The 57,311-nt window shown below is 68.1% G+C and carries 55 protein-coding genes (2 of these 55 running past the window's edge); 31 read left to right on the forward strand and 24 right to left on the reverse strand.

The annotated features are described in order from the left end of the window. Positions 1–468, reverse strand: the 5' portion of a protein-coding gene (locus tag Y900_RS13305) for a TetR/AcrR family transcriptional regulator (RefSeq protein ID WP_036342363.1). The gene continues 153 nt to the left of window position 1, outside the view; 468 of the gene's 621 nt are visible here — the first part of the coding sequence; it begins with the start codon at positions 466–468; the stop codon falls past the left edge of the window. 47 nt (positions 469–515) lie between these two features. Beyond that, positions 516–1,268 carry an SDR family NAD(P)-dependent oxidoreductase gene (locus tag Y900_RS13310; RefSeq protein ID WP_036342364.1) on the reverse strand — a complete coding sequence of 251 codons (753 nt, stop codon included), beginning with the start codon at positions 1,266–1,268 and terminating at the stop codon, positions 516–518. Positions 1,269–1,393: 125 nt separating this feature from the next. On the opposite strand from Y900_RS13310, the gene Y900_RS13315 reads away from it, so the two are divergent. Then, complete coding sequence (locus Y900_RS13315) at positions 1,394–2,404, forward strand: zinc-dependent alcohol dehydrogenase (RefSeq protein WP_036342366.1); 1,011 nt, start codon at positions 1,394–1,396, stop codon at positions 2,402–2,404. Here the strand turns inward: Y900_RS13315 and Y900_RS13320 are convergent. Both Y900_RS13320 and Y900_RS13325 read right to left on the reverse strand, forming a co-directional pair. Beyond that, the gene (locus Y900_RS13320) at positions 2,401–3,336 is read right to left on the reverse strand and encodes an LLM class flavin-dependent oxidoreductase (RefSeq protein WP_036342369.1); all 936 of its coding nucleotides are present in this window, start codon (positions 3,334–3,336) and stop codon (positions 2,401–2,403) included. The genes Y900_RS13315 and Y900_RS13320 overlap by 4 nt on opposite strands. Then, positions 3,333–3,878 (reverse strand): TetR/AcrR family transcriptional regulator, encoded by a 546-nt coding sequence (locus Y900_RS13325; RefSeq protein ID WP_233209505.1) that lies wholly within the window; start codon positions 3,876–3,878, stop codon positions 3,333–3,335. Before Y900_RS13325 ends, Y900_RS13320 begins: the two co-directional genes overlap by 4 nt. A gap of 105 nt (positions 3,879–3,983) precedes the next feature. On the opposite strand from Y900_RS13325, the gene Y900_RS13330 reads away from it, so the two are divergent. The 5 genes from Y900_RS13330 to Y900_RS13350 all read left to right on the forward strand — a co-directional run bounded on the left by Y900_RS13330 (position 3,984) and on the right by Y900_RS13350 (position 8,156). Next, on the forward strand, positions 3,984–5,225 hold the full coding sequence (locus Y900_RS13330) for a cytochrome P450 (RefSeq protein ID WP_081845311.1): 1,242 nt from the start codon (positions 3,984–3,986) through the stop codon (positions 5,223–5,225). Between the two features lie 14 nt (positions 5,226–5,239). Further along, entirely contained in the window at positions 5,240–5,434 is a 195-nt protein-coding gene (locus Y900_RS13335) for a ferredoxin (protein ID WP_036342380.1), read from the forward strand. Between the two features lie 3 nt (positions 5,435–5,437). Continuing rightward, positions 5,438–6,142 carry a hypothetical protein gene (locus Y900_RS13340; protein WP_036342382.1) on the forward strand — a complete coding sequence of 235 codons (705 nt, stop codon included), beginning with the start codon at positions 5,438–5,440 and terminating at the stop codon, positions 6,140–6,142. After that, on the forward strand, positions 6,142–7,371 hold the full coding sequence (locus tag Y900_RS13345; protein ID WP_036342384.1) for a cytochrome P450: 1,230 nt from the start codon (positions 6,142–6,144) through the stop codon (positions 7,369–7,371). Before Y900_RS13340 ends, Y900_RS13345 begins: the two co-directional genes overlap by 1 nt. 71 nt (positions 7,372–7,442) lie before the next feature. Continuing rightward, positions 7,443–8,156 carry a TetR/AcrR family transcriptional regulator gene (locus Y900_RS13350; protein ID WP_036342385.1) on the forward strand — a complete coding sequence of 238 codons (714 nt, stop codon included), beginning with the start codon at positions 7,443–7,445 and terminating at the stop codon, positions 8,154–8,156. Here the strand turns inward: Y900_RS13350 and Y900_RS13355 are convergent. The 3 genes from Y900_RS13355 to Y900_RS13365 form a co-directional block, all read right to left on the reverse strand. Continuing rightward, positions 8,104–9,072, reverse strand: coding sequence for an enoyl-CoA hydratase/isomerase family protein (locus Y900_RS13355; RefSeq protein WP_036342386.1), 969 nt, complete (start codon positions 9,070–9,072; stop codon positions 8,104–8,106). The genes Y900_RS13350 and Y900_RS13355 overlap by 53 nt on opposite strands. 127 nt (positions 9,073–9,199) lie before the next feature. After that, a complete protein-coding gene (locus Y900_RS13360; protein WP_036342388.1) occupies positions 9,200–11,461 on the reverse strand; it encodes a molybdopterin-dependent oxidoreductase in 2,262 nt (753 codons plus the stop codon). Between the two features lie 8 nt (positions 11,462–11,469). After that, entirely contained in the window at positions 11,470–12,036 is a 567-nt protein-coding gene (locus Y900_RS13365) for a TetR/AcrR family transcriptional regulator (RefSeq protein WP_036342391.1), read from the reverse strand. 147 nt (positions 12,037–12,183) lie between these two features. Between Y900_RS13365 and Y900_RS13370 the strand changes: the two genes are divergently transcribed. Then, positions 12,184–12,969, forward strand: coding sequence for a thioesterase family protein (locus Y900_RS13370; RefSeq protein ID WP_036342393.1), 786 nt, complete (start codon positions 12,184–12,186; stop codon positions 12,967–12,969). A 3-nt stretch (positions 12,970–12,972) separates the two neighbouring features. Here Y900_RS13370 and Y900_RS13375 read toward each other — a convergent pair whose 3' ends face one another. The 3 genes from Y900_RS13375 to Y900_RS13385 form a co-directional block, all read right to left on the reverse strand. Further along, positions 12,973–13,356 carry a PaaI family thioesterase gene (locus tag Y900_RS13375; RefSeq protein WP_036342396.1) on the reverse strand — a complete coding sequence of 128 codons (384 nt, stop codon included), beginning with the start codon at positions 13,354–13,356 and terminating at the stop codon, positions 12,973–12,975. 24 nt (positions 13,357–13,380) lie between these two features. Next, positions 13,381–15,507: an elongation factor G-like protein EF-G2 gene (locus tag Y900_RS13380; RefSeq protein ID WP_036342399.1), complete on the reverse strand. Its 2,127-nt coding sequence runs from the start codon at positions 15,505–15,507 to the stop codon at positions 13,381–13,383. An 88-nt stretch (positions 15,508–15,595) separates the two neighbouring features. Further along, positions 15,596–17,071: an adenylate/guanylate cyclase domain-containing protein gene (locus Y900_RS13385; protein WP_036342401.1), complete on the reverse strand. Its 1,476-nt coding sequence runs from the start codon at positions 17,069–17,071 to the stop codon at positions 15,596–15,598. Between the two features lie 97 nt (positions 17,072–17,168). Here Y900_RS13385 and Y900_RS13390 point away from each other — a divergent pair, with 97 nt between their 5' ends. Then, complete coding sequence (locus tag Y900_RS13390) at positions 17,169–18,017, forward strand: TIGR03619 family F420-dependent LLM class oxidoreductase (protein WP_036342403.1); 849 nt, start codon at positions 17,169–17,171, stop codon at positions 18,015–18,017. A 4-nt stretch (positions 18,018–18,021) separates the two neighbouring features. Then, complete coding sequence (locus tag Y900_RS13395) at positions 18,022–18,822, forward strand: SDR family NAD(P)-dependent oxidoreductase (RefSeq protein WP_036342405.1); 801 nt, start codon at positions 18,022–18,024, stop codon at positions 18,820–18,822. On the opposite strand, the gene Y900_RS13400 is transcribed toward Y900_RS13395, so the two are convergent. Continuing rightward, positions 18,823–19,500 (reverse strand): YoaK family protein, encoded by a 678-nt coding sequence (locus Y900_RS13400; protein WP_036346661.1) that lies wholly within the window; start codon positions 19,498–19,500, stop codon positions 18,823–18,825. Positions 19,501–19,572: 72 nt separating this feature from the next. Here Y900_RS13400 and Y900_RS13405 point away from each other — a divergent pair, with 72 nt between their 5' ends. Beyond that, positions 19,573–20,397 (forward strand): mycofactocin-coupled SDR family oxidoreductase, encoded by an 825-nt coding sequence (locus Y900_RS13405; protein WP_036342407.1) that lies wholly within the window; start codon positions 19,573–19,575, stop codon positions 20,395–20,397. A 66-nt stretch (positions 20,398–20,463) separates the two neighbouring features. Here Y900_RS13405 and Y900_RS13410 read toward each other — a convergent pair whose 3' ends face one another. Then, a complete protein-coding gene (locus tag Y900_RS13410) occupies positions 20,464–22,131 on the reverse strand; it encodes an acyl-CoA synthetase (RefSeq protein WP_036342410.1) in 1,668 nt (555 codons plus the stop codon). A gap of 171 nt (positions 22,132–22,302) precedes the next feature. Here Y900_RS13410 and Y900_RS13415 point away from each other — a divergent pair, with 171 nt between their 5' ends. Further along, complete coding sequence (locus tag Y900_RS13415) at positions 22,303–23,019, forward strand: TetR/AcrR family transcriptional regulator (RefSeq protein ID WP_233209504.1); 717 nt, start codon at positions 22,303–22,305, stop codon at positions 23,017–23,019. Next, positions 23,012–23,920: an LLM class F420-dependent oxidoreductase gene (locus tag Y900_RS13420; RefSeq protein WP_036342412.1), complete on the forward strand. Its 909-nt coding sequence runs from the start codon at positions 23,012–23,014 to the stop codon at positions 23,918–23,920. Before Y900_RS13415 ends, Y900_RS13420 begins: the two co-directional genes overlap by 8 nt. 22 nt (positions 23,921–23,942) lie before the next feature. On the opposite strand, the gene Y900_RS13425 is transcribed toward Y900_RS13420, so the two are convergent. Together Y900_RS13425 and Y900_RS13430 are read right to left on the reverse strand one after the other, a co-directional pair. Next, complete coding sequence (locus Y900_RS13425) at positions 23,943–25,184, reverse strand: MCE family protein (RefSeq protein ID WP_036342413.1); 1,242 nt, start codon at positions 25,182–25,184, stop codon at positions 23,943–23,945. Between the two features lie 176 nt (positions 25,185–25,360). After that, complete coding sequence (locus Y900_RS13430; RefSeq protein ID WP_036342414.1) at positions 25,361–26,164, reverse strand: SGNH/GDSL hydrolase family protein; 804 nt, start codon at positions 26,162–26,164, stop codon at positions 25,361–25,363. Positions 26,165–26,233: 69 nt separating this feature from the next. Between Y900_RS13430 and Y900_RS13435 the strand changes: the two genes are divergently transcribed. Beyond that, on the forward strand, positions 26,234–26,860 hold the full coding sequence (locus Y900_RS13435; protein WP_081845098.1) for a TetR/AcrR family transcriptional regulator: 627 nt from the start codon (positions 26,234–26,236) through the stop codon (positions 26,858–26,860). A 6-nt stretch (positions 26,861–26,866) separates the two neighbouring features. Here the strand turns inward: Y900_RS13435 and Y900_RS13440 are convergent, their stop codons facing one another. After that, on the reverse strand, positions 26,867–27,091 hold the full coding sequence (locus tag Y900_RS13440; RefSeq protein WP_036342415.1) for a hypothetical protein: 225 nt from the start codon (positions 27,089–27,091) through the stop codon (positions 26,867–26,869). A gap of 144 nt (positions 27,092–27,235) precedes the next feature. On the opposite strand from Y900_RS13440, the gene Y900_RS13445 reads away from it, so the two are divergent. Further along, positions 27,236–28,642 (forward strand): cytochrome P450, encoded by a 1,407-nt coding sequence (locus tag Y900_RS13445; RefSeq protein ID WP_081845315.1) that lies wholly within the window; start codon positions 27,236–27,238, stop codon positions 28,640–28,642. On the opposite strand, the gene Y900_RS13450 is transcribed toward Y900_RS13445, so the two are convergent. After that, positions 28,598–29,602 (reverse strand): VWA domain-containing protein, encoded by a 1,005-nt coding sequence (locus Y900_RS13450; protein ID WP_036342417.1) that lies wholly within the window; start codon positions 29,600–29,602, stop codon positions 28,598–28,600. The genes Y900_RS13445 and Y900_RS13450 overlap by 45 nt on opposite strands. A gap of 91 nt (positions 29,603–29,693) precedes the next feature. On the opposite strand from Y900_RS13450, the gene Y900_RS13455 reads away from it, so the two are divergent. Then, complete coding sequence (locus tag Y900_RS13455; protein ID WP_081845099.1) at positions 29,694–30,701, forward strand: VWA domain-containing protein; 1,008 nt, start codon at positions 29,694–29,696, stop codon at positions 30,699–30,701. Between the two features lie 126 nt (positions 30,702–30,827). Beyond that, positions 30,828–31,073 carry a hypothetical protein gene (locus tag Y900_RS13460; RefSeq protein ID WP_051660052.1) on the forward strand — a complete coding sequence of 82 codons (246 nt, stop codon included), beginning with the start codon at positions 30,828–30,830 and terminating at the stop codon, positions 31,071–31,073. Here the strand turns inward: Y900_RS13460 and Y900_RS13465 are convergent. Continuing rightward, entirely contained in the window at positions 31,070–31,876 is an 807-nt protein-coding gene (locus tag Y900_RS13465) for a HugZ family pyridoxamine 5'-phosphate oxidase (RefSeq protein WP_036342418.1), read from the reverse strand. The genes Y900_RS13460 and Y900_RS13465 overlap by 4 nt on opposite strands. A gap of 289 nt (positions 31,877–32,165) precedes the next feature. Between Y900_RS13465 and Y900_RS13470 the strand changes: the two genes are divergently transcribed. The 7 genes from Y900_RS13470 to recD all read left to right on the forward strand — a co-directional run bounded on the left by Y900_RS13470 (position 32,166) and on the right by recD (position 45,369). Then, positions 32,166–32,651, forward strand: coding sequence for a GreA/GreB family elongation factor (locus Y900_RS13470; protein WP_036342419.1), 486 nt, complete (start codon positions 32,166–32,168; stop codon positions 32,649–32,651). A 7-nt stretch (positions 32,652–32,658) separates the two neighbouring features. Beyond that, positions 32,659–33,633 (forward strand): NADPH:quinone oxidoreductase family protein, encoded by a 975-nt coding sequence (locus Y900_RS13475; RefSeq protein WP_036342421.1) that lies wholly within the window; start codon positions 32,659–32,661, stop codon positions 33,631–33,633. A 68-nt stretch (positions 33,634–33,701) separates the two neighbouring features. Beyond that, positions 33,702–34,988: a maltokinase N-terminal cap-like domain-containing protein gene (locus Y900_RS13480; RefSeq protein WP_036342425.1), complete on the forward strand. Its 1,287-nt coding sequence runs from the start codon at positions 33,702–33,704 to the stop codon at positions 34,986–34,988. Positions 34,989–35,036: 48 nt separating this feature from the next. Beyond that, complete coding sequence (locus Y900_RS13485) at positions 35,037–36,716, forward strand: sulfatase-like hydrolase/transferase (RefSeq protein WP_192827580.1); 1,680 nt, start codon at positions 35,037–35,039, stop codon at positions 36,714–36,716. A gap of 360 nt (positions 36,717–37,076) precedes the next feature. Further along, positions 37,077–40,340 carry an exodeoxyribonuclease V subunit gamma gene (gene recC, locus Y900_RS13490; RefSeq protein ID WP_036346672.1) on the forward strand — a complete coding sequence of 1,088 codons (3,264 nt, stop codon included), beginning with the start codon at positions 37,077–37,079 and terminating at the stop codon, positions 40,338–40,340. Further along, on the forward strand, positions 40,340–43,639 hold the full coding sequence (gene recB, locus Y900_RS13495) for an exodeoxyribonuclease V subunit beta (RefSeq protein WP_036342429.1): 3,300 nt from the start codon (positions 40,340–40,342) through the stop codon (positions 43,637–43,639). Before recC ends, recB begins: the two co-directional genes overlap by 1 nt. Further along, complete coding sequence (gene recD / locus Y900_RS13500) at positions 43,636–45,369, forward strand: exodeoxyribonuclease V subunit alpha (RefSeq protein ID WP_036342431.1); 1,734 nt, start codon at positions 43,636–43,638, stop codon at positions 45,367–45,369. Before recB ends, recD begins: the two co-directional genes overlap by 4 nt. 68 nt (positions 45,370–45,437) lie before the next feature. On the opposite strand, the gene Y900_RS13505 is transcribed toward recD, so the two are convergent. Genes Y900_RS13505 through Y900_RS32735 form a run of 5 tightly spaced genes read right to left on the reverse strand, consistent with a single transcriptional unit; the run spans position 45,438 to position 48,219 of the window. Next, a complete protein-coding gene (locus Y900_RS13505; RefSeq protein ID WP_036342440.1) occupies positions 45,438–46,262 on the reverse strand; it encodes an ABC transporter permease in 825 nt (274 codons plus the stop codon). Next, positions 46,252–47,061 (reverse strand): ATP-binding cassette domain-containing protein, encoded by an 810-nt coding sequence (locus tag Y900_RS13510; protein WP_036342443.1) that lies wholly within the window; start codon positions 47,059–47,061, stop codon positions 46,252–46,254. The genes Y900_RS13505 and Y900_RS13510 overlap by 11 nt, the downstream gene beginning before the upstream one ends. Then, complete coding sequence (locus Y900_RS13515; protein WP_036342446.1) at positions 47,058–47,501, reverse strand: MarR family winged helix-turn-helix transcriptional regulator; 444 nt, start codon at positions 47,499–47,501, stop codon at positions 47,058–47,060. Before Y900_RS13515 ends, Y900_RS13510 begins: the two co-directional genes overlap by 4 nt. Before the next feature lie 26 nt (positions 47,502–47,527). After that, entirely contained in the window at positions 47,528–48,028 is a 501-nt protein-coding gene (locus Y900_RS13520) for a metallophosphoesterase family protein (protein WP_036342455.1), read from the reverse strand. Positions 48,029–48,048: 20 nt separating this feature from the next. Then, the gene (locus Y900_RS32735) at positions 48,049–48,219 is read right to left on the reverse strand and encodes a hypothetical protein (RefSeq protein ID WP_192827510.1); all 171 of its coding nucleotides are present in this window, start codon (positions 48,217–48,219) and stop codon (positions 48,049–48,051) included. Positions 48,220–48,309: 90 nt separating this feature from the next. Here Y900_RS32735 and Y900_RS13525 point away from each other — a divergent pair, with 90 nt between their 5' ends. Genes Y900_RS13525 through Y900_RS13535 form a run of 3 tightly spaced genes read left to right on the forward strand, consistent with a single transcriptional unit; the run spans position 48,310 to position 50,646 of the window. After that, complete coding sequence (locus Y900_RS13525) at positions 48,310–48,615, forward strand: hypothetical protein (RefSeq protein WP_036342457.1); 306 nt, start codon at positions 48,310–48,312, stop codon at positions 48,613–48,615. A 25-nt stretch (positions 48,616–48,640) separates the two neighbouring features. Then, positions 48,641–49,849: a CoA transferase gene (locus Y900_RS13530; RefSeq protein WP_036342459.1), complete on the forward strand. Its 1,209-nt coding sequence runs from the start codon at positions 48,641–48,643 to the stop codon at positions 49,847–49,849. Next, complete coding sequence (locus tag Y900_RS13535; protein ID WP_036342462.1) at positions 49,846–50,646, forward strand: acyl-CoA thioesterase; 801 nt, start codon at positions 49,846–49,848, stop codon at positions 50,644–50,646. The genes Y900_RS13530 and Y900_RS13535 overlap by 4 nt, the downstream gene beginning before the upstream one ends. On the opposite strand, the gene Y900_RS13540 is transcribed toward Y900_RS13535, so the two are convergent. Both Y900_RS13540 and Y900_RS13545 read right to left on the reverse strand, forming a co-directional pair. Beyond that, positions 50,616–51,281, reverse strand: coding sequence for a TetR/AcrR family transcriptional regulator (locus Y900_RS13540; protein WP_036342466.1), 666 nt, complete (start codon positions 51,279–51,281; stop codon positions 50,616–50,618). The genes Y900_RS13535 and Y900_RS13540 overlap by 31 nt on opposite strands. An 11-nt stretch (positions 51,282–51,292) precedes the next feature. Beyond that, positions 51,293–52,588, reverse strand: coding sequence for an acyl-CoA dehydrogenase family protein (locus Y900_RS13545; RefSeq protein WP_036342478.1), 1,296 nt, complete (start codon positions 52,586–52,588; stop codon positions 51,293–51,295). A 110-nt stretch (positions 52,589–52,698) separates the two neighbouring features. Between Y900_RS13545 and Y900_RS13550 the strand changes: the two genes are divergently transcribed. From Y900_RS13550 to Y900_RS13570, 5 genes are all read left to right on the forward strand, one after another. Continuing rightward, positions 52,699–53,523: a magnesium transporter MgtE N-terminal domain-containing protein gene (locus Y900_RS13550; protein ID WP_036342480.1), complete on the forward strand. Its 825-nt coding sequence runs from the start codon at positions 52,699–52,701 to the stop codon at positions 53,521–53,523. Beyond that, positions 53,520–54,758 carry an NRAMP family divalent metal transporter gene (locus Y900_RS13555; protein ID WP_036342481.1) on the forward strand — a complete coding sequence of 413 codons (1,239 nt, stop codon included), beginning with the start codon at positions 53,520–53,522 and terminating at the stop codon, positions 54,756–54,758. Before Y900_RS13550 ends, Y900_RS13555 begins: the two co-directional genes overlap by 4 nt. Positions 54,759–55,145: 387 nt before the next feature. Next, positions 55,146–55,949 carry an enoyl-CoA hydratase/isomerase family protein gene (locus Y900_RS13560; RefSeq protein WP_051660053.1) on the forward strand — a complete coding sequence of 268 codons (804 nt, stop codon included), beginning with the start codon at positions 55,146–55,148 and terminating at the stop codon, positions 55,947–55,949. Continuing rightward, entirely contained in the window at positions 55,946–56,830 is an 885-nt protein-coding gene (locus Y900_RS13565; RefSeq protein WP_036342482.1) for an SDR family NAD(P)-dependent oxidoreductase, read from the forward strand. The genes Y900_RS13560 and Y900_RS13565 overlap by 4 nt, the downstream gene beginning before the upstream one ends. Before the next feature lie 9 nt (positions 56,831–56,839). Further along, positions 56,840–57,311: the 5' portion of a GNAT family N-acetyltransferase gene (locus Y900_RS13570; RefSeq protein ID WP_036346676.1), read on the forward strand. 134 nt of this gene lie beyond the right edge of the window; the window shows 472 of its 606 coding nt (coding positions 1–472); it begins with the start codon at positions 56,840–56,842; its stop codon lies off the right edge, out of view.

The raw sequence follows: 57,311 nt of genomic DNA on the forward strand, positions 1-57,311 counted from the left end.
CAAACTGCCGGCCGCCTGCCATCGTTGGAACAGCGGACCGTAATGCCGCAGTACGACGTCGACGATCTGCTCGGAGCCGATCTCGAGTGCCGTCGCCACCGCCGTACTTTCACCCGACATCAGGGCCTCGTTCATCGCGTTGCCGACCACGGACTGGACTGGAACCAACATCAGTTCCTGGATCGAGGCCGATGCGTCGTCGGGCTGCGGTAGCGATGCGACGTGCGCGGCCAGCGCGGCGTCGATCCGGGTCAGCAGCAGCCCCAGCAGAAGGTCGTCGCGGGACGGGAAATAGCGGTACACCGTCGAGCGGACCACGCCGGCTTCGGCGGCCACTTCAGCCATCCGGATCTGGGTGTTGCCCCGGCGCACGATGCACCGGCTTGCCGCTTCGAGCAGCCGGTGGCGCGCCTCATCGCCGGCAAGCAGTGCCCGGTCGGAGCGCACGGGACGACCCGTTGTTCCCATTCGCCAGATCGTACGACCCAGCGCAAGGACGTCTCCGCAATCACTCGTCAGCCGCCGACCATGATCAGGCCGCCGTCGACCGGCAGCAGTTGGCCGGTGATGAAGTGCGAACCCTCGCCGGCCAGGAACACCAGTACGGGTCCGAGGTCGCGGTCGGGATCGCCGAGCGCCCCACCCAGCGGGATGGAGGCCTTGATCTGCTGATCGATGAACGGCGCCGCGTCCGGGCCGAGGAAGTCCCGCAGCCGGTCCGCCCCCCGGGTCTGCATGGCCGGCGCCAGCGCATTAACCGTGACGTTGTCGGACGCCCAGGCCTTCGCCGCCGAGCGGGTCCAGGCCTGAACCGCACCCTTGGCCGCGGCGTATACCGCGGAGATCGGACTGCCCATCACCGCCTCGGCCGAGCCGAAATTGATGATGCGCCCGCCGGACTTGCGCATCACCGCGTGTGCGGCCTGGTTGGTCAGGATCGTGGTCTTGACGTTGGTGTCCAGGACGAAGTCGATGTCGGCGGTGGTGATCTGGCCGGGCACACCCTGGTGCCACAGTCCCGCCGCGTTGACCAGTACGTCGAGGCCGCCCATCGCCGCCACCGCGGCGTCGATCATCGCGTTCACCGACTCGGCGTCCCGGGCGTCACACGGCACCCAGATGGCCTGCGAGTCGTCGGCGGGTTCATTCTGGTGATAGGTCGCAACGACCTCGGCGCCGGCATTCGTGAGAGCCCGGACTGCCGCGGCGCCCAGCCCGCCGGCCGCACCGGTGACCACCGCGCGGCGCCCGCTGAGTGGCTTGCTCATCGGGAGAACAGGTACAGCCCTGCGGCCGTGTGCCTTACCATGACGGTCACGGTAGGGTGCGGCACCGCCGGTGTCAACCGTCGACTAGCCGAAAAGCATTGTGCGAGTTGGTCTGTGAGGAACAGATGAAAGCAACGATGATCACCGGGCCGGGGCAGACCGACGTCGTCGATGTCGCCGACCCGGTGGTGGGACCAGCCGACGTGTTGGTGAAGATCAGAGCCTGCGGAATCTGCGGCTCGGACGCGCTCTACATCTCGATGGGTGGGCTGCCACCGCGCCAGGGACGCATGCCGCTCGGACATGAACCGGCGGGCCAAGTTGTCGAGGTCGGCAGCGACGTCACCGGCATCAACGTCGGCGACCACGTGGTGATCAACCCCATCGGCGCACCGAGCGGCATCATCGGCAACGGCGGGGCCACCGGAGCGCTGGCCGAGTATCTCCTCGTCGAGAACGCGGTGCGCGGGCAGACCATCGAGGTGATCCCGGCCGACATCCCGTTCGACGTCGCCGCCCTCAACAAGCCGATGGCTGTCGCCCGGCACGGCGTCAACCAGACCAAACCCATACCGTCGGATAGGGTCGCCGTCTTCGGTGCCGGGCCGATCGGCCTTGGCGCCACCATCGCCTACAAGGCTTTGGGCGTCAGCCACGTGACGGTGGTGGACCTGATCGGATCGCGGCTGGACAAGGCACTGGCCGTCGGCGCCGACTCGGTGATCAACGCCGGCGACGAGGATGTGGCGCGGCGCCTCATCGCGTTGCACGGCAAGGGCGAGGCGATGTGGCCGGGCAAGTCGGGCACCGACATCTACCTCGACGCGGCCGGAGCACCGTCGGTGATCAACACTGCGCTGGCGGCAGCACAGGTCGGTGCGCGGCTGGGGGTGGTGGCCGTGCACAAGGAGCCGGTGCCGGTGGACTTCATCAACATCATGGCCAACGAGATCACCGTCGTCGGATCGATGGGCTATCCCACCGAGATCTTCGAAGTGACCCGAGATCTCGTGGCGAACTGGGAGAAGTACGCGGTGATCGTCAGCCACACCTTCGATTTCGGCGATGTGCAGGACGCGCTGCAGACCGCGCTGACGCCGGGTGCCGCCGACAAGGTCGTCGTCACCTTCGCCTAGAGCTGTGGCAGCACCTCGGTGGCCAGCAGCTCGAGGGTCGCGTCCGAGGCCCGGTCGTGGGTGAAGAACACCACCTGCTCGAAGCCCATGTCCCGGAGTTCGCCCAGTCGGTCGACGATCGCGGCCGGCGTGCCGATGAGACCGCCTTCGTGCAGACCGAAACCCGGACCGCCGAACCGTTTCTCGGCGATCTGGTGCACGCTCTCCAACGCGGCGAAGTCCGGCGCCAGAGCCAACACGGCCTCGACCGACATCACAATGGAGCCGGGATCTCGGCCGATGTCCTCACAGATCGCCCGCAGGACGGTCAGCTTGTGTTCCATCTCCCCGAGCGCATAGGTGGGCACGTTCCAGACGTCGGCGTAGCGGGCCACCAGCGGCAGGGTGTACCTCTCACCGGACCCGCCCACCACGATCGGCGGCCGTGGCTGTTGAACGGAGCCGGGTTTGATGGGCATGTCGCGAACCGTGAAATGCGTTCCGCTGAAATCGATCCGCTGATCGGCGAACGCCTGGGTGAGGATCTCCAGCGTCTCCTGTAGATGCTCGGACCGCTGCGCGAACGTGCCCCAGTCCAGTCCGAGCCGGTGGTGTTCGTCTTCGATGGATCCGCTGCCGATACCCAGTTCCAGCCGACCGTCCGATATCTGGTCCAACGTGGTTGCCATCTTGGCCAGCACAGCGGGGTGACGAAACTGGTTGCACAGCACCATGTGTCCCACGCGGAGGTGCTCGGTGCGGCTCAGCAGAGCGGTGGCAAGCGTCCAGGCCTCCAGCGAATCGATGCCGGGAACGCCGGGGCCGTACATGTGGTCGTAGAGCCACAACGAGCCGATGCCGAGTTCCTCGCAGCGTTGCGCGCGGTGCAGGACCTCGGCGTAGCTGAACCCCATCTGCGGGACGTAGACCCCGACGTCGAGGGGTGTGGTCACTGTTTGATGCCGACGGCGTGGCGCAGCTGGGCCAAGAACTGGTGGGCGTCGTCGCTACGGACCACGTAGTGCGATATCGCGACACGAATTGCGGTGGCGGCCTTGATCTCTGCGTTGGGTCCGCTCAACAGCCTCTGCAGCCGGGTCCGCATCAGCGGCAGGATGCGGTCCAGCTGGGCGATCACCACCTCGGGCTCGATGTCGATGAGCCGTACCCCGGAATAGGTCTGCTGGTAGGAGACGATGAACTGCAGTGCCGCGTCGAGCTTGTCGGTGCCACGCAGTCCCGCGGTGGCCCGGCTGATGCCGGTGTCGAACATCTCGCGCTCGTAGGCGCCGAATGCGTCGAGCAACTCGGTCTTGGACGCGAACCAGCGGTACAGGGTCGGGCGGGAGACGCCGGCCTGAAGAGCGACCTCGGAGAGACTGAGCTTGGTCTGCCCGCTTCGGGCGAGCACCTCGGCGGTGGCATTGAGGATGCGCCGCCGCGACGAGGTTTCGTCGTCGTCGGGGATCACAGCGGTGGTTCCTGCCGGGCTCACGTGTACAGGATTACAGGTCGAGGCCCGGGTGTCACGCGGAGTTCGCACATCCGGGACCGAAAACACTGTCTTTACAAATACTGGTCAAAGTGTCACGCTGTGCACGTGTCGGCGGACCAGCGTGGGTACAGCCCCCACGACATCACGTCGCGGCGATTCTGGGGCCAGACCTTCGACGCCCGCGAGCAGACCTTCGCCGCTCTGCGGGCCACCGACGGACTCACCTGGCATGAGCCGTTTCCCTCGCTGTTCCCGATGGAAGAGCCCGGCTTCTGGGCGTTGACCCGGCGGGCCGATATCGTCCATGCCAGCCTGCACCCCGAGTTGTTCAGTTCCGCGCAGGGCATCGCTCTTGACCCGATGCCCGCCGACATCCAGCGGATCGCCACCTTCTTCCTGATGATGGATCCGCCGCAGCACACGGTGTATCGCCGGCTCATCAGCTCCGCATTCACCCCGCGCAACGTCGCCCAGATCGACGAGCAGGTTCGCAAGAACGCGGCCACCGTGGTCGACGACCTGGTCGGAGCCGGTGAGGTGGACTTCGTCGCGGCGTGCTCGGCGCGACTGCCGATGATGACGATCTCGGAGATGCTGGGCGTGCCGAACTCCGATCGCGAAGCGGTGGCCAAGGCCGCCGAGAAACTGTTCTCCATGAGCGACGACGAGTACGCCACGATCGAGGAGCGCGCCGAGGCGACCGTCAACGAGATGTTCCTGTTGGCGGGCACCGGCATTGAGTTGGCGAAGTTCCGCCGTCGGCATCCGGGCGACGACTTGATGACCAGCATCGTCAACGCCGAAGTCGACGGGCACCGGCTCACCGACGAGGAGGTCGGCGCGTTCCTGGTGCTGCTGGCGTCGGCGGGCAACGACACCACCAAGCAGACGACCTCGCACGCCATGCTGGCGCTGGCGGCGAACCCGGACCAGCGCGCCTGGCTGATGGCCGATTTCGACGGCCGGATCGGACCGGCGGTCGAGGAGTTCATCCGCTGGTCGACGCCGGTGCTGCAGTTCGCCCGATTCGTCGCGCACGACACCGAGCTCGCCGGCCAGCAGCTGAACGCCGGCGACAAGGTCGGATTGTTCTACTGTTCGGCGAACCGCGACGCCGCCGCCTTCGACCGGCCGGACGCGTTCGACCTGCAGCGTTCGCCGAACCCGCACCTGGGTTTCGGCGGCGGCGGCCCGCATTTCTGCCTCGGTAACCAGTTGGCCCGGACCGAGCTGCGGAATCTGTTCCGGGAGTTGCTGTTCCGGGTCGACGTCGAGCTCGGCGAGCCCGATTATCTGTTGAGTAGTTTCGTGCACGGGATCAAGCGGCTCCCGGCGTTCGTGCGGTGAGCGTGAGGCGGGGTATGCGTATCGAAGTGGACCTGACCAAGTGCACCGGGCACGGAATCTGCGAGACGATCGCCGAGGATGTTTTCGAGGTCGACGACGACGGCAGTGTCCGCATCCACGGTGACGCGCGGCCGCAGGAGGACTGGGCGCGGATGCAGCAGGCCGTCACCCAGTGTCCCGCCGCGGCGCTGGCCCTGATCGAGGACTGACCGGTGAAGAAGTACTTCAGCCACACCTTGTTGTACCTGCACGAGACCGTCGCGCTGGGCTCCGAGCGCAGCGACCGGTTCACCGAGAAGTTCACCGGTGTGTACCAGCCGATGATGGAACAGCTTGGGGCGCGGCTGTTCTCGATCTGGGAGACCACGCCGTACAACGGACACTGGCCGCAGGTGACGATCATCTGGGAGATCGACGCGTTCGCCGACTATGCCCGGATCGGCAGGGCGCAAGCACCCGGCGGCAGCCATCGCGAGACCGCCGTCGAGTGGGCGGATTATCTCGGCGGTACCGGCGCGTCGGGGGAGGGCCGGATCATGTACGCCGGGCGCGGTAACCGTCCGCTGGCGGAGCTCAAGGACTCGAAATTCACTGCCGGGCTGGTGATCCAGGAGATCATGCAGACCAAACCGGGCAAGCAGGACGACTACATCCGCGAGCTGGAACGGCTATACGTCCCGTGGTCGGAGCGCACCGGCAAGCGGTGGCTCGGCTCCTTCATCACGACCTTCCGGTTCAACGAGGTGATCCACTACTGGGCGCTCGACGGGGACTGGGACTGCTTCGAAAACCACTACCCGTCGTGGAAGGACAGCCCGCCGGCCGAGATCGTCACGTGGATGAGCGTCGCGCCCGCGCTGCGTGACGGGTGGGAGGACTCGATCCTGCAGGCCCTGCCGCCGTCGCCGCTCCGATGATGGGTGTGATGCAGGGCTTCTCGTACAGTCCCTTCGATCCGGCGGTGATGGCCGACCCGCGGCCGTACTACCGGACCCTGCGGGACCACCACCCGGTGTACTACGTCGACGAACTCGACACCTATGCGTTGTCCCGGTTCGACGACGTCTGGAACGTGCTGGCGATCAACGACGGCACGTTCGTCGCATCCGAGGGAACCCTGCCCGCGGCGGCGGTACTGGCACACCGCAATCACGGTCCGGTCGCCGATCCACCACTGCATCCGCTGCCGTTCCACGCCAACTTCGACGCGCCACTCTATGACGACGTCCGGCGCTGCACGGCGGCGCAATTCCGGCCGAAGTCGGTCACCGCATGGCAGGACCGGATCCGGGAACTGGCGAACGAGCGTCTCGACGAACTGCTGCCACGGGGCAGCTTCGACCTCACCCAGGAGTACGGCGGAATCGTCGCCGCCTCCGTGGTGTGCGAACTGGTCGGACTGCCAACCGAATTGGCCGCCGACGTGCTGGCCACAGTCAACGCCGGCAGCCTGGCGGAGCCCGGCAGCGGCGTCGAGGTGGCCAACGCCAGGCCGGGGTACCTCGAGTACCTGATCCCGGTGGTGCAGCAGGTCCGCGCCGGAGAGTTCCCCGGCCCGCTGCCGATCGTCGAGAACCTGCTGGCCTACCGGCTGCCTGACGGATCGGCGCTCACCGACAGCGAAGTGGCGGTCCAGATGTTGGGCGTATTCATCGGCGGTACGGAGACGGTGCCCAAGATCGTCGCGCACGGCTTGTGGGAACTGCTGCGCCACCCCGATCAGCTCGCGGCGGTGCGGGCAGATCCGGCGGCCAACGTGCCGGTGGCCCGCGAGGAGATCATCCGCTACTGCGCTCCCGCGCAGTGGTTCGCCCGGACGGTGCGCAAGCGCTTCACCATCCACGACACCACCATCCAGCCGGGCCAGCGCATCATCACTTTGTTGGCTTCGGCGAGCCGCGACGAGCGCGAGTTCGGCGAGCCGGAGGTGTTCCGCTGGGACCGTCCGATCGAGCGGTCGCTGGCGTTCGGCCGGGGCCAGCATTTCTGTTTGGGCTATCACATGGCGCGACTGGAGATCGCGGTGCTGCTGCAGGAGTGGCTGCGTCGCGTCCCGGACTACCAGATCGACGCCGACCGCGCCCACCGGCCGCCGTCGAGCTTCCAGTGGGGCTGGAACCACATACCCGTCCACGTGCTGGTGTGACATTGCCGGGCCGCGGCGTGGTGGCAGTAAACACCTTGATTTACTTTCCAGCTGTGTGTTGACTGGCTGCGGTGAGCGCTGCCAAAGACCCTCGCACTGACCGGTCGTCGATCACGCGTGACGCCCTGCTGGTGGCCGCCGAGCGCCTCTTCGCCGAGAACGGTCTGTATGCGGTCTCGAACCGGCAGATCAGTGATGCCGCCGGCCAAGGCAACAACGCGGCTGCCTGCTACCACTTCGGTTCTCGAGCGGATCTGCTGCGTGCGATCGAGGCTCGCCACCATGCCGAGATCGACGAGAACCGCCGAGGCAAACTGGCTGATATGCCGCCGAACCCGCAGTTGCGGGATTGGATCGGCGTCCTGGTCCATCCGTTGACCGAACATCTGCACGCTCTCGGCACGTCCACGACGTATGCGCGGTTCGCGGCCCAGGTGATGGCCGACCCAGCCTGCCGGGAGCTGGTGGGGTCCTACGCGATGACCTCGGAGCGGATGCTCAAAACGGTGCGCGGGATCAACCGGTGCCTCCCGGCCCGCCCGAAACGCGTACGGGTCATCCGGTGGACCATGGCACGAAATCTGTTGATGCACACCTGCGCCGAGATCGAGGGCGAGCGGGCGACCGGCGCGGCGTCGGCGAATTCGAACTGGCTGGTGGTCGGCGAGGAATTGGTCGACGCGTTGGTGGGCCTGTGGGCTGCACCCGACGAGGCCCCGCGCGCCGCTCAGGTCAGGGCTTCTTCCGCCCGGAGTGGCTCAATCGCCACTCCGGCGGGAAGTTGAGGTCGTTGTCCTTGACCACATTATTGAGGCCCTTCTCGAACGTGCCCTCGGTCAGGTCCGGATAGTTGTCCCGGTCGTTGGTCATCATCGGCAACATGCCCTCGACCACACCGGTGAGAAGGCTGCCGAAGTACTCGCCCTTGTGCTGCTTATAGAGTTCGAGGAACGTCTTCTGCACTACGACGGTGTCGGTGGGCCGCGTCTTCGAGCACGCCATCGCGTACTTCAGGGTCTCCGCCTCGAGCTGTTCACGCGGGACAACGCTGTTGATGAAGCCGCAGTCGTACATTTCGGCGGCGGTGAAAGGCCTTCCGGTAAAGAGCATTTCGGAGAACTTCCGCAGGCCCATGGTTTCGGCCCACCACCACAGGCGGGGGCCCCAGCCGACGTAGCGGAATGCGGGGTGACCGAACAGGGCATCGTCGGAGGACACCACCAGGTCGGCGTCACCGGCCTGGTAGAAGTGCCAGCCGTAGCAGTAGCCTTTCGCTTCCACGATGGTGACCTTCTTGCACTCCTGCAGCGGCCGGTTGCCCGCACGCGCCTTGGCGTAGTGGTCGGTGAGTGTGTACAGGTAGCGGTAGGAGTCACCGGGCGGATACTTCACGGTGTCGTCGTTGATCGAAAGCTCGTGCAGCAGAGATGTTCCCGGATTCTCCAGCATCTCGCGCTGTTCCGGCAGGTCGCCGCCGCTGCCGAAGTCGTTGCCTTCACCACGGATCACCACCACCTTGACGTCATCGTCGACGTTGCACTTGTGGATCATGTCGGCGAAGTTCTGCCGCATCCCCATGGTGGTCGAGTTGAGTTCGGCGGGCCGGTCAAAGGTGATGTAAGCAATGCGATTAGCGAGGTCCTTCTCGAACTTGATGTAGGGCTCGGCGTCGCGCTTCATCTGCTCGTAATCGTGATCCATGGTGCGCAGCTCCCGTCGTGCACGCGATGATGCTGCCGACAGCGACTGGCAGCGCTATGGGTGCAACATAACGGGATTCACGCGTGGCCCGCAATAAATCATGCAATTTACTTTGTGGTGATGCCGCTTATCTGGCCGTGACGAGCTTCGACGACACAGCTTCCAGCCGCGCAGGCACGTGCTTGTGCCAGGGTGTCCCGGCGTAGGGATCTCGCCAGTCGGTGGAGGTGAGCGCGTTCGGCGCCACCCCCGGAACGCGGCGTTGCCCGTCGGCGTCGACGTAGTCGAGACCGAACCCGTTGGGCAGTGCGGCGTGCCCGGCCATCATGGTCGCGCTGATCTCGACGGTGGCCTCGGCGCTGCCCGCGGCGGTGGTGATCCGGACGCGGCCTCCGTCGACCAGGCCGAGCGCTACGGCGTCTTCGACGCTGACGCGCAGGGCACCGTCGGCATCGCGCTTACGCCAGGACGGATCCCGCAGGATGTCATTGGCGGTGAACGCCCGGCGCTCGCCGGCGGACAGCACGATCGGGAACTCCGGGTCGGTCAGTTCCGGCCGGTCGTCGGCTAGCGCGCGGATGTCGTCGAGCATCTCCGGGATCACCAGCGCGATCTTGCGGTCGGGGTGACTGATCAGTGCCCAGTCGTCTTCGTACTCGTGCACGCTGAACGTCACCCCGGACTTGCTCTCCAGAATCGCGTCGAACAGCGCGTTGCCGTCGGCGTGCCCGGCCCGGCGCACGGCGTCGGGGTAGGTGACGGCGGCTTTCTGGGCCAGCCCCCAGAGCGCGGCCGCGCCGGCCAGCCCGTCGGGCAGCGTCGGGCCCAGAGTCTCGTACAAGACGAACGGCAACGCCTTACCCAGCGCCGGATTGGCGGCGAGTTCGGTGAAGAAGGCTTGGGTGTAGGCGTCGCGGCCGTGTCTGGCCGCGTCGCGCAGCGGGCGCAGATCGTCCTCGCTGACCACACCGAGCGCCCGCACCAGCCGAGACCAGATCTCCGGTTCGGGCAATGTTCCGGGAGTGGGCTCGAAAAGCCGGTGGCGCAGGTGGAATTCGTTGCGCGGGAACTCGAAATTGAAGAAGGTGGCTTCCGGTTTCTCGAACTGGTTGGCCGCCGGCAGCACGTAGTGGGCCAGCCGTGCGGTCTCGGTCATCGCCACGTCGATCACCACCAGCAGTTCCAGCGATTCGAACGCGGCGCGGCAGTTCTCCGAGTCTGCGATGGAGTGAGCAGGATTGGCGCTCTCGACGATCATCGCGCGGAATCGGTCTGGGTGGTCGGTCAGGATCTCCTCGGGCACCACGTTAGACGGAACCAGCCCGGCGATGATCGGCGCACCGGTAACCGGGGAGCGTCCGACACCGCTGAGGCTGAACAGCGGCGCGAACGACGAATGCAGATGCTGTCCGCCGGGTTTGGCGAAACTGCCGGTCAGGATCCAGAGCAGCTTGTTGAGGTAGGAGCACAGGGTGCTGTTGGGTGCCTGCTGCACGCCGAGGTCTTCGAACACCGCGACCGAATCGGCGGCGGCGATGCGACGGGCCGTGGCGCGCACCAACTCCACATCCACACCGCTGCGTTCGGCGTACTCGGCGATCGGCACCGTTGCCAGCACGGCGCGTACCTCGTCGGCGCCGTGCACATGCTCGGCGAGAAACACGTCATCGCAGAGGTTTTCCTGCACGAGGACCGCGGCCAGCGCCGCGAGGCACCAGGCGTCGGTGCCGGGCCGCACCCGCAGGTGGAAGTCGGCCATCTTGGCGGTATCGGTGAGAACCGGGTCGATAACGACCATCGAGCGGGCCGGATCCTTGGCGATGTCGTTGAGCACGGTGCGAGCCCGCGGGAAGCTCTGCGACATCCACGGATTCTTGCCGACGAAGACCGACACCTCGGCATGCTCGAACTCGCCGCGGGTGTGCCCGCCGTACAGCTGGAAATCAACCCAGGCCTCGCCGGTCTTCTCCTGCGCCAAGGCATTCGACCGGTATCGCGAACCGAGCAGCTTGAGGAAGGCCCCGCTGTAGGCGCCGCCCAGGTGATTGCCCTGACCGCCGCCGCCGTAGTAGAAGATCTTCTCCCCGCCGTAGGCGTCGGCGATTCCGCGGAAACCTTCGGCGATCTCGGTGATCGCGGTGTCCCAATCGATTTGCTCGTAGCTGCCGTCGGGTCTGCGGCGCATTGGGGAGGTCAGCCGCGCCCGGTTGTTCTGATAGTGGTCGAGGCGCAGCGCCTTGTTGCAGGTGTAGCCCTGCGAGGCCGGGTTGTCCTTGTCGCCGCGGATGCGGGCCAGGGTGCGGACCCCGTCCTGAACGCTGGTCTGCACCACGATGCCGCAGTTGCATTCGCAGAGGATGCAGGCGGTGGGTTGCCAGTCAGCGGACATCGGATCTCCTAAGTGGGCAGTTCGGCTTCGAGCAGGTCGCGCAGTTGCCGATGGACGATGTCGAGCGGTTTGGTGTCGCGCGCCGCTCGGGCGAGCACGATGGCGCCTTCCAACGCGGCGGTCGTGGTCACCGCCATCTCGTCGGCGCGGTCCTTCGCAATTCCGTCGGCCATCAGGCGCGCAGCGATCAGGTCGTTCCAGCGGGTGAACGCCTCGGCGGCCCGGTCGATCACCGGGTTGGCGTTATCCGGCTCCCCGGATTCGACGGCGACGGCCACCACCGGGCAGCCGGCGCGGTAGTCGGTCTCGAGCAGGTTCTTGCGATAGAAGCGGGTCAGCCCGTCGAGCATCTCGAGGCTGTTGGAGGCTTTGGCCAACTTGTCCGCCACAAAGTCAGCGACGTAATCGACTGCCTCGCTGAGTAATTGAGCGCGCCCGCCGGGAAAGTAGTGGTATGCCGAGCCGCGCGGAGCCCCGCTGTGCGCCAAGACGTCGGCGATAGCGGTGGACTGCGCTCCGCGCTCGCGGATCAACAGTGCGGCGGAGGCGACCATCCGTTCCCGGGGGCTCGTCATGCCTATGTATGTAACCATACATAATCGCGTGGCACCAGAGTGCGGCCACCGACTCGGCGCTCAGCGCGCGTCGGAAGCCCGAGAGCGCAGAGTCGATGACCGGAACGCGGCATCCTCCCCGACGACCAGCGCAGTAACGTCGCCCGAATGTCGTACTTCAGCCGGGTGTCCGGTCACTCCTACCGCGCCAACGAGCATGCCGGCGGCGCGTGGAATCTCGCCGAACAGCACATCGCCCCGTCGTTCGGACTGCTCGCGCACGCCATCGAAACCGACCGGGACGCCCGCGGGAACGGACATCTGGCGGTGGCGCGGCTGAGCTACGACATCCTGGGGACGGTGCCCGTCGGTGTCGTCGAGGAGGTCGAGGTGCGGGTGCTCCGGCCTGGCCGAACCATCGAACTCGTCGAAGCCACTCTGACGCACCAGGACCGCGCGGTGGTGCTCGCGCGAGCCTGGCTGATGAAGGGTTATGACACGTCGGCGCTACGCGGCAGCGGTCTGCGGCCCATTCCGTCGCCGGCGGAGATGCCGGAATGGGATCCGAGTGCGGTGTGGCCGGGTGGTTTCATCGCGTCGGCCGAGGTGCGACGTGCCGAGGAGCGACCAGGCCGAGCCGTCTACTGGGTGCGCACTGCGGTGCCGCTGCTCGACGGCGAGCAGGTGAGCCCGCTGGCCCGCGCGGCGGGATTGCTCGATATCGCCAACGGGATGGCGGTGCTGGTGGATCCGCGCGAGGTGGCGTTCCCCAATCTGGATCTCACCGCGCACTTTTTCGCCGAGCCGGCTGGCGAGTGGGTGGGCTTCGACACCGCAGTGTCGATCGGCCCCACCGGAATCGGATTGACGCACAGCATCATTCACGACGCAACCGGCCCGATCGGTGCGGTGTCGCAGAGCTTGACCGTCCGGCCCGGTTCCGGAATCGGGTAGGCCTCAGACCGCGGCGAAGTTGATCGTGCTGGTCGCGGCCAGCTCGTTGTCCTCGCCGCGGTGGATGTCCACCTGCACCACCACCGAACGCTTGCCGGTGCGCAGGATCTTGGCCACCGCGCGGGCCGGGCCGACCTTGATCGGCCGTAGATAGCGGACGAACAGGTCGGTGGTGGCGATGCCGAACCCGAACGGGGTGGCGCGGGAGGCCAGCTGCCCGGCGGCCACATCGGCCATCGTGGCGATCAGTCCGCCCTGGAGTCCACCCGCGGTGTTCGTGGTGCGCTCGTCCACCGGCATCTCCAGGACGACGGTGTCGTCCGTCGCTTCGACGACCTGCAGGCCGAGCTGGTCGAACAACTCCCGAAGCGAGCGCGGTGCGGTCATGGAGAACGACGTTACCGCGCGACGCTAGACCTGGACCTTCGCTGCCGCGGTTTCCGGCATCGGCTCGTAGCGGGCGAAGGACCGGGTGAACGACGCGGCGCCGTGGGTGAGGCTGCGCATATCGATCGCGTACCGGGTCAGCTCCGCCTGCGGCACCTCGGCCCGGATCAGAGTGTGGTTCTCGCGGGCCTGCTCGGTGCCCAGCACCCGACCCCGCCTACCGGACAGATCGCCCATCACCGCGCCGACCAGATCGTCGGGCACGTCGATGGTGACCTCGTCGACCGGTTCGAGCACATCGATGCGGGCCGCCGCGGCGGCCTCCCGCAACGCCAGCCCGCCGGCCATCTGGAACGCCATGTCGGAGGAGTCGACGCTGTGCGCTTTGCCGTCGACCAGCGTCACCCGGATGTCGACGACGGGATAGCCGCCGTGCACGCCGCGCTCCATCTGGGCGCGCACCCCTTTCTCGACGCTCGGGATGAACTGGCGGGGAACCGCGCCGCCGACGACCTTGTCGACGAACTCGAAGCCGCCGCCCTGCGGAAGTGGCTCCACTTCGATGTCGCACACCGCGAACTGGCCGTGTCCGCCGGACTGCTTGACGTGGCGGCCGTGGCCCTTGGCAGGACCACCGAAGGTCTCACGCAACGGGATCCGGACTTCGACAGTGTCGACGTTGACGCCGTAACGGCTCGCCAGCGCGTCGAGCACCACGCTGGAGTGCGCTTCGCCCATACACCACAACACGATCTGATGAGTTTCGGGGTTCTGCTCGATGCGCAGCGTCGGGTCCTCGGCGGCCAGCCGCTGCAAGCCGACCGAAAGCTTGTCTTCGTCGGTCTTGGCGCGGGCGGCGATCGCCACCGGCAGCAGCGGCTCCGGCATGGTCCACGGTTTGAGCAGTAGCGGATCTGTCTTGTCCGACAACGTGTCTCCGGTCTCGGCTCGGGTGAGTCTGCCGATAGCGCAGATGTCACCCGCCACCACCTGCCTGGCGGCGCGCTGCTGCTTACCCAACGGGAACGACAGTGTGCCGATGCGTTCGTCTTCGTCGTGATCGGCGTGCGTGTTCGCCTCGAAGAAGGCCGAAAAATGGCCCGACACATGCACTGTGGTGTCGGGCCTGATGGTGCCGGAGAACACCCGGACCAGGCTGACCCTGCCGACATAGGGGTCCGACGTCGTCTTGACCACCTCGGCCAGGAGCGGTCCGTCCGGATCGCAGGACAGGCCGCCGCGGGCCACGCCGTGCGGGGTGTAGACCTCGGGCAGAACGTGCTCGGGCGGTGACGGGAAGCCGCGGGCGGCGACTTCGAGCAGCTCGACGGTGCCGACCCCGGTGCCACCGCAGACGGGGATGACGGGGAAGAACGCGCCGCGCCCGACGGCCCTCTCCAGATCCTCGATCAGCACGGTCTCGTCGATCACCTCACCGCCGAGATAGCGCTCCATCAGCGATTCGTCCTCGGACTCCTCGATGATGCCTTCGATCAGGGCGCCACGATGCTCGTCGATCCGAGCGGTGTACGTGTCGTCGGGCGGATGGACGGTCCGGGTGCCGGCCCGGTAGTCGTACTGGCTGCCCGACAGCAATCCGACCAAACCTGCCTCGGTGGGCAGGTACAGCGGTAGGACCTTGTCGCCGAAGGCATCCTGCGCCGCACGCAGCGCGGTGTCGTAGTTGGCGCGGGCGTGATCGAGTTTGGTGATCGCCACCGCGCGTGGCATTCCGACGTCGTCGCATTCATGCCACAGCCTCTTGGTCGCCTCGTCGACCTCCTCGTTCGCGGCGATCACGAACAACGCACACTCTGCGGCGCGCAGGCCGGCCCGCAGCTCACCGACGAAGTCGGCGTAGCCCGGGGTGTCGATCAGGTTGACCTTGATCCCGTCGTGTGGGATGGGTGCCAGGGCCAGCCCGACCGAGCGTTGTTGGCGGATGGCCGCATCGTCGAAATCGCACACCGTGGTGCCATCGACCACCGAGCCGGCCCGTGGGAGGACGCCGGAGGCGACAAGAAGGCTTTCGACGAGCGTGGTCTTGCCGGCACCGGACGGGCCGACGAGCACGACGTTGCGGATGGCGGCCGGACTGTCCGCGGCGGGAGCCGATCGGGCGGCCTGGGAAGTGTTCGTCTTGTCGGCCATGACAAACCTCCTGGCGCGCGCAGGCGCGCAGAATCGATGTAGCCACCATCCACCCGATGCCGCGGTCGGCACAAGGGATCGATGTAATTCAGGCGGTGGGCGCTGACATTCGGGTCGGCTCGAGCCGGCCGCGGAGCACCTCCGAGGCGTACTCCACCCAGTGCGCACGCTCAGCGGTGTCGGCGTTGGTCAGGGCGGCGTTCGAGCACAACGCGCGCTCGCCGGTGGCCTTGGCCCGATCGGCAAGGCGCGCAGCCTCGTTGACCGCATCGCCGATCACCGTGTACTCGTAGCGATGCTCGGCACCGATGTTGCCGGCGAACACCCGTCCGGCCGACACCCCGATGCCGAAGTCCACGACGGGAAGCCGCCGCAGCGCGACCGTCAGCGCGCGGGCGGTCGCCAACGCGTCGGACGCCGCGCGGGGACTGGGCAGGGGCGCACCGAACACCGCCAGCACCGCGTCGCCCTGGAACTTGTTGATCAGGCCGTGCCGTTCGTCGACCGAATCGACGACGATCTGGAAGAAGTCGTTGAGCACCCCGGCCACCTCGGCCGGCGAACTGCTTTGCGCCAGCTGCGTCGAGCCGACCAGATCGACGAACAGCACGGCCGCCTCCCGAACCTCGCCGGTGAGGCTGTCGGCGTCGCTGACCGCGCGTAGCGCCACGTCCGTCCCCACGTGGCGGCCGAACAGATCGCGCAGCCGGTCGCGTTCGGCAAGCCCGGCCACCATGCGGTTGAAACCGCTTTGCAGCCGCCCGATTTCGGAACGTTCGTAGACGTCGACCCGGGTCCCGATCTGGCCGCGCTCGACCTTGGCCATGGCGGCGACGACGTCATGCACCGGGTCTGAGATGGACAGCGCGACGATCGCCATGCCGCGCAGCCCGACCAGAACCGAGATCACCGACAGCACGATGACGGGAATCTCGATCGACGCGTTCTTCTGGATGATCCAGCCGCTGGCGCGCATCAGCACCACCACCGCGATCCCGATGCTGGGCAGGGCACTGCTCATCAGCCACATCAGCAGCAGCCGCGGCAGCACGCCCGGTGCGGTGTCGCGCCCGGGCGCCGGCCCCATGACAGCCGCGGTGATCGGGCGCATGGGCCGCTGGATCAGCAGCAGCGCGGCGCCCGCCGAGGTGGTGATGCCGAACAGCACCAGCATGCCGATCAGCCAGGCCGCGGCGGCGCCGCCGTCGCGGTTGATGACGAACATTATGGTGCCGCTGATCAACCAGATGGCCGCCAACAGCGCCGACTGGTGACGCAGGAACCGCTCGACGAACACCTGATCGCGATGGGTTGGCGGCTCACCCGCGGTGAACCAGCGCAGCCTGCGGTCGACGACCAGGATCGCGTAGCCGATCGATCCGGCGAAGCCGAACACCGACAGCGTGACCGAGGCGATCAGGGTGTCGGTTCCGAAGACGGTCTCGGCTTGGGGCACCAACTCGTGGCGCAGCGGCATCACCAGCGCGGTCAGCTCGACGCCCGCGAGGATCTGCGCGAGCACGAGGGCGAGGGCGTAGCGGACCTTCAGCCTGCTCGCCGTCATGGGTTCAGACGCTACTGCGACAACCGGGCAGAATCATGCTCTCCGAAAATGAGAGTAGTGCTTCCGATGGCGCTGCCCGCTGCGTAACATCCGCGCTGTGAAGTTCGGGATTCCACTGGGTGGCGTTCACCCCGGCCTGTGGCGGGACCTGACGGTGCGGGCCGAGGAGTTGGGCTACGAGTCGGTGTGGCTTCCCGAGCATCTGGTGCTGCCCGCCGAGATGTCCGGCAGCCCCCATCACGGCGACAGTCATCCGCCGATTCCCCCGCAGACGCCGATGTTCGACGCGATCGCGTACCTGTCGTATCTGGCCGGCCAGACCAGCACGATCCGACTGGGCACCTACGTCTACAACATCGGCTTGCGCCACCCGTTCGTCAGCGCCCGCGCGGCCACGACGCTGGACGTCGTCTCGGACGGCCGGTTCGACTTCGGGATCGGCGCCAGCTGGCTGCGCGAGGAGTGGGACGCCGCGGGTCTGGACTTCGGCAGCCGCGGCGCCCGCGTCGACGAGGCGCTCGAGGTGTGCCGCGCGCTCTGGACCGAGCCGACCGTCGAGCACCACGGCCGGTTCTTCGACTTCGACGCCGTCGCCTTCGAACCCAAGCCGGTGCAGCCGGGCGGACCGCCGATCCACGTCGGAGGCGACGGCCTGCCCGCGATGCGCCGGGTTGCCCGGTTCGGGTCCGGCTGGATCCCGATGAACCACACCCTGGACCAGATCCCCGGATCGGTGCAGAAGCTCTCGGCGCTCTGGGCTGAACACGGACGGATCGGAAAGCCCGAGGTGACCGCGTCGGCCCCGGCCGATGCACCCGCAGATGTGCGCCGCGCGGCCGATGCGGGCATCGACCGGATGATCGTCATGCCGTGGCGGCGTACCCGCGAGGCGCTCGACGGCATCGCCCGCTTCGCCGATGCCGTGCTGAATCCATCGCGGAGGTGAGGCCGTGACGATCACGCCGTCGGACATCCTGCTGACCGGCCAGGTGGCGGTGGTGACCGGCGGTGGGACCGGCATCGGTCGGGGGATCGCTGCCGGGCTCACGCAATTCGGTGCGACGGTCGCCATCTGGGAACGTGACGCCGACAGCTGCGCGGCGACCGCGGCCGAGCTGGGGGTGCTCGGCATCGTGGCCGACGTTCGTGACAGCGGACAGGTCGACGCCGCACTGGCGCGTACCCGCGACGAGCTCGGACCGGTCAGCATCCTGGTCAACAACGCCGGCGGGGTATTCGCCTCCCCCCTGCTGGACACCAGCGAAAACGGTTGGGACGCTTTGTACAAGGCGAACCTTCGACACGTTCTGCTGTGCACGCAACGGGTGGCCAGGCAGCTGGTCGAGGACGCCCGCGGCGGCAGCGTCATCTCCGTGACCTCCATCGAGGGGGTCCGAGCGGCACCTGGATACGCGGCCTACTCCGCGGCGAAGGCCGGGGTCGTCAACTACACCAGGACGGCGGCCTTCGAACTGGCGCCGCACGGTATCCGGGTCAACGCCATCGCACCCGACATCACCGTCACCGAGGGCCTGCTGGCGCTGTCGCCGAACGGGATACGGCCCGAACTGAGCCAGGCCGTTCCGCTGGGCCGGCTCGGTGATGTCGACGAGATAGCCTCGGCGGCAGTCTTTCTCGCCTCGGACATGGCGCGCTACATCACCGGTCAGACGCTGCACGTCGACGGCGGTACCCAGGCTGCGGGCGGGTGGTACCACGCCGAGGGCGGCGCACGGTTCGGGCCGGCCTGATCAGCTGTCGGCGCGGCGGTCCACGCCGAACAGGACCGCGGACACCAGCACGCACCCGGCGGCGACCGCGATGGTCAACGCCACCGACACCTGTACCAGCAGCGCCCCGGCGACCGCACCGGCCAGCATCGTGGCGATCGAGGCCAACCGGCGGACGGGCTTGGCGCCCGGGCCTCCCGCAACACGACTGTCGGCAGCCAGTCCCGTCACCGTCAGCGTCAGCACCGTGGTGGTCAGGTCGGCGACCGCCATCCGCCGGGCCGTGCTGTTCTGCAGGCCGTACGCGAACGCCAGCGTCGCGACGATGACCGGGCGGCCCACCGTCGAGATGCCGAAGACGCCGGCAGTCGCCGCGACGACACCGAGCAGCGCCGCCTGCACCAGCAGCACCGACATCGGCCACGTCGGCGACGCGGCCACGCGGTGACCGACGGCGCCGCCCACCAGTGCGCCGAACATGAACGCGCCCAACGCGATCAGCGCCATCCACGCCGACAGCCCAGAGCTGGGGTTTGCCGCGAAACCGAGGAAAACGATGTTGCCCGTCATGTTGGCGACGAAGACGTGACCGAGCCCGAGGTAGGACACGGCGTCGATCACCCCGGTGCCCGCGGTGAGGCTCAACAGTGCCGCGATGGTGCGCCGCGACGTGGTGGGTGCGGCGAGCTTGCTCTGCATACGGTGCACAGCAGTCTGAGCGGTTCCCGAATTCCCGACCATCCAGGAACCTTGCGACCGTATGGTGAGCCGGTGACAAGTGATCGCCCCTTGGAGGGCAAAGTCGCGTACGTGACCGGCGGGGCCAGGGGACAGGGCCGCGCGCATTGTGTGCGGCTGGCCCAGGCCGGCGCCGACATCGTCACCATCGACGCCTGCGGGCCGGTGGGCAACCACATCGGGTACGAACCGTCGACCCCGGAGGATCTCGCCGACACCGTGCGCCTGGTGGAGGACGAAGGCGTCAAGATCAGCGCCGGGCGGGTCGATGTGCGCGACCACGACGGGCAGAAGCGGGTGATCGCCTCTGCCATCGAGCAATTCGGCCGCCTCGACGTCGTCGTCGCCAATGCCGGAGTGATGAGCTGGGGCCGCGCCTGGGAGATCCCGCAGGAGCAGTGGCAGGAGATCATCGACGTCAACCTCACCGGGTTCTTCAACACCGTGCAGGCCTGCGTGCCGGCGATGATCGAGGCCGGCAACGGTGGTTCGATCATCGCGATCAGCTCGTCGGCGGGAATCAAGGCCGTGCCGGGCGCCGGGCACTACTGCGCCAGCAAGTTCGGCGTTGTGGGACTGGCGAATTCGCTCGCACTCGAGGTGGGCGAGTACGGGATACGGGTGAACTCGGTGCACACCTACGGTGTCGACACGGCCCTGGGCAACGACCTGTCGATGTACTCGACGTTCGAGAAGCACCCGCACTACGTGTACAGCTTCTCGCCGGGCGCGCTGCCCACCGAGTCGCTGATCGCGCCGAATCAGGTCAGCGAAGTCGTGCTGTTCCTGGCCAGTGATGCGTCGGCACTGCTGACGGCCGCCCAGATTCCGGCCGACAAGGGCTACATGAAGGTGTAGCCCGCCGAGCGTCACTCTGGTGTGACGTTCAGCGCTCAGCGTGACGCTGGTGTGACGCTCGGCGATCTAGGCTTGGGCGCCAAGGCTTTCCACGGCGAGCTCCTTGGCCCAGCGGTAATCGGCCTTGCCTGCGGGGGAGCGCAGCACTTTGTCGGTGCGGATGAACGCCTTCGGCAGCTTGTAGTGCGCGATGTGCTCGCGGCAGGCCTCGGCGAGCTGGGCATCGGTGGCGCTCTGCCCCTCGGCGAACTGCACGATGGCCACCACCTCGCTGCCCCAGCGTTCCGACGGCCGCCCGGCGACCACCACGTCGTACACCGCGGGATGGCTGGCGACCGCGCGCTCGACCTCCTCGGCGAAGATCTTCTCCCCACCGGAATTGATGGTGACCGAATCACGGCCCAGCAGTTCGATCTGACCGTCTTCCAGGAACCGGGCGCGGTCACCGGGCACCGACCAGCGCACGCCGTCGATGGTGGGGAAGGTGCGCGCCGACTTCTCGGCGTCACCGAGGTAGCCCAGCGGAACGTAGGCCCGTCGCGCCAGCCAGCCCTCACCGTCACCGGGTGCGAGTACATGGGCGAAATCCGTTGAGATGATGGCGGTGTCGTGCTGTGGGGTGAAGGTGGCGGCCTTCTGCTCGACGCCCTTGGCTGCCATCGTCGTCATCTGCATGCCGGTCTCCGACGCCCCGACGGCGTCGAGCACCATCAGGTTGGGCAATGCGGCCAGCAGCCGTTCGCGGACGGTCGGCGACAGCGGCGCGCCGCCGTTGGTGATGGTCACCAGCCCGGACAGGTCGTAGTTGCCGGTCTCGATCTCGTCGAGCAGCGGCCGGGCGATCGCATCGCCGACCACCGGAATGCTCAGCACGCGTTCGCGTTCGGCCAGTCGCATGACGGCGGGGGCGTTGAGACGGTCGACGTCGTCGGGCAGTACCATCCAGCCGCCGGTGCTGAACATGTTGAACGCCGCCCACTGCGCCGCTCCGTGCATCAGCGGCGGGATCATCAGCACCGAGCGGAACCCGGCGTTCGTCCGGGCCTGCTCGGCGAGTTCGGCGTACGTCGACAGCGACGTGTCCGATCCGAACGGCCGGCCACCCATCGCCGACATGAAGATGTCGTGCTGGCGCCACAACACGCCCTTGGGCATCCCGGTGGTTCCACCGGTGTAGAGGATGTAGAGATCGTCGCCGCTCGGGGTGGGCATGCCACCGGCCGGCTCGGGCGTGCTGACGATGGATTCGTAATCGACTGCGCCGGGCAACAATTCGTTGCCGGAAGAGTCGGCGACCTGGATCAGGACCCGCAGCTCCGGGAGCCGGTCGCGGATCGCGGCCACGCACGGCGCGAACTCGGCGCCGTAGACCAGGGCCTTGGCGCGCGAGTCGGTCAGCAGGTAGAGGAGCTCTTCCTCCACGTAGCGGTAGTTGACGTTGAAGGGCGCGACCCGGGCCCGGTAGCCGGCGACCATGGCTTCGAGGTACTGATTTCCGTTGCGCAGGTAGAGCCCGATGTGGTCCTGGCCGGATTCGTGCGGCGCCAGTTGGTCACGTTCGGTGTGGCAGCCCAGTCCCTGCGCGGTGAGATAGTGCGCGACGCCGTCGATGCGGGCGTCGAGTTGTGCGTAGGTCAGGCGTTGACCCCGCCAGATGAGAGCCTCGTGATCCGGCAGCGTCTCGGCGACGGTGTGGAACACCGACGAAAGGTCGAAGCTGACGGCGCTGCTCATGGGCGGTCCTCCGGGTGGCCGAGACTAGAACGCGTTCTAGTCTGCCACGGGCGCAGGCGTCGACCCGTGGCGGAACATCACCCAGCGGGACCACCCCACGTCGACGGCGGCGGGGTGCGTCACCAGCCTTAAATGGTGGTGCCCCTCCACTTCGGCGAGTAGTCTGGCCTGGTGATTCCAGGCGCACATCGGGGTGCGGAGCGATCCAGGCCACTACGGGCCGACGCCGAACGCAATCGGGAGCGGATCGTCTCCGCTGCCGCCCGGCTGTTTGCCGAGCAGGGCCTGTCGGTTCCGCTGGAAGACGTGGCCCGCGCAGCAGAGGTGGGGGTGGCGACCCTCTACCGGCGTTTCCCAACCCGCACCGATCTGGCGATCGCGGCGTTCGAGCGGAACATGACCTCCTACGAGGACGCGGTCGACAAGGCGCTGGCCAACCCGTGCGCCTGGGACGGCTTTCAAGACCTTGTCTACGACGTCTGTGCGCTGCAGGCCTCCGACCCCGGACTGCGGGCGCTGCTCACCACCGCTTTCCCGGCCAGTTCCGTCATCGAGCAGCGCGCCGCCGAAGCCGTTGCGAAACTCGGGCAGGTGATCACCCGGGCGCAACAGGACGGGACGCTGCGTCCGGACATCGGCGTCGGGGACATCGTGGTGATGCTGCTGGCCAACACCGGTGTCCTGGAAGCGACCCGCGAGCACGCACCGGACGCGTGGCGCCGCTTCGCCGCACTGATGGTCGACTCGTTCCGGGTCGGGCCGCAGCAGGCGCTGCCGCCGCCGACCCCGGCTGAAGAGCTTCGCAGTTCGATCGCCATGCTGACAGGCGACACCCTGCGCATCGAATCACTTCCCCCGACCGAACCACTGAGGAGCGACCTTGACTGACCGCCCGACCATCGACTTTCCGGCCCGAATCGGCGTGTGGTGGGCGAGCGAGAGTTGGTCGATGCCCGCAGCTGTCGAAGTAGCGCAGGAGATCGAAGCGCTCGGCTTCGGGTCGCTGTTCATCCCGGAAGTCGGCCTGAAGGACTGCATGGTGCAGTCTGCGGTGTTCCTGGCCGGAACGCAGCGCCTCGTGCTGGGCACCGGGATCGCCAACATCCACGCCCGGTTGGCGACGATCGCCGAGGGTGGCGGCCGCAGCCTGACCGCCGCTTACCCGGGCCGTTTCGTTCTCGGTCTCGGCGTCAGCCACGGTCCGTTGGTCGAGAACATGCTCGGCGGAACCTACGACAAGCCACTGGCCACCATGCGCAGCTACCTGGACCGAATGGCCGGTCTGCCGGAATTCGTGGAGCCGGGCTCCGGGCGTCCGACCCGTCTGCTGGCGGCCCTCGGCCCGAAGATGATCGAGCTGTCCGGCACGCACGCCGACGGTGCGCATCCCTACCTGGTGCTGCCGGAGCAGACCGCGACCACCCGGGAAATCCTCGGCCCGGACAAGTGGGTGGTGTCCGAGCAGGCCGTCGTCGTCGGGGAGAGCGCCGAGGAGCAGATGCGCCGGGCGCACCTGCATCTTGAGGTCTATTCGGGGCTGCCGAACTACCGCAACTCGTGGCTGCGGCAGGGCTTTGACGAGTCCGATCTGGTGCGCGGCGGTTCCGACCGTCTTGCCGAGCGCATCGTGGGGCAGGGTTCGGTCGAGCAGGCCGCCGCGTCGGTGACGGCGCACCTCGACGCCGGTGCCGACCATGTGGTGGTGCAGGTGCTCGGCGACGGCGACCCGAGCTGGGATCCACGCCCGGCATTGCGCGAGCTGGCGTCGGCGCTCGACCTCAAGGGCTGATCGCTGAAGGGCTAGGTCGACTTCAGGGGTTGATCGTGTTCTCGCCGACCTGACGTCCCCACACGTACTCGGTGAGGATGGGCTGGCCGAGTTCGAAGTGGTTGTAGGGCGCGAGCGAGGCGCCGTAGTCGGCGACCAGGAACGGTGCCGGCCAGAAGTCGTGGGTGATGGGCTGCCAACAGCCGGGCGCTCCGCCGGGACCGCCCTTGGCGTTCACCCGCGGCAGGTTGTCGGGATACACGTAGGGATTGGGTGCGCCGGTCAGGCCGATGTGGAAGTCGATCGAGTAGCCGTTGCCGCCGGCACTGTCCTTCGCGTTGGACGTCGCGTAATTGCGCACGGTGCACAGGATCTCGGGGCTGTAGGTATCGAACAGTTGGGCGGTCGGGATCAGGTCGGCCTGGCCGCGCACGAAGTACGGGCCGCCGCGTTCGAAGATGTCGGCGCCGGTGTTGCCGAATCCGGTGGACGCCAACAGCGCGGCGTCGAGATCCTTCTGCTGGGCGTTCAGTGTGCTGGCCGTGGTGACCGCATGGTCGAGGGAATCCCAGAACGCCGGGCTGGCCTTGATGTAGACATCGGCCAGGTTCGACAGCTGCCGGATGTCGGTGCGGATCTGCGGCATCTGCGGGTTGACGTCGTCGAGCACCGCGTTGCCGTTGACGATCGACTTACCGAACTTGGTGCCCAGGCCGTTGAGCGCCTCGGCGGCCGCGCTGAGCGTCATGTTCAGCTTGACCGGATCCACCTTCTCCGAGATCGAGATGAGCGTCTCGAACAAGGTGTTGAACTCGGTCGTCACGTGGGACACGTCGATCACGTCGCCGCTGGAGATTCGTTGCTTGGACGGGTCGGGCGGGCTGCGGAAGGACACGTACTTGTTGCCGAAGACGGTGCTGGCCTGGACCTCGGCGATGGCGTTGGCCGGGATGAGCGCGACGTATTTCGGGTTGACGTCCAGTGACAGCTTGGCCTTGGTGGTGCCGTCACGTTCGACGGCGTCGACGCCGGTGACGCGGCCGATCTCGACGCCGTTGTACGTCACTTTCGACCCCGGGTCCATCACCAGTCCGGCTCGCTGCGAGATGAGGGTCAACTGGGTCTTGGGTGTGAACTCGCCCCGGAACTGCATGTAGACCAGCACTACGATGATCGTGAGCAGGATCGCGGTCACCGCGAATGCGGTCTTCAGCGGGGGTGAGAACTGCCAGTGCCGGGCGCGGGACTCGAGCCACCCGGGCGCGGCGCCGTCGCGGTCAGCCATGTCCGCGCCTACCCATCTCGGGGTCCCCTCCACCGACTGCGGTTCACCCGCAGATCGCCATTCGTTGCCCTGTCACTATCCCACGCAGGCCGTTGACGTCGGGGTTTTCAGACCAATCGATATCGGTGATGAATTCCAGGTGCGGAGCCCCGCGTGACGTGGCTCACACGGCAAAGTCAGGCGGTCTGATCGGCCTCGAGCACGAGCTGGGAAACGGGCTGCAGGACACCGTATTTCGGGTCTCGACCGTCACCGGAGGACCGGCCGCGGGCGTGCCGCCACAGCCACGGGATCAGCAGGCCGCGGGTCCACTGGCCTTGCGCGTACATCCGCTGCCAGAAGCGGTCTTGGATCTCCTCACCGCTGGGCTGCGCCCAATCATGGTTGCTGCCGGGCAGTTTCAGCGCTTCAGCGGCTGCTTCGGCAAACAGGATGTGGCCCCGGGTCGAGGCGTGCATCCGGTCGTGGCTCCAGTTCGACGTCTCGTTCATCGATTCGGCGTTGTAGAGATCGACCAGACCGAACCCGTGCCGATCCGCGGCCTGACGGATCACCGCATTGACCTCTCGGATGCGGGCCCCGATCAACCGGCCCACCGGCAGCATCTTCGCGACGTCCGGGAATGTCGTGGTCACCACCGTCGCACCGGACTCCGCCAGCTGTCGGTAAACGTTGTCGAGATCGCCCATCGCCCTGGTGAACGTACGGCCCGGGCGCGTGACGTCGTTCATCCCGATGCAGACGGTGACCAGATCGGGGTCCATCGACAGCGCTCGGGGGAGCTGATCTTCCAGCACGTCGATCACCCGCTTGCCGCGGATCGCGAGATTGGCGTACAGCAACCCGGGGTGGCAGCTGTCCAGGATGGCGGCTATCCGGTCGGCGAACCCGATCAGTCCATGGGTGTCGTCGCCGTCCCAGAGACCTTCGGTCTGACTGTCGCCGATCGCGACATAGCGAGAGAAGCCGATGTCGGACATGAACTTCGACTTTAGCGCCGTACACGGCAGTACGATCGGCAGGCGAATGGAAGGTGGGGTGTACAGAAGGTGAAGTCGTCTGCGTCGGTCGAATGCGCGGCACCGCAGTCAGATCCCGCTCCGTCGACACCTCGCCAGCGACTGATCGACGCGCTGGCCGCCTCGATCACCGACGTCGGATATTCGGCGACCACCGTCGCCGATATCGTGCGCCGCGCGCGAACCTCACGACGGACCTTCTACGAGTACTTCACCGACCGGGAAGCGTGCTTGGTTGCGCTGCTCGCCGATACGAACCGCCGGGCTGTGGAGACCATCTCGGCGGCCGTCGACCCGGCAGCGCCCTGGGAAGCGCAGATCAGGCAGGCCGTTGAGGCCTGGGTCGCCAATGCCGAATCGCAACCGGCGGTGATGCTGAGTTGGATCCGTGACGTCCCGGCCCTCGGGATGGCCGCCAGGACGCTGCAGCGGGAAGTCACCGAGTCGTTCATCGCGATGGTCCGGACGCTGTCCGACACCGAGGAACTGCGGGCCGCGGGCATCCCGATGGTGTCCCGTCAGCGGGCGATCATGCTGATCGGCGGATTGCGGGAATTGACTGCGGTGACGGTCGAGAGCGGCGGCCGGATGAAGGACGTCACCGACGAGGCGGCCGCCGCGGCCATCGCCCTACTGGGCCCTCATCGCGGCGGTTGAGCCGGGCTACTTCTTGAGCCAGGCGCGAACTTTGGCCAGGTCCCGCGTGTAGGCCTCATACATCTCGTTGTCGAAGAACGACGCGCCGCTGATGACCTCATTGCCCTGCCAGATCACTCGGACCCGGTACCGGTCACGCAGGTAGACGTCGACCCGCCCGCTTTCGCGGCGCTGCCAGCCCTTGTCTTCGCCGGCCTCGGAAATGGCCAGCCGCTCGTCGGTGCCAGACATCAGTGCTACTCCTCTTGGGCGGCGATACGCGCGCCCCGGGGATCAACAGTACGGGGAGGACTTCGTCCCGCTGCCGTTGTGTCGTCCGGTACATCGGCGTACCGTGGCCGGTACAGTGACGTACCGAATCGGAGGATGGGAACCATGGCGCATGCGACGACCGATCCGGTCCGACTCCCGCCCGGCCCGAACGCCCCACGGCTGCTGCAGGGAATTCGCTTCCTCACCGCGCGCCGGGCGGTGGTGGGCGACCTCGGCAGGCGATATGGGTCGGCGGTCACCCTGAACCTGCCGATCTTCGGCAGAACCGTGTTGATCAGCGACCCCACCCTGATCAAAGAGCTGTTCACCACCGGCAGCGATCTGGTGGGGCGCGCGACCAATCTCGGCGAGGTGTTGGGCCCGGGCTCGACCTTCAGCCTGGACGGCGAGGAACACCGCGAGCGACGCAAGCTGCTGGTGCCGCCATTCCACGGCAAGCGCATGCACGGCTACGAGGCCATCATCGAAGAGGAAGTGCTGCGTGAGGTCGCGCACTGGCCCGAAGGCGTCGAGTTCGACACGCTGCCGTCGATGATGCGGATCACCCTCAACGCCATCCTCCGCGCGGTGTTCGGGGCCGAGGGTGCGGCCTTCGACGAACTACGCGAGCAGCTGCCCCGCCTGGTGGCGGTCGGATCGCGACTTGCATTGCTGCCGGCGATCTTTCGGCGTGACTTCGGCCCCCGCAGCCTCGGCGGCGCCGCGCTTCGGTACCGACGGCGCTACGACGAGATCGTCGACTCGCTGATCGCCGACGCTCGCCGCGACCCGGCGTTCGACGAGCGCCCGGACGTCTTGTCGCTGATGCTGCGGGCGCGCTACGAGGACGGCACGGCGATCCCTGACCGGCACATCGCCGACGAGCTGTTGACCCTGCTGACCGCGGGGCACGAGACCACCGCGACCACCCTGGCCTGGCTGGTCGAGCGGGTGCGCCGGCATCCGCAGCTGCTGGAGCGGCTGACCGCGGAGGCCGATGCCGGTGGCTCGGAACTGCAGCAGGCGACGATCTGGGAGGTGCAGCGGCTACGGCCCGTCATCGACGGCACATCGCGACGGGCGTTGCAGCGAATCCGGCTCGGCGAGTGGGTGATTCCCCAAGGACATGTGGTCATCGTCAGTATCCAGATGGCGCACGCCAACCCGGACCGTTTCGCCGGACCATCGGCGTTCGACCCGGACCGGTTCGTCGGGAGCCCGCCGGACAACTACGCGTGGATCCCGTTCGGGGGCGGGATCCGCCGATGCATCGGCGCCGCGTTCGCCAACATGGAGATGAACGTCACCCTGCGAACCCTGTTGCGGGAGTTCACGTTCGCGCCCACCACCGCGCCGGACGAGGCGTACCACTCGCGGGGGATCGCCAACGCCCCGGCTGACGGTGGCCGGGCGGTCGTCCACCGGCGGTCAGATGCCGGGACGACGACGGACTGGACGGCTCCTGGGAGTCTGCTGGGAATTGCGTCAGGCGGGGAGCCGGCGGTTCAGCAGAATGCCCGCACCGATTGACAACGCCAGTGCCAGAGCGCCGAGTGCCACCCAGCCCGCACTGGAATCACCACGCACCACCTGGTACCCGATCTGCTCGTCGAGGGTCGAGTACACCTGGTTCAACTCGCCGAGGCTGGAGGCGCGGAAGGCTTGGCCGCCACTGAGATCGGCAATCTTGGCCAGCGAGGCGTCATCGGTCGGAACTGGAATCGATTGACCGTCGACCTGGACCACGCCGTCCGGCGTACCGAACGAGATTGTCGAGATCGGTACGCCCTGCTCTTTGGCGGCCTGCGCGGCGGTGAATGCCCCACGCGGAGCGTCCAGGTTCGGCGGCACCGTCTCCTTGCCGTCGGACTCCAGCACGATCCGGGCCGGTGGCGGCCCGTCACCCCCGCCCATCACCGCACCGGTGGTCGCAATCGCTTGCAACGCGGTGAAAATGCCCTCGCCCGTTGCGGTGCGCGGTTCGGGTACCAGCTTGTCGATCGCCTGCTTGACCTGCTGCCGGTCGATCGTCGGCGCTACCAGCAGCGTGGCCCCTGACGAGAACTTCACCAGACCGAGATTGATGCCCGGGGTGAGCATGTCGGTGAAATGCTTACCTGCCTCGCGGGCTGCCTCGATTCGGCTGGGGGCGACATCGGTGGCCGACATGGATTCCGAGACGTCGATGACGAGCATGACGACGGCCCGGTTGCGGGGGATCCGCACGTCATGGGTGGGCCCGGCCATCGCGGTGGTGAGCAACGCCAGGGCGGCCACCAGCAGGGCTGCGGGCAGATGCCGCCACCTGCGCGGCTTCTGGCCGGCGGCGACCTGCTCCAGCAGGGCCAAGTTCGCGAAGCGCAACACCCGCCGCCGTCGGCTTCGCTGAACGAGCAGGTAGGCGGCCACGGCGGCGACGACGACCACGAGATAGCAGAACAGCCACGGGGTCGTGAAGCCCGAAAGTGACAGCGATTTGACAGCATCCACGCCGGCGGGACCACCTCTCAACTAACCCCGGTACAAAGGACACGTTAGCCACAGTTTCTTGGGGCTGGCCGACAGTGATGACAGGAGTGGGTTGTTGCCCGGTATCGGTTCGTTGACCCTGAGCGGGCTGGCGCATCCCGGCATGCTGGTGCTGGCCGTGATACCCGCACTGCTGCTGGGCCTGTACGTCCTCGGACAGCTCCAGCGGCGGCAGCGCCTGCGGCAGTTCGGTGAGGCAGCGGCTCTGCAGCGGCTGACGCCGAAACGGCCGCATCGCCTACGCCACGTGCCTGTCGCGCTGTCGCTCGGTGCACTGCTGCTGCTCATCGTCGCGCTTGCCGGGCCCACCCATGAGGCCCGCATCCCCCGCAATCGGGCCGTCGTGATGCTGGTCATCGACGTCTCACAGTCGATGCAGGCCAAAGATGTCGCCCCGACCCGCCTACGGGCCGCGCAAGACGCGGCCAAGACTTTCGCCCAGCAGCTGACCCCCGGGGTGAACCTGGGCTTGGTCTCGTTCGGCGGCAACGTGAATCTGCTGGTATCGCCGACCCCCGATCACGCCGCCACCGTCACCGCCTTGGACAAATTGCAGCCGGACAACTCGACCGCCACCGGTGAGGCGCTGTTCACCTCGCTGGAGGCGATTCAGACCGTGAGCACCGTGCTCAGCGCGGGCGATGCGACGCCACCACCGGCGCGCATCGTGCTGCTGTCCGACGGCGGCGAGAACAAACCCGCCAATCCGGACAATCCCCGCGGGGACTTCACCGCCGCACGAGCCGCCAAGGACCAGGGGGTGCCGGTCTCGACGATCACGTTCGGCACCCAGAACGGTGTGGTAACGCTCAAGAACGACACCATCCCGGTGCCGTCGGACGGCACCCAGATGAAGCGGATCGCCGAACTGTCCGGCGGGCAGAACTACACCGCCACAAACATCGACGAGCTGAACAAGAGCTACGGGGCGGTACTGCAACAGGTCGGGTACCAGACGATCAGCGCGCCCGCGACCACCGGCTGGGTGCGGCTGGCCGTGGTCCTGCTGACCGTCGCGGCGTTCCTCGCGCTGGCAGTCAACCGGAATCTGCCCGCGTAGATGTCCGTTGGGGTGGGCATAGCTACGGCGACAGCACAGGAGGTCCAGCCGCATGAGCAGCGACGCCAAGGCACAGGCCTCGGAGATGACCCACGAATTGCAGAAGAAGACTCGACGAGGTGCCTGATGATCACTCCCGATGACGTGCGCCGGCTCCTCGGTGCCGACTCCGACGCAGTGCTTGTTCTCATCGAAGGCCGCACCGAGGTGGTCGGGCAGGCGGCCTTGGACACCGACGACTACCGCGGGGCACTACAGGTGATCACCCGCGCGGAACTGGTCGAGCAGGCCGGCGGCGAAAAACTCTCGGATCGTGAACTGTCCGAGCAGGCCGCGGCCCTGGAGACCGCGATCGCCGAACTGGGCGGCTAGCCGTCCGCGCGGCGGGCGCGTTTCACCAATTCGACCGAGGCCGAACGTAATTCGTCGGCGCAGGACAACGGCCCACCGAATCCGACCCGGGTGTACCCGACGCCACGCGGCGTGTCGACCCGCAGGTCGAGCCCGTAGCGGTCTACGCCGGTGCACACCGCGGCGGTGGTGTCCGGATAGCCGCCGAGTGCGCGCGCCATCGCAACCAGAGACTCGGCATGATCGGCGTTGAGGTGGGCGATGGCACCGGCGGCCTGCGGGCGAACCGGGTCGGCGGTGGCCGCCGCGTAGTCGTCGGCGGTCGCCGAATCCATCCGGCCGTAGCCGCCGACCCAGCGCACGCGGTGCACGCGCAGCACCCAGAGCGTGAAGTCGGAGTAGTCGACGTAGTACTTCGCCGCCGCGACGGCGGCCAGATGCGCGTCACGGGCAGCGCGGGCTTCGTCTCCGGTCGGGCGTTCCGCGACGCCGGCCAGCGTGATCCGCCCGCTGGCCAGCGGGTCGCTCTGCGTGGTGGGCGCGACGACGGCAAGACTGGCGCGCGGATCGCCGGCGAGGTTGCGGCCGTGCTCGGCCATGTTCGACACGCACAGCACGGGCTGACCGTCGAGGAGCCCGTAGGTGACGAACGAGGCCCACGGATCGCCGGTGGCGGTCAGGGAGGCCAGCGTCGCGGTATTGGTCGACGCCGCAATACTGCGGGCCTCCTCGGCTGCCGAGGGCCGGGTCGCGTCGACCACGGCGGTCAGCGGCGGCGGAACCGACGGGGCGTCGCCCGGGTCGCCATGATCGCGTGATGCCACGTCGGCACGATACCGCGCCCACCGTCCCGCGAGAGTCCGGATTCTGACCCGGTTTCACTGTGTGGCGCTGCCGACGATGAGATCGCAAGCGACATCATCGAATCCGATGTCGCGCGACGGCGGGCCGCGAAGGCCGCCGGCATCCTAGATCTGGTGGGGTCGTCCGAACACAAGCCGAAGTACGCCAGCCGACTCTCCGGCGGTAGCAGTAACGGGTGGCGCTGGTCGCCACACGAAAAGTCCCCGAACACAGCATCTCCGAGGCAGGCACGCAGGTACGTTGTCGGGCATGGGTCAGGATGAGGGAACGCCGAATTTCGCCGGGCAGGAACGCGACCGGATCGAAGAGGAGCTGGCGGATCTGCGTCGCCGTCGAGATGAGATGCGCGCTGAACTACAGGGCGACGCCGACACCGTGGGTGACCGCGGCGATGCCGCCGACGCGTTGCAACGGTCGGCGGATCTGGCCGGCATCGACGAGCAGATCAGCCGGCTGACCTGGCTGCTCGCCGGGGGGAACACGGACGCCCCAGGGCAACTGCCCAACGGCACGGAGGTGACCGTGCGCTTCCCGGGTGACGAGCCGCTGCGCATGCGGATCATCCACTTCCTCGAGGAGACGCCGGCCGGCGAAGAGGACACCACGCTGACCTCCGACAGCCCGCTCGGTCTAGCGTTGTTCGGGCGCCGTGCCGGTGAGACCGTCACCTACTCGACGCCACGGGGCGAGCTTCAGGTCGAGCTGCTGGCCATCGATATTCCGAACGAGCGATAGAGGTGTGATGCGGGCGATACGGGTGACCGAACTGGCCGGTCCGGAGTCGGTGCAACTGGTCGAGATCGACGAGCCGACCGATGAGGGCGCGATCCTGGTCGACGTCCACGCCGCCGGGGTGGCCTTCCCGGACGCTCTGCTCACCCGTGGGCTCTATCAATACAAGCCGGAACTGCCTTTCACCCTGGGAGCTGAGGTTGCGGGCGTCGTGCGGTCCGCCCCCGCCGACGCCCCCGTGAAGGCCGGTGACCGCGTCGTCGGTCTGACGATGATCACCGGCGCGATAGCCGAGACCGTCGTACTCACACCGGACCGGGTGTTCCCGCTGCCGGACAACGTCAGCTTCGAGGCCGGCGCCGGTCTGCTGTTCAACGACCTGACCGTGTTTTTCGCTCTGACCGTCCGCGGCAGGCTGGCCAAGGGCGAGTCGGTACTGGTGCATGGCGCGGCCGGCGGCATCGGTACCTCCACGCTGCGGCTCGCGCCCGCGCTCGGCGCCAGCCGGGTGATCGCGGTGGTCAGCACCGAGGACAAGGCGGACGTGGCCAGGGCGGCCGGCGCCACCGACGTGGTGCTGGCCGACGGGTTCAAGGACGCGGTCGCCGAGCTGACCGGCGGCAAGGGTGTCGACATCGTGATGGATCCGGTGGGCGGCGATCGCTTCACCGACTCGCTGCGCTCGCTGGCGCCGGCCGGGCGTCTGCTGGTGGTCGGATTCACCGGCGGTGAGATCCCCACCGTCAAGGTAAATCGGCTGCTGCTCAACAACATCGACGTCGTCGGCGTTGGCTGGGGTGCCTGGACCATGACGCATCCCGGGGCGTTGACCGAGCAGTGGGACGGACTGGCCGAGTTGCTGACCTCCGGTGCGCTGGCTGCGCCGCAGCCCGAGGTGTATCCGTTGGAGCAGGCCGCCGCGGCGGTTTCCTCGTTGGAGAATCGCACCGCCAGGGGCAAGGTCGTGGTCCGCGTCCGGGACTGACCTGCGGACGGTTCGGTTCACCCGGCGGCGGGTAGTGAAACGTTGATGCGCCCGTCTGAGGAGAAGCAATGAGCTCACCGGCGACCCTGCCCTGGACCGAGTGGCTGCCGACCCAGCGGTGGTACGCCGGTCGCACCCGAACCTTGGTGTCCGCTGACACCGTCGACGTGGTGCCACTGCGGCCGAAGCTCGACCTGATGCTGGTCGACGTCACCTACACCACTGGGCCTGCCGAGCGGTATCAGGTTGTGGTGCAATGGGATTCGAATCCGCCGTCGAACGCCGGCGCGACCATCACCGACGGCGCCTTCGACGGCCTGCATGACCCGTCGTCGGCTCAGTTCCTGCTGTCACTGATGGACTCGGGGACCACGATCGGCGACGTCACGTTCAGCAAGGAGCCCGGCGTCGCTTTGCCGCTCGGGGTCACCCCGCGGGTGTCGAGGGCCGAGCAAAGCAATACCAGCGTGGTGTTCGCCGACCGGGCGATCTTCAAGTTGTTCCGCCGGGTCGCCGCCGGGATCAACCCCGATATCGAACTCAACCGGGTGTTGGGCCGGGCCGAGAACCGGCACGTGGCCCGGCTGCTGGGCTCGTTCGACACCACCATGGACGGCCAGCCCTGCCCGCTCGGGATGGTGACGGCTTTCGCCGCGAATTCGACTGAGGGCTGGGACATGGCGACCGCGAGCACCCGCGCGCTGACGGCTGACGGCGCGGGTGACGGCTTCTCGGGCGAGGCCTACCAGTTGGGCAAGGCGGTGGCGTCGGTACACGCGACGCTCGCTGAGGAGCTGGGGACGTCGACCGACCTGCTGCCCGTCGACGTGATGCGCCAGCGGCTGGCCGCGGCCGCGTCGGCCGTGCCCGAGCTCGCCGAGTATCGGACCGCGATCGAGGAGCGCTACGCCAAGGTAGCCGAGGAGCCGGTGGTGGTTCAGCGCGTCCACGGCGACCTGCATCTGGGTCAGGTGCTGCGCACGGCGGACGGTTGGCTGTTGATCGACTTCGAGGGTGAGCCGGGTCAGCCGGTCGACGAGCGGCGCAGGCCCGACTCGGCGATGCGCGACGTCGCGGGCATGCTGCGGTCATTCGAGTACGCGGCATATCAGCAGCTGGTCGATCGGAGCCCGGACCCGGAGTTGGCGGCGCGGGTGAAGGACTGGGTGGACCGCAACTGTGCGTCGTTCTGCGACGGGTACGCGGCCGAATCCGGTACCGACCCGCGCGATCACGCTGCGGTGCTGGCCGCCTACGAGTTGGACAAGGCGGTCTACGAGGCCGGCTACGAGGCCCGGTACCGGCCCAACTGGCTGAACATCCCGATGCGTTCGATCTCCCGCCTGGTCGGCTGAGCCGCCACGCGAGCCGGAGCCGGTTCTTAGATCGGCTAGTAAGTTGGGCTGATGGCAGTCAAGCGCAGGACAGCACTCGGCACGGCGGCCGCGGTCGGCGCCGCGGCGGCCGGGCTCGGCGGAATCGAACTCGTCACCCGGGCCCAGCGCGCGCGACCCGGAACCTCCGCAGGCGGCAAGCCCAATATTCTGGTCGTGATCGTCGACCAGATGCGGACCCCGCAGTGGTTTCCCGACGCCGCGGCGTTGGACGCCCGCCTGCCCCACTTGAGCGCGCTGCGCCGTGCCAGCGTGTCCTTCGACAGTCACTACACCGCGTCGAACATGTGCACACCGGCCCGCGGAGCCCTGACCACAGGCCTGTATTCACACCAGACCGGCTGTCTGTTCACCGGTGACGGAGCGACGGAGTCGACGCTTGCGCCGCAGTTTCCGACCTGGGGCACGCTGCTGCGTGACCGCGGCTACCGCACCTGGTGGTGGGGCAAGTGGCATTTGGGTGCCCAAGCGGACCACACCCCCGACGGTCTGGACGCGCACGGCTTCTCCGGCGGTACCTACCCGTCCCCGAACGGCGGGCCGAGCCAGGGCCTGCAGCAGGATCCCCACATCACCGACCAGTTCGTCCAGTGGTTCGACCAGCACGCCGCTGAGGGACCGTGGTGTACGACCGTATCGCTGGTGAACCCGCACGACATCATGTGGTGGCCGAGAAGCCCACTGCCCGATGATGTTCCGCGGGTCTTCACCGACCTGCCCGCCAATTTCGAGACGCCAGAGGACATCCGTCGCCGCAACAAGCCGCAGCTACAACTGGACTACATCGACTTCATGAGCCCGCTGATCACCGGCGCACTGCCCTACACGGGGCCCGACGTCACCAGGCAGTGGGCCCGGGGCCTGGACATGTACCTGTGGCTTCATCAGCAGGTCGATGCCCAGATCGGCCGCGTCACAGAAACTTTGGCTTCGCGCCCCGACATCGACCGCAACACGATCGTGGTATTCACATCCGACCACGGTGAATATGCCGGATCACACGGCATGCGCGGTAAGGGCGCGAGCATGTACGAAGAGGGCATCAGGGTGCCTCTCTACATCCGCGACCCGTCGGGCCGGCTGACTCCCAGGCCAGGTGAGACGCGGGATCAGTTGACCTCCAGCGTCGATGTGGCGCCGCTGCTGTTGACGATCGCCGATGGCGGCAACGGTTGGCGTACCGACCCCGGGTGCGAGCATCTGGCGCGCCGTGCCGACCTCGCCGCGATCGCCGGCGATGCCACCGCGCCCGGCCGGCCCTGGGTCGCACACGTCACCGACGACGTGTCGGTCGAGGAGATGGCCGCGATGATGACCTCCGATCGGGTCCGAAAGATGCTGGGCGTCAACGACAACCCGACGCACATCCCGACGACGGCCCCGAGTCACCTCGTCGCGGTCCGCACCCGCGACGCCAAATTCGGCAGCTACGCGTACTGGCGGCCCGGCGGTATGCAGATCGATGCGTCGCGCCCGATCGATCACGAGCTGTACGACTACGCCACCCCGGAGGGCCGGCGCGAGATCGACAACCAGGCGGGCCACAACACCAAGCAGGCTGCGCTGCAGGCATTGCTGGACAACGCGGTGCTTCCCGAAGTGCAGGCGCCGTTGCCGCCGGCGCTGCACGCGGCGCAGGAGCTGGGGCTGGCGAATCTCCAACAGGTCGCCGCCGCCCGCGGGACCTAGCAGCTCCACGCCCCCGCTGTCGTTCATGAACGGTTGCCCCCCGTCCTGTTGCCAGACGGCGGTAGCGGGGTGGGCCGGGGAGTTAGCGTGCCGGAGCTCTCGGTGACTCGGTTACCGACGAAGCCGACGCGGCGGCACGGCCTGCCGGCCAGTATGGCCGCCGGTGGACGTGCCCGAGCAGGCAGCGCGCGTCGCGCTGACGTGGCGCAGCATTCATTGCTCTGTCCGTCCCGCACGAACGTTCACAGCGTTGCCTTGTGCTTGCCCTGGACGAACTCGGCGGGGTTCGGCATGATTTCGCTGCCGTGGCGCCGGGCTCGTGCGGCGGTGATGTCCCCCGGCGCGGCTACGGTGATCCCGATGGCCCTGCACCTGCACCGCGCCGAGCGAACCGACCTGCTCGCTGACGGTCTCGGCGCGCTGCTGGCCGTCCCGCAATCGGACCCGTTCGCCGCCGAACTCGTGGTGGTGCCGGCCCGCGGCGTGGAACGCTGGCTCAGTCAGCGGTTATCGCATGTCCTCGGCGGCGGGTACGGCGCCGGCGGCATATGCGCCGGGGTGTCGTTCCGGTCGCCGGCGTCGTTGATCGCCGAGATCGCGGGGACCGACGACGACGACCCGTGGTCGCCCGACGCGATGACCTGGCCGCTGCTGGAGGTCATCGACGCGAGCCTCGACGAGCCGTGGTGCCGCACGCTGGCCACCCACCTCGGACACTTCGTGGCCGGCGAGGAGAAGGAGCTGCGTCGGGGCAGGCGGTACGCGGTGGCCCGCAGGCTCGCCGCGCTCTTCGCCTCCTACGCCCGCCAGCGCCCCCGGCTCCTGGTCGAGTGGCTGGACTGCGAGGCCGACGGTCTGCACGCCGACCTGGGCTGGCAGCCGCACCTCTGGCGCGCACTGGTCGCCAGGATGGGTATCGACCCGCCTCACGTGCGGCACGCGAAAACGCTTGCCCGGCTGCATGAGTCGGGGGCGGACCTGCCTGCCAGGTTGTCGCTGTTCGGGCATACCCGGCTGCCGAGCACCGAGATCGAACTCGTCGGTGCGCTGGCCGGACACCACGACGTGCACCTGTGGCTGCCGCATCCCAGCGCCGCGCTGTGGACCGCGCTGAGCGGCGTGCGGGGCACCGTGGTGCGCAGCGAGGACACCAGCCACCGGTTTGCCGCGCACCCGTTGCTGGCCACCCTCGGCCGCGACGTCCGCGAACTGCAGCGGGGCCTGCCCGCCTCGGTGGCCACTGACGAGTTCCTGGGCGCCCAACGTCTTCCGGACACGCTGCTGGGCTGGCTGCAGTCCGATATTGCCGCCAATGCCGAACGGCCGCAGGGTCGTTCGTACGTCGGTGACAGGTCGGTGCAGGTGCACAGCTGCCACGGCGCGGCCCGCCAGGTCGATGTGCTGCGTGAGGTCCTGCTCGGTCTGCTCGCCGAGGACCGCAGCCTTGAGCCCCGCGACATCCTGGTGATGTGCCCGGACATCGAGACCTACGCCCCGCTGATCGTCGCGGACTTCGGCCTCGGCGACGTGGTGCCTGGTGCGCATCCCGCCCACCAGCTGCGGGTGCGGCTGGCCGATCGTGCGTTGATCCAGACCAACCCACTGCTCGGGGTGGCGGCCAAGCTGTTGGCGTTGGCAGGCAGCCGGGTGACCGCGACCGAGGTGCTGGACTTCGCCCATCTGGAACCGGTGCGGGCGCGATTCGCCTTCACCGACGACGACCTGGAGACCATCACCCGCTGGGTGCAGCAGGCCAACATCCGGTGGGGCTTCGATGCCGAGCACCGGGCTCCGTTCGGAATCCCATTCATCCAGAACACCTGGCGGTTCGGTCTGGACCGGGTGCTGGCCGGGGTCGCGATGTCCGACGATTCCAAGGACTGGCTGGATGTCACCCTGCCGCTGGATGACGTGGGCAGCAACAGCGTGGAACTGGCGGGCCGGCTGGCCGAGTATGTGGACCGATTGCAGCGCATTGTCGACTCGCTGAGCGGGGTCCGGCCGTTGCGGCAGTGGCTGACTGCGCTGCAAGACGGTGTCGGCATGCTCACGGTGACCACCGGTGACGACGCTTGGCAGACCAGTCAGCTGCAACGCGAGTTCGGCGACGTGCTGGCCTCCGCCGGGCACCGGGCGGACACCGATCTGCGGCTGCCGGATGTCACCGCACTGCTGGGTCGGCATCTGTCTGGGCGGCCGACCCGGGCGAACTTCCGCACCGGCACGCTGACGGTGTGCACCATGGTTCCGATGCGCTCGGTGCCGCACCGGGTGGTGTGCCTGGTCGGCTTGGACGACACCGTGTTTCCCCGGATCGGCGTGGTCGACGGCGACGACGTGCTGGCGCGCGACCCGAGGACCGGTGAGCGCGACATCCGCTCCGAGGACCGTCAGCTGCTGCTGGACGCGATCTGCGCCGCGACCGACAAGTTGGTGATCACCTACACGGGAGCCAACGAGTACTCCGGGCAACGCCGGCCGCCTGCGGTTCCGCTGGCCGAACTGCTCGACGCGCTGGACCGCACCACCGAGGCGCCGGTGCGCGAGGAGATCCTCATTCGGCACCCGTTGCAGCCCTTCGATGTTCGCAATGTGACGCCCGGTGCTCTCGGGGTGCCCGCCGAACCGTTCACCTTCGATTCCAGCGTGCTCGCTGCTGCGTCGATCACCGGCGCTCACCGCCCCGAACAGCCCGACCTCCTGGCGAATCCGCTGCCCGCACCTGGCCCCGACGATGTCACGCTGGCCGATCTGTCGAAGTTCTTCGCCAATCCCGTCAAAGGCTTCTTCACCGCCCTGGACGTGACGCTGCCGTGGGACGTCGAGGGAGTCGAGGACGCCATGCCAGTCGAGATCGACAGCCTGCAGCAATGGACCGTCGGTCAGCGGCTGCTCACCGACATGCTCGCCGGAATGGATCCCGACAGGGCCGGGCAGGCGGAGTGGCGCCGAGGCACGCTGCCACCGGGGCGACTGGGCTGGCGAACTGCCAGCGAATTACGCGACCAGGCAACGGAACTGGCCCGGGCGGCGCTGGCTCATCGAACCGGGACCCCGCACGCCTACGACGTGGACGTCGATCTGGGCGGCGGCCGTCGTCTCACCGGCACCGTCTCCGGTGTGTACGGCAAGCGGCTCCTGGAGGTGACGTTCTCCAAGCTGGACGCTCCGCACCTGCTGCGGGCGTGGATCCCGATGCTGGCCCTGTGTGCGGCATATCCGGGGCAATGGTCCGCGGTATGCATCGGCAGGCAGCGGCGCCGCAACGGGGTGGTAGAGCGCGTTCTGGGGGCGCCGCAGGAGGACCCGGCCGTGCTGCTCCGGGATCTGGTCGCGATCTACGATGCCGGCCGCCGCGAACCGATTCCCCTGCCCATCAAGACGTCTCATGCCTGGGCCGTGGCACGGATCAGCGGGCAGGATCCCCGAAGCGAAGCGTGGTCGAAGTGGCGGTACGAGCGCGATGACCGTGCCATCGAGCGAATCTGGGGCCGCGAACCCGACCTGGACCCGTTGCTGACCGAGCCGCGCCCCGGGGAGGAAGCGCCGGGCGAGCTGACCCGGCTGGGGGCCTACGCGACGCGGCTGTGGGCACCGCTGCTGCGTGCCGAGGACGGTGCCTGATGGATCAGTTCGATCTACTGGGTCCCTTGCCGGAACACGGTTCGACCACTGTGCTGGAAGCCAGCGCCGGGACGGGTAAGACGTTCACTCTCGCCGCGCTGGTCACCCGCTATGTGGCCGAAGGCCGGGCCAGGCTGGATCAGATGCTGCTGATCACGTTCAGCCGGGCGGCCACCCAGGAGTTGCGCGAGCGTGTACGGCAGGCATTGCAGGAGGCGTTGCGCGCGTTCGACGACCCGGAACTGGCGCAGCGCAATGATGTTCTGGCTGCCCTCACCCATGGTGCGCCGGCCGAACTGGCCGAACGTCGACACCGGTTGCGCGACGCGCTGGCCGGATTCGACGCAGCGACGATCGCCACCACCCATCAGTTCTGCCATCTGGTACTGAAATCCCTTGGTGTCGCCGGGGATACCGATTCCCATGTGACGTTGGCCGAGAGCTTGGACGAACTGGTCGCCGAGATCGTCGACGACCTGTACCTGGCCCACTTCGGCCAGGAGCGTGAGCAGCCGCCGATCAGCCGCGGTGAGGCCCTCAAGCTTGGGCGCGAGGTGGTCGCCAATCCGGGCACCGAGCTTCGGCCGCTGGATCCGCCGCCGGGATCGGAGCCCGCGGTCCGGGTCGGCTTCGCCAACGATGTTCTGGCCGAGCTGGATCGGCGCAAACGCCGGCGCGGGATTCTCAGCTACGACGATCTGCTCGGCCGGCTGGCCGATGCGCTGGAATCGGCCGAGTCGGCGGCCGCGACCCGCATGCACCAGCGGTGGTCAGTGGTGATGGTCGACGAATTCCAGGACACCGATCCGGTGCAGTGGCAGGTGATCGAGCGCGCGTTCAGCGGCCAGTCGACGCTCATCCTCATCGGCGATCCCAAGCAGGCGATCTACGCCTTCCGTGGCGGGGACATCTTCACCTACCTGCACGCGGCCAAGACCGCGGGGCAACGCCGTACCCTCGGCTTGAACTGGCGCAGTGACTCGGTGCTGGTCGACCGGCTGCAGAATGTTGTGGGCGGCGCCGAACTCGGCGACCCCGACATCAAAGTCCTTCCCGTACAGGCCCACCACCGTGGGCACCGATTGGCGGGTGCCCCGCACAACGATCCGTTCCGGCTGCGAGTGGTCAGCAGGGAACGCTTCGGGCAGCGCGGTACCCGCACGATCCGAATGGACGCGTTGCGCCCCCACATCGCCGCCGACCTGGCGGCCGATATCGCCGTGCTGTTGGCGAGCAAGGCCACCTTCGACGGCAGTCCGCTACAGGCCAACGACATCGCCGTCATCACCGAAAGTCATACCGACGCCAGGGCGTGCTTCGACGCGCTCGTGACCGCGGGCGTTCCGGCCGTCTACACCGGTGACACCGACGTGCTCAAGTCGCAGGCCGCCGACGACTGGCTGAGCCTGCTGGAGGCGTTCGACCAGCTGCACCGGCCGGGACTGGTGCGCGCCGCCGCCACCACGATGTTCTTCGGCAAGACCGCCGAGGACCTCGCCGCCGGCGGTGACACGCTGACCGACCGGGTTGCGGACACCCTGCGGCAGTGGGCAGATCATGCGCGCGAAGCCGGCGTGGCCGCGGTGTTCGAGGCGGCGCAGCTGGCGGGTATGGGCCGCCGGGTGCTGTCCTGGGCCGGCGGCGAACGCAACATGACCGACCTCGCCCACGTCACTCAGCTGCTGAATGAGGTCTCCCACCGGGAACAGCTCAGCCTCACGGCATTACGCGACTGGCTTCGCACCCAGCGCGAGGAGCGTAGCGGCGCGCCGGAACGAAACCGTCGCCTCGACAGTGACGCCGCCGCGGTGCAGATCATGACGGTGTGGGTGAGCAAGGGGCTGCAGTTCCCGATCGTCTACCTGCCCTTCACATTCAATCGCTATGTGCGCAACGAGAATCTGGTCCGCTTCCACTACCAGGAACGGCGCTGCCTGCACGTCGGCGGCGACCAGAGCGCCGAGCTGGCGACCGCGCAACGGCTCGGCAGGCAGGAGTCCGCCGGTGAGGAGACCAGGCTGACGTATGTCGCGATGACGCGGGCGCAGTCGCAGGTGGTGGCGTGGTGGGCGCCGTCCTGGGACGAACCCAACGGCGGCCTGTCGCGCCTGCTGCGCGGCCGCCGTCCCGGGCAGAGCACCGTTCCGGACCGCTGCGATCCCGAACGCGTCGACGACGCCGACGCGATGGCGCTGCTGAGGGAGTGGGAAACCGCGGGCGGCCCGGTATTGGAAGAGTCGATCGTCGTCGAGCCCGTCGAGCTGCCGGTACAGCAGCCACGAGAAGACCTGGGTGTCAGGCACTTTCATCGCAGCATCGACACCACGTGGCGGCGGACCTCGTACTCCGGCCTGATCCGAGCCGCTGAGACGACCGGGGTCGGCAGCGAGCCCGAGGTGATCCAGCTCGACGACGAGGTCGCCGACATCGCGGTGAGCGCACCGCCGTCGGGAGCGGATCTGCCCTCTCCGATGGCCGACCTGCCTACCGGCGCCACGTTCGGCAGCCTGGTGCACGCGGTCTTGGAAACCGCCGACCCGTTCGCAGGCGACCTGGCGGCTGAACTTCGGGACCAGATCGACCGGCACTCGGTGTGGTGGCCGGTGGACGTCGACGCGGCGGAATTGGCGTCGGCCCTGGTGCCCATGCACGACACCCCCCTGGGCCCGCTGGCCGGCGGGCTGACCTTACGCCAGATCGGGTTGCGGGACCGGTTGTGTGAGATGGACTTCGAATTTCCGCTGTCCGGCGGCGATCGGGCGACTGGCCGACCCGAGACCCGGCTTGCTGACGTCGGCCGGCTGCTGAGCGAGCACCTGCCCGCCGACGACCCGCTGGCGTCCTACGTCGAGCGGCTCGGCGGCGGCCCGCTCGGTGCGCAGTCGTTGCGCGGCTATCTGTCCGGATCGGTTGACGCGGTGTTGCGGATACCCGACGGTGCGGGGCATCGCTATCTGGTGGTCGACTACAAGACCAACTGGCTGGGAGACCCGGACCGCCCGCTGTCTGCCGCCGACTACGACCGCGAGCGGATGGCTGAGGCGATGCTGCACTCCGACTATCCCCTGCAGGCGCTGCTGTACAGCGTTGTGCTGCACCGATTCCTGCGCTGGCGGCTGCCCGGGTACCAGCCGGAGCAGCACCTCGGTGGGGTGCTGTATCTGTTCGTCCGCGGTATGTGCGGCCCGAACACTCCGACCGCCGGCGGCCACCCCGCCGGGGTGTTCAGCTGGCGGCCGCCCGCGGTGTTGGTGACGGCGGTGTCCGATCTTCTCGACGGACCGCGGGTGGCGGCATGACCGTCGAAGTGGCCGACGCCGCGGACTGGCGGCTGTGCGCCGGCGCCACCGGATTGCTGCGGGTGTTCAACGAAGCCGGGGCTATCGAAGCATCCGATGTCCTTGTCGCCCAACGGCTGACGGCGCTGGCCAAGGAGCCCGACGAGCGGGTCGCGCTGGCGATCGCATTCGTGGTGCGCGCGGTGCGCGGCGGATCGGTGTGCGTGGAACTCGCGGCAGTGCCGGAGCAGGTCGACATCGACGACGTGCCGTGGCCGGAGCCGGGGGAGTGGCAGGCGGCTGTGGCGGCCAGTCCACTGCTGAACTCTCCGGCGGTGTTGCACCTCGAGGAAGGCCTGCTCTATTTCGACCGGTACTGGCTGGAGGAACGCCAGGTTGCCACCGACGTGCTGGCCTTGGCGGCCGCCCGGCCCCATCACCGGTTGCCGGACCTTGCACGGCTTTTCCCGGCGGGATACGACGAGCAACGCCGGGTCGCGGAGGTCGCTCTGGCCCAGGGGCTCACGGTGCTGACCGGCGGGCCGGGAACCGGCAAGACCACCACCGTGGCGAGGCTGCTGGCACTGCTGGCCGAGCAGGCGGAACTCGAAGGCTCGCCGCGGCTGCGCATCGCGCTGGCCGCGCCGACGGGGAAGGCGGCCGCCCGGTTGCAGGAGGCGGTGCAAGCCGAAGTCGACGAACTGACGGCCGCCGATCGCGACCGGCTGCAGGGGCTGCACGCCACCACCCTGCACCGGCTGCTGGGTCCGGTGCCCAGGACCTCGGCACGGTTCCGGCACCACCGGGAGAACCGGCTGCCGCACGACGTGATCGTCGTGGACGAGACGTCGATGGTGTCGCTGACGATGATGGCCCGCCTGGTGGAAGCGGTCCGGCCGGACTCGCGGCTGCTGCTCGTGGGTGACCCCGACCAGCTGGCCTCGGTGGAAGCCGGAGCGGTACTCGCCGATTTGGTGGAGGGGCTCAGTGCGCGCGGCAATACGCCGGTGGCCAAGCTGATCACGTCGCACCGGTTCGGCGCATCGATCGGGGCGCTGGCGCTGGCTATCCGGGTCGGTGACGCCAACCGCGCGATCGACGTCCTGAATGCCGGTGGTGAGCACATCGAATGGATCGACACCGAGGACCCCACCACGGCACTTCGTCAGGTGCTGGTTCCGCATGCGATCCGCCTGCGCGAGGCCGCGGTGCTCGGCAATGGCGAATTGGCGCTGGCCACTCTCGAAGAGCACCGGCTGTTGTGTGCACACCGGCGCGGACCGCGCGGCGTGACGTACTGGAACCGCCAGGTCGAGCGCTGGCTGGCTGAGGAAACCGATGCCCCGCAATGGGCTTCGTGGTATGCCGGCCGGCCTGTGCTGGTGACCGCCAACGACTACGGACTGCGACTCTACAACGGTGACATCGGGGTGACCGTGCTGCGCGGCGGTGCGCTGCGGGTGGCGATGGCGGGGGCCGACGGTACTGCCGAATTCGCCACCAGCCGGTTGGCCGATATCGAGACCATGCATGCGATGACGATCCACAAGAGCCAGGGCAGTCAGGTCGAGGAGGTGACTGTGCTTCTGCCGCCGACAGATTCGCGGTTGCTCAGCCGGGAGTTGTTGTACACCGCGGTGACTCGGGCCAAGACGAAGGTACGGGTGGTGGGGTCTGCCGAGCAGCTGCGCGCCGCGGTGGGGCGACGGGCGGCGCGCGCCAGCGGGCTCAGTCGCCGCCTCACGCAGTGACGCCGAACGTCACGCCAGCGTCGCGCTCGGCGCCGAACGTGACTCTGGTGTGACGCTCGTCGCGAACGCTAGCGCACCAGCCTGCGCAGCAGCGCCGACGCCGCGGCGATACCGACCACCGCGGACAGCGCCAGCACGCCGAGGTCGACCCACGGATGCGCCGACGGAATACCCACCAGCAGTAGGCGAAGCGAATCCACCTCGTAGGACAGCGGATTCACCCGCGACAACCAGCGCAGCCACTCCGGCATCACCGCCACCGGATACAGCGCGTTCGAGGCGAAAAACAACGGCATGGTGATCGCCTGCCCGATGCCCATCAGCCGGTCCCGGTTGCGTACCAGCCCGGCCAGTGTCATCGACAGGCAGGCGAAGAAGGCCGACCCGAGCATCACCACACCCATCGCCGCCACGATCCGCAGCGGGTTGTGCGTCATCGCAATACCCATGAGGTAGGCCAACACCAGGACCCCGATCACCTGTGCGACCGACCGCACTCCCGCGGCGAACGCCTTGCCCGTCACCAGCGCCGACGCCGGCGCCGGGGTCACCATCAGCTTGGCCAGGATCCCGGCATCGCGATCCCAGATGATCTGGATGCCGTAGAAGATCGAGATGAACAGCGCCGACTGGGCGATGATCCCGGGCGCCAGGAATTCCAGATACGGCACCGAGCCGGTGTTGATGACGTGCAACCGGTTGAACGTCGTCCCGAAGATCAACAACCACAACGCCGGCTGCACCGTGCGAGTCAGCAGCTCGGTGCGGTCGTGGCGCAGTTTCTGCAACTCGACCCAGGCGAACGTCTGCATCCGGGCGGCCATGCTGGGCACCCGCCGCCAGCCGCGGGGTGCCCGCAGCAGCCGGGTGCCGGCCGTCGAATCAACCGGCATTGCGCGCCGCCTTCCGGCCGGCCCGGATCCCGCCGAGGCCGTTGTGCTCCACGGCGTCCTCGAGCCCCGATCCGGCGTAATGGCGAAACACATCCTCCAGGGATGCCTGCGGACCGACTTTCGCCTTGAGTTCGGCCGGTGTGCCCACGGCCCGCAGCCGGCCATGGTGCATCAGCGCCACCCGGTCGCAGAGCACGTCGGCTTCTTCCATGTAGTGGGTGGTCAGCAGCACCGTCATACCGAACTCCTGCTGCATGCTGTGCACCTGATCCCAAACACTGTCGCGGGCAATGGGATCCAGGCCCACGGTGGGTTCGTCGAGAATGAGCAGCGAGGGCTGGTTCACCAGGGCCTGGGCCAGCTCGAGCCTGCGGACCATGCCCCCGGAGTAGGTGTTGGCCAACCGGTCGGCGACATCGACCAGCTGCATAGCCGCCAGTGCCTCGTCGACCCGTCGCTTGCGCACCGCGCGCGGGACGTCGTAGAGGCGGGCGAACCATTCGACGTTCTGCCTGCCGGTCAGTGCCGGTTCGATCGAAAGCTGTTGGGGCACATAGCCGAGGTTGTACCGGATGTCCATGGTGTCGCGTCGCGAGTCGAGTCCGAAGATGTGGACCTGACCGTGCTGAACCGGAGTCAGCGTGGTCAGAACGCGAACGACGGTGGTCTTGCCGGCTCCGTTGGGGCCCAGTAGACCTACCGTCTCGCCGGGTTGTACCTGCAACGTCAGATCGTCGACGGCGGTGAAGTCGCCGTAGCGGTGGGTCAGGTTCTGGCAGTCGATCGCCGGCGCGGTCATGATCGTTTCTCCTGCAGTGTCGCGGTGAGGGCGGCGAGGACCCGCATGCCCTCGGCCAGGGCGCGGGCGTCGTCGTCGAGCTGGTCGAGTGCTTGGGACAGTGCCGCTCGCCGGGCGGCCCGCGAGGCATCAGCGAGTTTCTGCGCCGGCGGGGTGAGGGTCAGACGGCCGACGCGCCGGTCGTCGGGGTCGGGGTTGCGAGTGAGCAGTCCGTCGGATGACAGCTTGGACACCAGCGTGGACGCGGTGTTGGCGGCCAGGCCGAGTTCGGCGGCGGCCGCGCTGACCGAAATCCCCGGCTGCCGCGCGACCAGTCGCAACAGCTCGGCCTGGGATTCGGTCAATCCGGCGAAGGAGGTACCCGCTGTGCGGCGGACCGTGCGCCGGAACCGGCCGACTGTGCCGAACAACTCGGCGACGAGATCGGTGCGGAGGCTCACCCCACCAACTTAGCTCTGTTCCAGAGCTAAGTCTTCTCAATGCGGTGCTGCTGCACGTCGGCCAGCACCCCCGGCCGGGTCACAACGGTCATGTATGTGCAGAACGGCTGACGGCGACGGTCGGTCGGCGAGCCCGGATTCAGCAGCCGCAGGCCGGTCTTCGCAGTGGTGTCCCACGGGATGTGGCTGTGGCCGAACACCAGCACATCGGTGTGCGGATACTGCTGCGCCATCCGGGCTTCCCGACCCGACGCGGCCCCGGTCTCGTGCACGACGGTGAAGCGCAGGTCGTCCAACGTCACGTCGGCGCGCTCGGGTAACCGCGACCGCAGGTCGGGGCCGTCGTTGTTGCCCCAGCAGGCGATCAGGCGACGAGAGCGCGCCGACAGCTCGTCGAGCAGGCCCACCTCGACCCAGTCGCCGGCGTGGATGACGACGTCGCAGTGCTCGACCTCGTGCCACACCTGCGCCGGAAGATCGCGGGCGCGCTTCGGAATATGAGTGTCGGCCAACAACAGCAGACGCATGGGCTGATCCTTACAGAAGCTCAGCGCTCGCTGCGTGCCTCTGCTCCGGTCTCGCCGGCGTCGAACGTGTCGTCTGGACCGGTCTGGCCGACGTAGCTGCCGTCGTCGCCATCCTTACCGGCTCGCGACGAGGCGACCTTCGGGTCCTCCTGGACGTCCTCTTCACTCCGGTCGTCTGTCGGTTTCGTCATCAGGCCGGGTTACCCCATTGGTTGAGCGCTTACGCCGCATATTTCACCTGATTGCCGAACGTCAGCGCCCACTCAACGCTTTACGCTGGGATGACTATGGACAGCGACGACGTCGAGAAGAGCTGGCACGACCCGGCAACCTTCCGGGCTGCGGTGATGTACGTCGTCTCCGTCGTCGTGGTCGCTGCCGTGGCGTTCGCGGCGACTGTGGTCTGGCACTCGCTGATCGCGGGAGTGCTGGTGCCGGTGATCCTGTTCACCGGTGGGGTCGGCGCGTTCATCAAGACCTATCGGGTGTGGCGCGCCGAGGGCACCTGGCCGATCTGGCAGGGCGCAGGCTGGTTCCTGCTGGCCCTGATGCTGCTGTGCCTGGGCGTGCCCGTGTCGGTGTGGTGAGCAGGTCACCCGCCATACTCATCGGGTGAGCGCATCTGATGACCTGCCGTTGGCGGGTGTCCGCATCGTCGAGATCTCCAGCTTCGTGGCGGTTCCGCTCGCCGGTATGACGCTGGCTCAACTGGGCGCCGACGTCATCCGCGTCGACCCCATCGGCGGCGCTGCCGACTACACGCGCTGGCCACTGACGGAGGCCGGGGACAGCATCTATTGGGCAGGCTTGAACAAGAGCAAGCGCTCGATGGCCGCCGACATGCGCTCCGAGCTTGGGCAGCAACTGGTCGCCCGGCTGATCGCGGACGCGGGCATACTGATCACCAATGTTGCCGGGCGACAATGGCATTCCTACAACGAGCTGAGCGCCATCCGCCCCGACCTCATCCATCTGGAAGTGGTCGGCCGCGGGGACGGGTCCACCGGGGTGGACTACACCGTCAACGCCGCCACCGGATTTCCTCTGGTCACGGGGTCGCCGGACCAGGGCGGTCCGGTCAACCACGTGCTGCCGGCCTGGGATGTCAGCTGCGGACTGTATGCCGCGCTGGCCGTCCTGGTGGCGCTGCGCCGAAGGGATGCGACGGGGACGGGCAGCCGCATCCGGCTGCCGCTCGACGATGTCGCGCTGGCCACCGCGGCCAACCTCGGTTTTCTCACCGAGCCGATGGTCAACGGCACCCAACGACCGCGCCTGGGCAATGCGATCTACGGCCAGTACGGTCAGGACTACACCAGCAGCGACGGGGCCACCTTCATGCTGGTCGCGCTGACCAATCGGCACTTCCGTGACCTGACCGAGCTCACCGGGACGACGAAAGCTGTTGCCGCCGTGGCCGAAGCGCTGGGCGCCGACTTCGCCGACGAGGGCCAGCGCTACGAGCACCGGGCAGTGCTGACCGGCCTGTTCGCGCCGTGGTTCCGAAGCCACACCGCCGACGAGGTGAGCGCGGCGCTGTCGGCCAGCTCGGTGTTGTGGGACCGCTACCTCGACTTCGCCGAGGTCTCGAAAGATCCTCGCGTGACGGCGAATCCGTTGTTCAGCGCGGTGGAGCAGCCCAGGATCGGCACCTACCTGGCGCCGGGGCTGCCGATGTCGGTCGACGGTGCGCACATCGCCGCCCAGCCCGCACCCGCGCTCGGCGACCACACCGCGGCCGTGCTGGCCGAGCTCGGGCTCACCAACGACGAGATCACCGAGATGCTCGAATCCGGCACTGTCGCAACGGGATCAGCGTGAGCGCGCTTTCCCGGCTGCTGACCGTCACCGGCGATGGGTCCGGCGCGTTCGTCGGAGGCGCGAGCGGGCCGCCGGATAAACGCGCCTACGGCGGTCACCTCGCCGCACAGGCCATGGCCGCGGCCTGCCACACCGTCGACGCGGACAAGGCGCCGACCAGCCTGCACGTCCAGTTCCTGCGCGGCGGAGACGCGGGTGCGCCGGTCTACTACGAAGTCGACCACGTCTACGACGGCCGCACCACGGCATCGCGGCGGGTGCTGGCCCGCCAGGATGGGCGGCTGCTGACCACCGCCACCATCTCGTTCTCCGCCGCGGCGGACGGTCCCGAGCACGCTGCAACGGCGACCGCGTCCGGTGATCCCGAGCAGCTGCCCGCCACCGGGCCCATCGGCCCGGCGCCGTCACTGCCGCTCGACGAGATCGACATCCGCACCGACGATGACCGCGGCACAGGCGAATTCGTGCGCCGGCTGTGGTGGCGGGTCACCGTGCCGCTGGACGGTCCGGCATGGCTGGGCGCCTGCGCGGCGGTCTATGTCACCGATATCTACGGCATCGATCCGGTACTGCAGGTGCACGGCCACTCGATGGTCGACCGCAGCCACCGCACCGCGACCACCGACTCGTCCATCTGGTTCCACCGGGCGATCGATGCCGGCCAGTGGAACCTGCTGGAATCACGGTCCCCGGCCGCCGCGCGGGGCCGTGGTGTGGTGACGTTGAACCTCTACGACGCCGACAAGGTGCTGACCGCCACCCTGGTTCAAGAAGGGCTGGCGATCGTCCGCTCCTGAGAACGCGACCGGCGAGCCTGCCGCTCTGTCGCCAACGCCCGGGTCTCGTCGGACAACGGCGCCCCCAGCATCGCGGCGACGGTGTCGACCAGATGACTGATGAACAACCGGTCGTCGGCGTGCGGCGCGGTGGCTGCGCGCCGGCCCAACTCAACCGCGGCATACACCAGTGCACCCAGCCGCGGGTGCAGCGTGACAGCCACCGGATCGAGCATGGGCTCCAACAAGGCGCGCCAGCGCTGCAGGCTGCCGGAGCGCCCGGTCAGGTCGAACGACGGCACCGGCCGGTTCAGCAGGTCGGCGTGGACGCGCAGGAACGCCGGACCGCCGTCGGGATCGGCCAGCTTGGCAGCCAGCGGGCGGACCAGCGCCGAGGCCATCGCCCGCATCGACGCCCCGGTCTCGCCCTCGATGCCGTCCAACAGGGCATCTCGGCGTGCGTCGACCACCGGCAGGTGCTTGTCGGCGATCGCCGCGAGCACCCCGGCGCGGTCGGTGAAGTGGTACTGCACCGCCATCACATTGCGGGCACCCGCCTCGCGGGCGATCTCCCGCAGGCTGACCGCGTCGACCCCGCGTTCGGCGAACAACCGCTCGGCGGTGGCCACCAGATTGGCCGAGGTGTCGGCGGCCATTTAGCGCGCCGTCACAGCTGGGCGACCTCGTGTTCGAGCAGTTCGGCCAGCTTGGCCTGGGCAGCCGCCCGCCGGGTCGGGATGTGCTGCGACGGGAACAGGGTGTGGACGGGCTCGTACTCCTTGAGTGTGCGACGCGCGACGGTCAGCTTGTGCACCTCGGTCGGACCGTCGGCGATCGCCAGGGATTCCGCGCCAACCAACATTTTCACGAACGGCATCTCGTCGGAAACACCCAGTGCCCCATGCAAATGCATGGCCCGCTGGACCACGTCATGCAACACCTGCGGCATCGCGACCTTCACCGCGGCGATGTCGCGGCGCACCTTCTGATAGTCGTGATACTTGTCGATCTTCCACGCGGTGCGCAACACCAGCAGCCGGAACTGTTCGATCTGGATCCAGCTGTCGGCAATCTTCTCCTGCGTCATCTGGTAGTCGCCGAGGGGACCGCTGCGGGTCCGGCGTGACACCGCCCGCTCGCACATCATGTCGAATGCCTTGCGGGCCAACGCAATTGTCCGCATGGCGTGGTGGACGCGGCCGCCGCCGAGTCGCGTCTGCGCGATCGCGAAGGCCTGCCCCTCGCCACCGAGCACGTGATCGGCAGGCACCCGGACATCGTTGTAGCGGATGTAGCCGTGACCCGCGCGGTCGTCGGACTCGCCGCCGACGCCGACGTTGCGGATGATCTCGATGCCCGGGGTCTCGGCCGGCACGATGAACAGCGACATCTTCTGATGCGTGCGGGCGTCCGGATTGGTCACCACCATGACTATGAAGAAGCTGGCGTTGCGGGCGTTGGAGGAAAACCACTTCTCGCCGTTGATGACCCACTCGTCACCGTCGCGCTCGGCATGGGTGGTGAACAGGCCGGGATCCGAACCGCCATGCGGCTCGGTCATCGAGTAACAGGACGAGATCTCACCGTCGAGCAGCGGCTGCAGGTAGCGCTTCTTCTGCTCCTCGGTGCCGAACATGGCGAGGATCTCGGCATTGCCGGAATCCGGCGCCTGTGAACCGAAAACCGAAGGTGCCCAACGGGAGCGGCCGACGATCTCGTTGAGCAACGCCAACTTGACCTGGCCGTAGCCCTGGCCGCCGAGCTCCGGGCTCAGGTGCGCCGCCCACAGCCCCTGCTCGCGGACCGCCTGTTGCAGCGGACGCAGCACCCGCAGCACCTGCGGGTTGGTCTTCTCGTACGGGTCCAGCGGGGCGAAGTCCAGCGGTTCGAGCTTGTCCTGCATGAACTCCTCGACCCAGTCGAGCTTCTTCTGGTACTCGGGGTCGGTTTCGAAATCCCACATGGTGGCGTCCTCAGATCGGCAGCGTTAAGGCGGCGCGATCATAACTTCATGCATCTGCATTAATCAATGACCTGCGATCGCAGACCCACCAGATCAGGCATGCTTCCAGCGTGCTGTTGCTCAGCCGGATCACCGGCCAGGACGTGCGGGCGGCCGGTGATCGGGTCATCGGCCGACTGGCTGATCTGACGGTGCTCCTCAGCCAGCCGTCGGGACGCCTTCTCGTCGAGCGGTTACTGATCACCCGCCGCCAGGCCCCCCCGCTACTGGTGCCGTGGGGCCAGGTCATCGGCTTCGAGCGCGACAGACTCACGATCGCCGAGGACGTCGAGGGCGGAGACTTCGAGTTGCGTGAGCACGAAATCCGGCTGGTGCGAGACGTATTGGACACCCAGGTCGTCGACGTCGTGGGACAGCGGCTGGCCCGCGTAGCCGACGTGGTGCTGACGCGGACAGACGCCCACCGCCTCGAACTGGTCGGTGTGGAGGTCGGTTTCGGCGCGGTGCTGCGGCGCCTGCAGTTGGAGCCGCTCGGTGTGCGCGTCGGTCGTGACGTCGTCGACTGGGCTGACATCCACCTGACCTCCGAACGCGGCCACGCCGCCCAGCTTGCCTGCCCGCGCTCGGCCGTGCACCACCTCGACCCCCGTGGTCTGGCGGCGCTGGTCAGCCGGGTGGACACCGAATCGGCCACCGAGATACTTGCGGTCAGAGGTCCCCGGCTGGCGGCCGACGTCGTTCGCGCCGCGCACCCGTCGGTGGCTGAACGTGTCCTGCGCGCGATGCCGAGCGCGCACGCCGCACAGATCGTGGCAGCCATGTCCGACGAGCACGCGGGCCGGTGGCGCGAGCGGCTCAGGCGTGCGCCCGGCCGGCACTTCCTGCGTTCGCGGGTGTGGCCGCGGCGCCGGCACGTGGGCGACGTGACGTCATGACCGCGGCGGCCCGCACCACCACCAGGATCGGCGCCCTGCTCGCCGTCCTCGGTCCCGGACTGCTGGCCGGGCTGTCCGACGACGATCCGGCGGGTATCACCACCTACTCGGTGCTCGGTGCAGACCACGGCTACCAGCTGCTGTGGGTGCTGCTGCTGTCCACCGTCGCGCTGATCGTCTTCCACAGTCTGGCCGCCAGGATGGGTGTGGTGACCGGCCAAGGATTGATCGGGTTGGTGAGACAGCGCTACGGCGTCCGGGTGGGCGCAGCCATTCTGGCCGCCCTGGTGATCGCCAACGTCGGAACCACATGCGCCGAATTCGCCGGTATTGCAGCAGGATTCGAACTCTTCGGCATCAGTCGATACATCAGTGTTCCCGCCGCGGCGGTCGCCGTCTCACTGCTGGTGCTGCGCGGCAGCTTCCACCGCGTCGAGCGGCTGCTGCTGGCGTTGTCCACGGTCTTCCTCGCCTACGTCGCCTCCGGGTTTCTGGCCAAACCCGACTGGGGGGCCGCACTGCACGGGACGTTCGTGCCCACGATGCCGATGACCGGGCCCGCGATCGCCATCGTGACGGCCACTCTGGGCACCACGCTGGCGCCGTGGGGGTTGTCGTTCATGCAGTCCTACGCCGTCGACAAGAAACTCCGTACCGACGACCTCGCGCTGGAGCGAGTGGACGTGATCACCGGCGCGGTGCTGACCGGTGTGATCGGGTTCTTCGTGGTGGTCGCCTGCGCGGCGACCCTGCACCGCGACGGGCGGGGCATCACCGATGCCGCCGATGCGGCGGTCGCCCTTCAACCACTGGCCGGCGAGGCCGCGGGCACGCTGTTCGCCGTCGGCCTGATCGGCGCGGCGTTCCTGGCCGCCTCCATCCTGCCGCTGTCGACGGCCTACGCCGTCTGCGAATACGCCGGCGTGGAGGCTGCGATCGACGATCCCTACCGCGAAGCCCGCACGTTCTATCTGACGTACGGGATCGTCACGGTGGTTGGCGCCGCCATCGTCCTGGCCCCCAATGCACCGCTGGTGCCAATCCTGGTGGGCACCCAGGTACTCAATGCGGTGCTGTTGGTGCCGCTGATGGTCGCGATGATCGGGCTGGGCCGCGATCGAGAACTCATGGGCCGATTCGCGATGCGCCGTCCCGGGACGATCGTCTACAGCGTCACCACGGCCGTGGTCGTGGTCTGTGTGGCGGCACTGGGCATCACGACTGCCTTCGGCTGACGGCAGCCGGGCCTCGGTGCCGGAGCCGACGGGGCAGCGTGCGCGGACGAGGCGGCAGGGCCCCCTTGGCCACCGTTGCCGGTGTCGCGGTCGGCACCCCTCGCACCGTCGCCGCCCGTGCCGCCTGCGCCGCGACTGTCGCCGCCCCGCCGCTGCTCACGTCCCTGGATACCGGCCACGCAGATGCGTTGCTTCGATGCCTGGGCATAGTGAGTCCCTCCGGTCCACGGATACCCCACGCGGTATCTCACGTGATCGACGGTATGGCGGTCACATCAGCTGTGGTCACAGTCCGCGGTCACCGGTAGCGAGGGACATTTGTCCCCGGCTACGGTGTCGAATGACTCGTCGCGCGGGCCCGTCGCGCGGGTATGTCAGGATCGCCGCGTGAGCAACGACGCCACGACAATCGCCCTTGACGTCGACGACTCCGGCGTCGCCCTGATCACTCTGAACGGGCCGGACCGGCTCAACGCGTTCTCCGCCGACACCGCCCGCCAACTCGGCCAGGCCTATCGCCGGTGCGACGCCGACGATGCCGTGCGCGTCGTCGTGGTTACCGGTGCCGGCCGGGCGTTCTGCGCCGGGGCGGACATGACAGCCGCCGCGGCGGCGTTCGACACTCCCGGTCAGGGCTTCAGCGCCTCGCCCATCGAGCCGCCGGCCTGGCGGGTGCGCAAGCTGGTGATCGCCGCGATCAACGGCGCCGCGATCGGCATCGGGCTGACCCTGGCGCTGCAATGCGACATCCGTCTGGTCGCCGAGGACGCCAAGCTCGCGATCCCGCAGGTGCGCCGCGGCATGATCGGCGACTGCGCCGTGCACTCCACCCTCAAGCGCGCCGTCGGCCTGGCCGTGGCCGCCGACATCCTGCTCACCGGCCGCACGTTCACCGGCAGGGAGGCGGTGACTCTCGGGATCGCCAGCCGGGCGCTGCCCGCTGGCGAGGTGCTGCCGACCGCGCTGGAGCTCGCCCGCGACGTGGCGCTGGCCGCCAACCCGGCCTCGGTGGCGTACAGCAAGCGGCTGCTGTGGACTGAGACCGACATCGACGCGGTGGCCGACGAGGAGACTACGGTGCACCTGAAATTGATGGGCGGCCCGGACGCGGCCGAGGGCCCGGCCGCCTGGCGGGAGAAGCGGCCCCCGGTGTGGCGGTCCACGGCCGGCGAGACGGGAGACCCCGCATGACCACCACGGCCGAGGTTCTCTCCGATGCCGACCTGACCGGCCGCACCGTCGTCATCACCGGGGCCTCGACGGGGCTCGGACTGCAGACTGCCCGGGCCATGCAGTCCGCCGGCGCCGAGATCGTCGCGGCGGTACGCGATCTGGACAAGACCAGCTCGGTGATCGACTGCGAGATCGTGCACCTCGAACTCGGCGACCTGCGCTCGGCACGCGCCGCGGCCGAGGCGATCGCAACCCGTCACGACCGCATCGACGTGCTCATCAACAACGCCGGGGTGATGGCCCCGCCACTGACCCGCACTGTGCAGGGCTACGAAATGCAGCTCGGCACCAACCATCTCGGTCACTTCGTGTTCACCACCGGGCTGGCTGACCGCTTCGGGGACGGCACGCGAATCGTCAACCTCAGCAGCCGCGGACACCAGCTCGGCGGGATCCGTTGGGAGGACCCCAACTACGACGACGAGAGCGCCTACGACAAGTGGCAGGCCTACGGGCAGAGCAAGACGGCCAACGTGCTGTTCACCGTCGAATCAGAACAACGCTGGGGACCGCGAGGCGTGCATTCCTTCGCCGTGCATCCCGGGGTGGTGGTCACCGACCTGGCCCGGCACATGACCCGCGACGACTTCAGCGCGGGCGGCACGCTGGCCAACCTCGAGGTGACCGACGTCGAACACGGAGCGGCGACCACGGTGTGGGCGGCCACCAGCCCCGAACTCGACGGGCGCGGCGGACTCTATCTCGAGGACTGCGACGTCGCCGACGCGATGGTCGACGGTGTGGCGGGTGGGTACGCGCCCTGGGCGGTCGACCCCGAGCAGGCCACCCGGTTGTGGGAGTGGTCTGCGCGCCAGGCCACGCTTAATTTGGATGACTAACCTGCAGTGGTGCCCATCGACGTCCGTCCCGCCCGCAAGGCTGACATCCCGGCTTTGGCGCGGGTCCTGGGTCGGGCGTTTCACGACGACCCGGTGATGGCCTGGGTGCAACCCGATGCCGAGCGGCGCAAGGCTGCACTGCCCGGAATGTTCAGCGCCCTGACCCGCCACCACTTCATGGCCGGACGCGGCACCGAGGTGGCGGTGTCCGACGACGGGATCGCGGCGGCCGCACTGTGGGATCCGCCCGGCCGGTGGCAGCAGTCGCCGCGCGAGCAGCTGGCGATGCTGCCCGGCGTCATCCGCGCCTTTCGGGGCCGGCTGGCGGCCGGGCGGGCGGTGACCGACCTGATGAAGGAGCACCATCCGGAGGAGCCGCACTGGTACCTGGGCGTCATCGGCAGCGACCCCAGCGTGCGTGGCGGCGGGTTCGGTCACGCGCTGATGTGCTCGCGGCTGGATCGCTGCGACGCCGAATACG

The organism is Mycolicibacterium aromaticivorans JS19b1 = JCM 16368 (genome assembly GCF_000559085.1).
Taxonomy (GTDB): domain Bacteria; phylum Actinomycetota; class Actinomycetes; order Mycobacteriales; family Mycobacteriaceae; genus Mycobacterium; species Mycobacterium aromaticivorans.

Bases quoted from the DNA above. Each gene is read 5' to 3' on its own strand.
- Y900_RS13310 (WP_036342364.1), bottom strand. From the start codon at position 1,268: ATGAGCAAGCCACTCAGCGGGCGCCGCGCGGTGGTCACCGGTGCGGCC.
- Y900_RS13315 (WP_036342366.1), top strand. From the start codon at position 1,394: ATGAAAGCAACGATGATCACCGGGCCGGGGCAGACCGACGTCGTCGAT.
- Y900_RS13335 (WP_036342380.1), top strand. From the start codon at position 5,240: ATGCGTATCGAAGTGGACCTGACCAAGTGCACCGGGCACGGAATCTGC.
- Y900_RS13345 (WP_036342384.1), top strand. From the start codon at position 6,142: ATGGGTGTGATGCAGGGCTTCTCGTACAGTCCCTTCGATCCGGCGGTG.
- Y900_RS13355 (WP_036342386.1), bottom strand. From the start codon at position 9,072: ATGGATCACGATTACGAGCAGATGAAGCGCGACGCCGAGCCCTACATC.
- Y900_RS13360 (WP_036342388.1), bottom strand. From the start codon at position 11,461: ATGTCCGCTGACTGGCAACCCACCGCCTGCATCCTCTGCGAATGCAAC.
- Y900_RS13365 (WP_036342391.1), bottom strand. From the start codon at position 12,036: ATGACGAGCCCCCGGGAACGGATGGTCGCCTCCGCCGCACTGTTGATC.
- Y900_RS13370 (WP_036342393.1), top strand. From the start codon at position 12,184: ATGTCGTACTTCAGCCGGGTGTCCGGTCACTCCTACCGCGCCAACGAG.
- Y900_RS13375 (WP_036342396.1), bottom strand. From the start codon at position 13,356: ATGACCGCACCGCGCTCGCTTCGGGAGTTGTTCGACCAGCTCGGCCTG.
- Y900_RS13380 (WP_036342399.1), bottom strand. From the start codon at position 15,507: ATGGCCGACAAGACGAACACTTCCCAGGCCGCCCGATCGGCTCCCGCC.
- Y900_RS13385 (WP_036342401.1), bottom strand. From the start codon at position 17,071: ATGACGGCGAGCAGGCTGAAGGTCCGCTACGCCCTCGCCCTCGTGCTC.
- Y900_RS13400 (WP_036346661.1), bottom strand. From the start codon at position 19,500: ATGCAGAGCAAGCTCGCCGCACCCACCACGTCGCGGCGCACCATCGCG.
- Y900_RS13410 (WP_036342410.1), bottom strand. From the start codon at position 22,131: ATGAGCAGCGCCGTCAGCTTCGACCTTTCGTCGGTGTTCCACACCGTC.
- Y900_RS13425 (WP_036342413.1), bottom strand. From the start codon at position 25,184: ATGGCTGACCGCGACGGCGCCGCGCCCGGGTGGCTCGAGTCCCGCGCC.
- Y900_RS13430 (WP_036342414.1), bottom strand. From the start codon at position 26,164: ATGTCCGACATCGGCTTCTCTCGCTATGTCGCGATCGGCGACAGTCAG.
- Y900_RS13440 (WP_036342415.1), bottom strand. From the start codon at position 27,091: ATGTCTGGCACCGACGAGCGGCTGGCCATTTCCGAGGCCGGCGAAGAC.
- Y900_RS13445 (WP_081845315.1), top strand. From the start codon at position 27,236: ATGGCGCATGCGACGACCGATCCGGTCCGACTCCCGCCCGGCCCGAAC.
- Y900_RS13460 (WP_051660052.1), top strand. From the start codon at position 30,828: ATGATCACTCCCGATGACGTGCGCCGGCTCCTCGGTGCCGACTCCGAC.
- Y900_RS13470 (WP_036342419.1), top strand. From the start codon at position 32,166: ATGGGTCAGGATGAGGGAACGCCGAATTTCGCCGGGCAGGAACGCGAC.
- Y900_RS13475 (WP_036342421.1), top strand. From the start codon at position 32,659: ATGCGGGCGATACGGGTGACCGAACTGGCCGGTCCGGAGTCGGTGCAA.
- Y900_RS13480 (WP_036342425.1), top strand. From the start codon at position 33,702: ATGAGCTCACCGGCGACCCTGCCCTGGACCGAGTGGCTGCCGACCCAG.
- recC (WP_036346672.1), top strand. From the start codon at position 37,077: ATGGCCCTGCACCTGCACCGCGCCGAGCGAACCGACCTGCTCGCTGAC.
- recB (WP_036342429.1), top strand. From the start codon at position 40,340: ATGGATCAGTTCGATCTACTGGGTCCCTTGCCGGAACACGGTTCGACC.
- recD (WP_036342431.1), top strand. From the start codon at position 43,636: ATGACCGTCGAAGTGGCCGACGCCGCGGACTGGCGGCTGTGCGCCGGC.
- Y900_RS13505 (WP_036342440.1), bottom strand. From the start codon at position 46,262: ATGCCGGTTGATTCGACGGCCGGCACCCGGCTGCTGCGGGCACCCCGC.
- Y900_RS13510 (WP_036342443.1), bottom strand. From the start codon at position 47,061: ATGACCGCGCCGGCGATCGACTGCCAGAACCTGACCCACCGCTACGGC.
- Y900_RS13520 (WP_036342455.1), bottom strand. From the start codon at position 48,028: ATGCGTCTGCTGTTGTTGGCCGACACTCATATTCCGAAGCGCGCCCGC.
- Y900_RS32735 (WP_192827510.1), bottom strand. From the start codon at position 48,219: ATGACGAAACCGACAGACGACCGGAGTGAAGAGGACGTCCAGGAGGAC.
- Y900_RS13525 (WP_036342457.1), top strand. From the start codon at position 48,310: ATGACTATGGACAGCGACGACGTCGAGAAGAGCTGGCACGACCCGGCA.
- Y900_RS13540 (WP_036342466.1), bottom strand. From the start codon at position 51,281: ATGGCCGCCGACACCTCGGCCAATCTGGTGGCCACCGCCGAGCGGTTG.
- Y900_RS13545 (WP_036342478.1), bottom strand. From the start codon at position 52,588: ATGTGGGATTTCGAAACCGACCCCGAGTACCAGAAGAAGCTCGACTGG.
- Y900_RS13555 (WP_036342481.1), top strand. From the start codon at position 53,520: ATGACCGCGGCGGCCCGCACCACCACCAGGATCGGCGCCCTGCTCGCC.
- Y900_RS13565 (WP_036342482.1), top strand. From the start codon at position 55,946: ATGACCACCACGGCCGAGGTTCTCTCCGATGCCGACCTGACCGGCCGC.